At 66.7% G+C, this 54,705-nt stretch carries 57 protein-coding genes and 1 pseudogene (1 of these 58 running past the window's edge); 27 read left to right on the top strand and 31 right to left on the bottom strand.

From position 1 onward, the window contains the following. Positions 1–31 precede the first annotated feature (31 nt). The 3 genes from pncA (at position 32) to AC5Y2S_RS22415 (ending at position 2,142) form a co-directional block, all read left to right on the top strand. Complete coding sequence (pncA, locus tag AC5Y2S_RS22425; protein WP_499958445.1) at positions 32–592, top strand: pyrazinamidase PncA; 561 nt, start codon at positions 32–34, stop codon at positions 590–592. Then, positions 592–1,392 carry a ketosteroid isomerase family protein gene (locus AC5Y2S_RS22420; protein ID WP_499958444.1) on the top strand — a complete coding sequence of 267 codons (801 nt, stop codon included), beginning with the start codon at positions 592–594 and terminating at the stop codon, positions 1,390–1,392. Before pncA ends, AC5Y2S_RS22420 begins: the two co-directional genes overlap by 1 nt. A 111-nt stretch (positions 1,393–1,503) precedes the next feature. After that, positions 1,504–2,142, top strand: coding sequence for a hypothetical protein (locus AC5Y2S_RS22415; RefSeq protein WP_499958443.1), 639 nt, complete (start codon positions 1,504–1,506; stop codon positions 2,140–2,142). A gap of 6 nt (positions 2,143–2,148) precedes the next feature. On the opposite strand, the gene AC5Y2S_RS22410 is transcribed toward AC5Y2S_RS22415, so the two are convergent. Beyond that, complete coding sequence (locus tag AC5Y2S_RS22410; RefSeq protein WP_499958441.1) at positions 2,149–2,499, bottom strand: DoxX family protein; 351 nt, start codon at positions 2,497–2,499, stop codon at positions 2,149–2,151. Positions 2,500–2,668: 169 nt separating this feature from the next. Between AC5Y2S_RS22410 and AC5Y2S_RS22405 the strand changes: the two genes are divergently transcribed. From AC5Y2S_RS22405 to AC5Y2S_RS22385, 5 genes are read left to right on the top strand one after another with little or no spacing between them, the layout of a single operon-like run. Beyond that, positions 2,669–3,601, top strand: a complete 933-nt coding sequence (locus AC5Y2S_RS22405) for a sigma-70 family RNA polymerase sigma factor (protein ID WP_499958440.1) — start codon at positions 2,669–2,671, stop codon at positions 3,599–3,601. Further along, a complete protein-coding gene (locus AC5Y2S_RS22400; RefSeq protein WP_499958439.1) occupies positions 3,591–4,913 on the top strand; it encodes an ABC transporter substrate-binding protein in 1,323 nt (440 codons plus the stop codon). Before AC5Y2S_RS22405 ends, AC5Y2S_RS22400 begins: the two co-directional genes overlap by 11 nt. Further along, entirely contained in the window at positions 4,910–5,836 is a 927-nt protein-coding gene (locus AC5Y2S_RS22395; protein WP_499958438.1) for a carbohydrate ABC transporter permease, read from the top strand. Before AC5Y2S_RS22400 ends, AC5Y2S_RS22395 begins: the two co-directional genes overlap by 4 nt. Then, the gene (locus AC5Y2S_RS22390) at positions 5,823–6,665 is read left to right on the top strand and encodes a carbohydrate ABC transporter permease (protein ID WP_499906281.1); all 843 of its coding nucleotides are present in this window, start codon (positions 5,823–5,825) and stop codon (positions 6,663–6,665) included. Before AC5Y2S_RS22395 ends, AC5Y2S_RS22390 begins: the two co-directional genes overlap by 14 nt. Before the next feature lie 2 nt (positions 6,666–6,667). Beyond that, a complete protein-coding gene (locus AC5Y2S_RS22385; RefSeq protein WP_499958436.1) occupies positions 6,668–7,738 on the top strand; it encodes an ABC transporter ATP-binding protein in 1,071 nt (356 codons plus the stop codon). A 4-nt stretch (positions 7,739–7,742) separates the two neighbouring features. Here AC5Y2S_RS22385 and AC5Y2S_RS22380 read toward each other — a convergent pair whose 3' ends face one another. Then, positions 7,743–8,030, bottom strand: a complete 288-nt coding sequence (locus AC5Y2S_RS22380; protein WP_499906417.1) for a DUF3349 domain-containing protein — start codon at positions 8,028–8,030, stop codon at positions 7,743–7,745. Between the two features lie 212 nt (positions 8,031–8,242). On the opposite strand from AC5Y2S_RS22380, the gene AC5Y2S_RS22375 reads away from it, so the two are divergent. Together AC5Y2S_RS22375 and AC5Y2S_RS22370 are read left to right on the top strand one after the other, a co-directional pair. Then, the gene (locus tag AC5Y2S_RS22375; protein ID WP_499958435.1) at positions 8,243–9,079 is read left to right on the top strand and encodes a DUF3097 domain-containing protein; all 837 of its coding nucleotides are present in this window, start codon (positions 8,243–8,245) and stop codon (positions 9,077–9,079) included. 139 nt (positions 9,080–9,218) lie between these two features. Beyond that, the gene (locus tag AC5Y2S_RS22370) at positions 9,219–10,103 is read left to right on the top strand and encodes a universal stress protein (RefSeq protein ID WP_499958434.1); all 885 of its coding nucleotides are present in this window, start codon (positions 9,219–9,221) and stop codon (positions 10,101–10,103) included. 78 nt (positions 10,104–10,181) lie between these two features. Here AC5Y2S_RS22370 and mhpA read toward each other — a convergent pair whose 3' ends face one another. From mhpA to AC5Y2S_RS22355, 3 genes are read right to left on the bottom strand one after another with little or no spacing between them, the layout of a single operon-like run. Continuing rightward, positions 10,182–11,708 carry a bifunctional 3-(3-hydroxy-phenyl)propionate/3-hydroxycinnamic acid hydroxylase MhpA gene (gene mhpA, locus AC5Y2S_RS22365; RefSeq protein ID WP_499958433.1) on the bottom strand — a complete coding sequence of 509 codons (1,527 nt, stop codon included), beginning with the start codon at positions 11,706–11,708 and terminating at the stop codon, positions 10,182–10,184. Continuing rightward, positions 11,705–12,640 (bottom strand): fumarylacetoacetate hydrolase family protein, encoded by a 936-nt coding sequence (locus AC5Y2S_RS22360; protein ID WP_499958431.1) that lies wholly within the window; start codon positions 12,638–12,640, stop codon positions 11,705–11,707. Before AC5Y2S_RS22360 ends, mhpA begins: the two co-directional genes overlap by 4 nt. After that, positions 12,637–13,764 carry a VOC family protein gene (locus AC5Y2S_RS22355; RefSeq protein WP_499958430.1) on the bottom strand — a complete coding sequence of 376 codons (1,128 nt, stop codon included), beginning with the start codon at positions 13,762–13,764 and terminating at the stop codon, positions 12,637–12,639. Before AC5Y2S_RS22355 ends, AC5Y2S_RS22360 begins: the two co-directional genes overlap by 4 nt. A 108-nt stretch (positions 13,765–13,872) precedes the next feature. On the opposite strand from AC5Y2S_RS22355, the gene AC5Y2S_RS22350 reads away from it, so the two are divergent. Further along, positions 13,873–14,517, top strand: a complete 645-nt coding sequence (locus AC5Y2S_RS22350; protein ID WP_499958429.1) for a TetR/AcrR family transcriptional regulator — start codon at positions 13,873–13,875, stop codon at positions 14,515–14,517. A gap of 7 nt (positions 14,518–14,524) precedes the next feature. Here AC5Y2S_RS22350 and AC5Y2S_RS22345 read toward each other — a convergent pair whose 3' ends face one another. The 12 genes from AC5Y2S_RS22345 to AC5Y2S_RS22290 all read right to left on the bottom strand — a co-directional run bounded on the left by AC5Y2S_RS22345 (position 14,525) and on the right by AC5Y2S_RS22290 (position 28,284). Next, complete coding sequence (locus tag AC5Y2S_RS22345; protein WP_499958428.1) at positions 14,525–15,022, bottom strand: type II toxin-antitoxin system Phd/YefM family antitoxin; 498 nt, start codon at positions 15,020–15,022, stop codon at positions 14,525–14,527. A 241-nt stretch (positions 15,023–15,263) separates the two neighbouring features. Beyond that, a complete protein-coding gene (locus AC5Y2S_RS22340; RefSeq protein WP_499958426.1) occupies positions 15,264–16,814 on the bottom strand; it encodes an MCE family protein in 1,551 nt (516 codons plus the stop codon). Continuing rightward, positions 16,808–17,986 carry a virulence factor Mce family protein gene (locus AC5Y2S_RS22335; protein WP_499958424.1) on the bottom strand — a complete coding sequence of 393 codons (1,179 nt, stop codon included), beginning with the start codon at positions 17,984–17,986 and terminating at the stop codon, positions 16,808–16,810. The genes AC5Y2S_RS22340 and AC5Y2S_RS22335 overlap by 7 nt, the downstream gene beginning before the upstream one ends. Further along, positions 17,983–19,551, bottom strand: coding sequence for a virulence factor Mce family protein (locus tag AC5Y2S_RS22330; RefSeq protein ID WP_499958422.1), 1,569 nt, complete (start codon positions 19,549–19,551; stop codon positions 17,983–17,985). Before AC5Y2S_RS22330 ends, AC5Y2S_RS22335 begins: the two co-directional genes overlap by 4 nt. Continuing rightward, on the bottom strand, positions 19,548–21,107 hold the full coding sequence (locus tag AC5Y2S_RS22325) for a virulence factor Mce family protein (RefSeq protein WP_499958421.1): 1,560 nt from the start codon (positions 21,105–21,107) through the stop codon (positions 19,548–19,550). Before AC5Y2S_RS22325 ends, AC5Y2S_RS22330 begins: the two co-directional genes overlap by 4 nt. Continuing rightward, positions 21,104–22,144, bottom strand: a complete 1,041-nt coding sequence (locus AC5Y2S_RS22320) for a virulence factor Mce family protein (RefSeq protein ID WP_499958420.1) — start codon at positions 22,142–22,144, stop codon at positions 21,104–21,106. The genes AC5Y2S_RS22325 and AC5Y2S_RS22320 overlap by 4 nt, the downstream gene beginning before the upstream one ends. Continuing rightward, positions 22,141–23,466 carry an MCE family protein gene (locus tag AC5Y2S_RS22315; protein ID WP_499958418.1) on the bottom strand — a complete coding sequence of 442 codons (1,326 nt, stop codon included), beginning with the start codon at positions 23,464–23,466 and terminating at the stop codon, positions 22,141–22,143. Before AC5Y2S_RS22315 ends, AC5Y2S_RS22320 begins: the two co-directional genes overlap by 4 nt. A gap of 5 nt (positions 23,467–23,471) precedes the next feature. Next, a complete protein-coding gene (locus AC5Y2S_RS22310) occupies positions 23,472–24,347 on the bottom strand; it encodes an MlaE family ABC transporter permease (RefSeq protein ID WP_499958416.1) in 876 nt (291 codons plus the stop codon). Further along, on the bottom strand, positions 24,347–25,060 hold the full coding sequence (locus AC5Y2S_RS22305; protein ID WP_369830390.1) for an MlaE family ABC transporter permease: 714 nt from the start codon (positions 25,058–25,060) through the stop codon (positions 24,347–24,349). Before AC5Y2S_RS22305 ends, AC5Y2S_RS22310 begins: the two co-directional genes overlap by 1 nt. A gap of 649 nt (positions 25,061–25,709) precedes the next feature. Then, positions 25,710–26,381, bottom strand: coding sequence for a TetR/AcrR family transcriptional regulator (locus AC5Y2S_RS22300; protein WP_499958415.1), 672 nt, complete (start codon positions 26,379–26,381; stop codon positions 25,710–25,712). Positions 26,382–26,459: 78 nt separating this feature from the next. Next, positions 26,460–26,780: a hypothetical protein gene (locus AC5Y2S_RS22295; RefSeq protein WP_499958414.1), complete on the bottom strand. Its 321-nt coding sequence runs from the start codon at positions 26,778–26,780 to the stop codon at positions 26,460–26,462. Positions 26,781–26,934: 154 nt separating this feature from the next. Next, a complete protein-coding gene (locus AC5Y2S_RS22290) occupies positions 26,935–28,284 on the bottom strand; it encodes an acyltransferase family protein (RefSeq protein WP_499958412.1) in 1,350 nt (449 codons plus the stop codon). A gap of 46 nt (positions 28,285–28,330) precedes the next feature. Between AC5Y2S_RS22290 and AC5Y2S_RS22285 the strand changes: the two genes are divergently transcribed. Further along, a complete protein-coding gene (locus AC5Y2S_RS22285) occupies positions 28,331–29,302 on the top strand; it encodes an aldo/keto reductase (protein ID WP_499958410.1) in 972 nt (323 codons plus the stop codon). Between the two features lie 35 nt (positions 29,303–29,337). Here AC5Y2S_RS22285 and AC5Y2S_RS22280 read toward each other — a convergent pair whose 3' ends face one another. Genes AC5Y2S_RS22280 through AC5Y2S_RS22270 form a run of 3 tightly spaced genes read right to left on the bottom strand, consistent with a single transcriptional unit; the run spans position 29,338 to position 31,805 of the window. Further along, on the bottom strand, positions 29,338–30,432 hold the full coding sequence (locus tag AC5Y2S_RS22280; RefSeq protein WP_499958408.1) for an NAD-dependent epimerase/dehydratase family protein: 1,095 nt from the start codon (positions 30,430–30,432) through the stop codon (positions 29,338–29,340). Positions 30,433–30,439: 7 nt separating this feature from the next. Next, a complete protein-coding gene (locus AC5Y2S_RS22275; RefSeq protein ID WP_499958406.1) occupies positions 30,440–30,958 on the bottom strand; it encodes a nuclear transport factor 2 family protein in 519 nt (172 codons plus the stop codon). A gap of 40 nt (positions 30,959–30,998) precedes the next feature. Then, entirely contained in the window at positions 30,999–31,805 is an 807-nt protein-coding gene (locus tag AC5Y2S_RS22270; protein WP_499958405.1) for an acyl-CoA thioesterase, read from the bottom strand. 158 nt (positions 31,806–31,963) lie between these two features. On the opposite strand from AC5Y2S_RS22270, the gene AC5Y2S_RS22265 reads away from it, so the two are divergent. The 6 genes from AC5Y2S_RS22265 (at position 31,964) to AC5Y2S_RS22240 (ending at position 37,025) form a co-directional block, all read left to right on the top strand. After that, on the top strand, positions 31,964–32,983 hold the full coding sequence (locus AC5Y2S_RS22265) for a zinc-dependent alcohol dehydrogenase family protein (RefSeq protein WP_499958404.1): 1,020 nt from the start codon (positions 31,964–31,966) through the stop codon (positions 32,981–32,983). A gap of 28 nt (positions 32,984–33,011) precedes the next feature. Continuing rightward, entirely contained in the window at positions 33,012–33,377 is a 366-nt protein-coding gene (locus AC5Y2S_RS22260) for a DUF1801 domain-containing protein (protein ID WP_499958403.1), read from the top strand. Positions 33,378–33,468: 91 nt separating this feature from the next. After that, positions 33,469–34,716, top strand: coding sequence for an acyl-CoA dehydrogenase family protein (locus AC5Y2S_RS22255; protein ID WP_499958401.1), 1,248 nt, complete (start codon positions 33,469–33,471; stop codon positions 34,714–34,716). Beyond that, positions 34,713–35,600 (top strand): hypothetical protein, encoded by an 888-nt coding sequence (locus AC5Y2S_RS22250; RefSeq protein ID WP_499958400.1) that lies wholly within the window; start codon positions 34,713–34,715, stop codon positions 35,598–35,600. Before AC5Y2S_RS22255 ends, AC5Y2S_RS22250 begins: the two co-directional genes overlap by 4 nt. 233 nt (positions 35,601–35,833) lie before the next feature. Further along, positions 35,834–36,160: a DUF732 domain-containing protein gene (locus tag AC5Y2S_RS22245; protein ID WP_499958399.1), complete on the top strand. Its 327-nt coding sequence runs from the start codon at positions 35,834–35,836 to the stop codon at positions 36,158–36,160. Positions 36,161–36,242: 82 nt separating this feature from the next. Then, positions 36,243–37,025 (top strand): SDR family oxidoreductase, encoded by a 783-nt coding sequence (locus AC5Y2S_RS22240; protein ID WP_499958398.1) that lies wholly within the window; start codon positions 36,243–36,245, stop codon positions 37,023–37,025. Between the two features lie 33 nt (positions 37,026–37,058). On the opposite strand, the gene AC5Y2S_RS22235 is transcribed toward AC5Y2S_RS22240, so the two are convergent. The 4 genes from AC5Y2S_RS22235 to AC5Y2S_RS22220 all read right to left on the bottom strand — a co-directional run bounded on the left by AC5Y2S_RS22235 (position 37,059) and on the right by AC5Y2S_RS22220 (position 42,205). Further along, positions 37,059–39,953, bottom strand: coding sequence for an MMPL/RND family transporter (locus AC5Y2S_RS22235; protein WP_499958396.1), 2,895 nt, complete (start codon positions 39,951–39,953; stop codon positions 37,059–37,061). Then, complete coding sequence (locus AC5Y2S_RS22230) at positions 39,950–40,381, bottom strand: MmpS family transport accessory protein (RefSeq protein WP_499906211.1); 432 nt, start codon at positions 40,379–40,381, stop codon at positions 39,950–39,952. The genes AC5Y2S_RS22235 and AC5Y2S_RS22230 overlap by 4 nt, the downstream gene beginning before the upstream one ends. Positions 40,382–40,622: 241 nt before the next feature. Beyond that, complete coding sequence (locus AC5Y2S_RS22225; protein ID WP_499958394.1) at positions 40,623–41,240, bottom strand: TetR family transcriptional regulator; 618 nt, start codon at positions 41,238–41,240, stop codon at positions 40,623–40,625. A 35-nt stretch (positions 41,241–41,275) separates the two neighbouring features. Further along, complete coding sequence (locus AC5Y2S_RS22220; protein WP_499958393.1) at positions 41,276–42,205, bottom strand: alpha/beta hydrolase; 930 nt, start codon at positions 42,203–42,205, stop codon at positions 41,276–41,278. A 97-nt stretch (positions 42,206–42,302) separates the two neighbouring features. Here AC5Y2S_RS22220 and AC5Y2S_RS22215 point away from each other — a divergent pair, with 97 nt between their 5' ends. Further along, entirely contained in the window at positions 42,303–43,616 is a 1,314-nt protein-coding gene (locus AC5Y2S_RS22215) for an aldehyde dehydrogenase family protein (RefSeq protein WP_499958533.1), read from the top strand. A 59-nt stretch (positions 43,617–43,675) separates the two neighbouring features. On the opposite strand, the gene AC5Y2S_RS22210 is transcribed toward AC5Y2S_RS22215, so the two are convergent. Both AC5Y2S_RS22210 and AC5Y2S_RS22205 read right to left on the bottom strand, forming a co-directional pair. Further along, a complete protein-coding gene (locus AC5Y2S_RS22210; RefSeq protein WP_499958391.1) occupies positions 43,676–44,299 on the bottom strand; it encodes a methylated-DNA--[protein]-cysteine S-methyltransferase in 624 nt (207 codons plus the stop codon). Continuing rightward, positions 44,296–44,802, bottom strand: coding sequence for an RNA polymerase sigma factor (locus AC5Y2S_RS22205; RefSeq protein ID WP_499958389.1), 507 nt, complete (start codon positions 44,800–44,802; stop codon positions 44,296–44,298). Before AC5Y2S_RS22205 ends, AC5Y2S_RS22210 begins: the two co-directional genes overlap by 4 nt. A 164-nt stretch (positions 44,803–44,966) precedes the next feature. Here AC5Y2S_RS22205 and AC5Y2S_RS22200 point away from each other — a divergent pair, with 164 nt between their 5' ends. From AC5Y2S_RS22200 to AC5Y2S_RS22190, 3 genes are read left to right on the top strand one after another with little or no spacing between them, the layout of a single operon-like run. Next, a complete protein-coding gene (locus tag AC5Y2S_RS22200; RefSeq protein WP_499958388.1) occupies positions 44,967–45,461 on the top strand; it encodes a methylated-DNA--[protein]-cysteine S-methyltransferase in 495 nt (164 codons plus the stop codon). After that, positions 45,461–46,174, top strand: a complete 714-nt coding sequence (locus AC5Y2S_RS22195; RefSeq protein WP_499958386.1) for a 2OG-Fe(II) oxygenase — start codon at positions 45,461–45,463, stop codon at positions 46,172–46,174. Before AC5Y2S_RS22200 ends, AC5Y2S_RS22195 begins: the two co-directional genes overlap by 1 nt. A 23-nt stretch (positions 46,175–46,197) precedes the next feature. Further along, positions 46,198–46,863 (top strand): nitroreductase family protein, encoded by a 666-nt coding sequence (locus AC5Y2S_RS22190; RefSeq protein ID WP_499958384.1) that lies wholly within the window; start codon positions 46,198–46,200, stop codon positions 46,861–46,863. 15 nt (positions 46,864–46,878) lie between these two features. Here AC5Y2S_RS22190 and AC5Y2S_RS22185 read toward each other — a convergent pair whose 3' ends face one another. Then, positions 46,879–47,166 carry a hypothetical protein gene (locus AC5Y2S_RS22185; RefSeq protein WP_499958382.1) on the bottom strand — a complete coding sequence of 96 codons (288 nt, stop codon included), beginning with the start codon at positions 47,164–47,166 and terminating at the stop codon, positions 46,879–46,881. A gap of 28 nt (positions 47,167–47,194) precedes the next feature. Then, a complete protein-coding gene (locus tag AC5Y2S_RS22180; protein ID WP_499958380.1) occupies positions 47,195–48,058 on the bottom strand; it encodes an SAM-dependent methyltransferase in 864 nt (287 codons plus the stop codon). Positions 48,059–48,176: 118 nt separating this feature from the next. Here AC5Y2S_RS22180 and AC5Y2S_RS22175 point away from each other — a divergent pair, with 118 nt between their 5' ends. The 3 genes from AC5Y2S_RS22175 (at position 48,177) to AC5Y2S_RS22165 (ending at position 49,498) form a co-directional block, all read left to right on the top strand. Beyond that, the gene (locus tag AC5Y2S_RS22175) at positions 48,177–48,785 is read left to right on the top strand and encodes a TetR/AcrR family transcriptional regulator (protein WP_499958379.1); all 609 of its coding nucleotides are present in this window, start codon (positions 48,177–48,179) and stop codon (positions 48,783–48,785) included. 138 nt (positions 48,786–48,923) lie between these two features. Then, the gene (locus AC5Y2S_RS22170; protein WP_499958377.1) at positions 48,924–49,121 is read left to right on the top strand and encodes an antitoxin Phd; all 198 of its coding nucleotides are present in this window, start codon (positions 48,924–48,926) and stop codon (positions 49,119–49,121) included. Continuing rightward, on the top strand, positions 49,118–49,498 hold the full coding sequence (locus tag AC5Y2S_RS22165) for a type II toxin-antitoxin system death-on-curing family toxin (protein WP_499958375.1): 381 nt from the start codon (positions 49,118–49,120) through the stop codon (positions 49,496–49,498). The genes AC5Y2S_RS22170 and AC5Y2S_RS22165 overlap by 4 nt, the downstream gene beginning before the upstream one ends. 123 nt (positions 49,499–49,621) lie before the next feature. Here AC5Y2S_RS22165 and AC5Y2S_RS22160 read toward each other — a convergent pair whose 3' ends face one another. Further along, positions 49,622–49,957, bottom strand: coding sequence for a hypothetical protein (locus AC5Y2S_RS22160; RefSeq protein ID WP_499958374.1), 336 nt, complete (start codon positions 49,955–49,957; stop codon positions 49,622–49,624). Positions 49,958–50,445: 488 nt separating this feature from the next. Between AC5Y2S_RS22160 and AC5Y2S_RS22155 the strand changes: the two genes are divergently transcribed. Then, positions 50,446–50,946: an endonuclease VII domain-containing protein gene (locus AC5Y2S_RS22155; protein ID WP_499958372.1), complete on the top strand. Its 501-nt coding sequence runs from the start codon at positions 50,446–50,448 to the stop codon at positions 50,944–50,946. Between the two features lie 248 nt (positions 50,947–51,194). After that, positions 51,195–52,130: pseudogene (locus AC5Y2S_RS22150) on the top strand (cyclopropane mycolic acid synthase family methyltransferase). On the opposite strand, the gene AC5Y2S_RS22145 reads toward AC5Y2S_RS22150, so the two are convergent. Next, positions 52,127–52,372 carry a hypothetical protein gene (locus AC5Y2S_RS22145; RefSeq protein ID WP_499958370.1) on the bottom strand — a complete coding sequence of 82 codons (246 nt, stop codon included), beginning with the start codon at positions 52,370–52,372 and terminating at the stop codon, positions 52,127–52,129. The pseudogene AC5Y2S_RS22150 and the gene AC5Y2S_RS22145 overlap by 4 nt on opposite strands. A 291-nt stretch (positions 52,373–52,663) precedes the next feature. Further along, positions 52,664–54,705 carry the 3' portion of a putative bifunctional diguanylate cyclase/phosphodiesterase gene (locus tag AC5Y2S_RS22140; protein WP_499958368.1) on the bottom strand. It continues 22 nt past the right edge of the window, so only the last 2,042 of its 2,064 coding nucleotides appear in the window; its start codon lies beyond the right edge, outside the window; it ends in the stop codon at positions 52,664–52,666.

Below are 54,705 nucleotides of genomic sequence, written 5' to 3'. Positions count from 1 at the left end.
CGGCCACGGGCCCGGCGATATGGTGGAGCGCGTGCGGGCGTTGATCGTCGTCGACGTGCAAAACGACTTCTGCGAGGGCGGCTCGCTGGCGGTGAATGGCGGTGCGGCGCTGGCTTCCGCCATCTCCGATTATCTCGCCGGCAACCCCGGTTACGACCACGTCGTCGCGACCGCAGACTTCCACGTCGACCCAGGCGTGCACTTCTCCGAGCACCCCGACTACCGGTCGACCTGGCCCCCGCACTGCGTCGCGGACAGCCGCGGCGCGGATTTTCACCCCGGCCTCGACACCGGCCGCATCGAGGCGGTGTTCCGCAAGGGCGACTACGCCGCGGCGTACAGCGGCTTCGAGGGCGCCGACGCCGACGGGACCCCGCTGCTCGAGTGGCTGCGCCGGCGCGGCGTCGACGAGGTCGACGTGGTCGGCATCGCCACCGACCACTGCGTGCGGCGGACCGCCGAGGACGCGGCGAGGGCAGGCCTGACCACCCGGGTGCTGGTGGACCTGACCGCGGCCGTGGCGGCGGATTCGGCCGCCGAAGCGTTGGCCGAGATGCGAAGCCTCGGCATCGAGCTGGTCGGCGGCCCGTGATGGTGGTGCCCCTGGATCGCGACCGCCTGCTCGCCGCAGTGGAGCGCTCGCCGCAGGCCGCCGCGGCGCACGACCGCGCCGGATGGGTGGGGCTGTTCACCGGCGACGGACGGATCGAAGACCCGGTGGGATCGCGCCCGCACGTCGGGCATTCGCAGATCGGCCGCTTCTACGACACCTTCATCGGGCCCCGCGACATCAAGTTCCACCGCGACGTCGACATCGTCGTCGGCACCGCCGTGCTGCGCGACCTCGAGCTCGAGGTGTCGATGGGCTCGAGCGTGACGATGTACATACCCGCCGTCCTGCGTTACGACCTCCGAGAAGACAACGGCCGCTGGAAGATCGCCCATTTGCGGGCCTATTGGGAGCTGCCCGCCATGATGCTGCAGTTCCTGCGGGCCGGGACGCGGGCGGCGTCGCCGGCCGTGCAACTGTCGCGCGACTTGCTGGCCAATCAGGGATTCCGGGGGACCACCGGCTTCCTGGCCGGATTTCGGCGCGTCGGTGCGCGGCGCAAGCGTGTCGCGGAGGCCTTCCTCGGCGCTGTCGCCCGGAAAGAGACATCCGCCGCCCTGCGCTCACTATCGCCAACGGCCGCAATAACTTTGGGCGACAACGACCGGCTCGATGTCGCCGAACTCGTCGAACAGCTCGACGGCGCCGGCTGGGCCAAGGTGATCGGCGCGGGGACCACCGTCGCGGTTTCGGTCAGCTCGGTTCACGGGCGCGGCATCGTGCTGGTCGACGTGGCCTGGCCGGGAAACGCGATCGACCGGATCCGGTACTTCCCCGCCTGAGGGCACCAATTGTTCCCGGCGGGGACAAGTTAGCCAGTGCCGGATGTTTCTATGTCTTGTCAGGCAAGTGATACTGCCGTAGAAATAGCTGTCACTGAATGGAGGCGGGCGATGGGTGTGCTGCGGATCTTCGGAGTGGGCGTGGCGTTCACCGCCGTCCTGACGGTGGGAACGGCCTGCACCGTGACCACGACGTCGTCTTCCTCGTCGAGCTCATCCAAGCCGGCGTCGTCCACCACGACGCCGTCGAGTTCGGCGACATCGACCACCACGTCCAGTGCGCCGCCGTCCGGCGTTGCACCGCTGGGCGACTACACCTACCTGCTGTTGCAGGCGAGCGACATCGGGCCCGACACCGCGACCACGGCGCCGCCCGTGCAGAACCCCGGCGGCATCGCCGGAGCCGGCGTGACGTACGCCAACCCTGATCGGACGCGGAGCATCGACGACCTCGTCGTGGTCTTCACCGACCCGGAGACCGCCGCACAGCAGGCCAAAGAGCGCGCGTCGTCGTACGGCAAATACGTCACCGGCACCCCCCAGCCGTTCGAGGTCGGGACTAACGGCCTGATCGCGGTGGGGACGTCGCCCGACAACTCCAAATCGGTGACGTATGTGACGTTCGCCGAGGGAAGGGTGGGCGTCGACCTGGAATTCGACAGCGCGCCGAACGATCCCGCCCCGCGCGAGGTCGTGCTGGACATGGCCCGCAAACAGGACCAGCTCGTCAAGGACCGGTTGCCCGCCTAGCAGGGTTCAGCGCGCGACCGTCAACGCCAGTGTGGCCGCCGACAGGCACAGGTAGGCGCCGGGAAACGCGATGTTGTAAAAGACGCGTGCCCGCAGGTGAATGACCACCGCGCCGACGAAGAACATCACCAGGCCGGCGGCGGCCGCAATTCCCAACGCGCGCAAGCCCACCAGCCCGACAACCAGTCCGGCGGCCCCGGCCAGCTTCACCGCCGCCAGTGGCGCCAACCACGAGCGCGGTACCCCCACCTCGGCCGAGTTCGCCAGGACGAATCCAGCGGGGATCAGGTCGGCCACGGCTACGGCGGCGGTGACGACGGCGGTTGTCAGCGTGACGGCGATGTAGGCGGCATGCATTTTCGTCAATCCCTTGTCCGACAGGTGTTTCCGCAGCGGCGAGCCGGATGGCCGCAGCGCGCGGTGCGGCGCACAATCGGTAGGGTCATGGTGCTGGTCTCCTTTTGCGACAGAGAGTTCGATGGATGCGTTCACCTTCTTGACGACTCCCGTGCGGAAAAGGTGACCCATGAGCGCACCGAAGGATCTGGCGGATATCGCGCAACGGTTCGACGCGGACCGACGACACCTGAGGTCGGTCGCGTATCAGCTGCTCGGGTCGGTGGCCGACGCCGACGACGCGGTCCAGTCGGCGTGGCTGAAGGCCAGCCGCAGCGGATTCGAAGCCCTCGCGGACATCGACAACCTCACCGGCTGGTTCACCACCATCACCGCCCACGCCGCCGTCGACCAGCTCCGGGCGCGGGGGCGGCGCGCCGAGCAACCGCTCGGCGATCCCACCGAGCTGGACCGCCTCGTGGGGACCGCGTCGGCGCCGGCTGACGAGGGCGCGCTGCTCGCGGACTCGGTCGGCAGCGCGCTGCTCGTCGTGCTCGACCGGCTCTCACCCGCGGAGCGGGTGGCGTTCGTGCTGCACGACGTGTTCGCCATGCCGTTCGAGAAGGTCGCCGCCCTGCTGGACCGGTCGCCGGCCGCGGCGAAGAAACTCGCAAGCCGGGCCCGCGGGCGCCTGCACGCCCGTCCGGCGGTCGAACCGGCCCGCGCGGCCAGGCACCTCGAGGTCGTCGAGGCGTTTTTGGCGGCCTCCCGCGGCGGCGATATCGCCACCCTGCTCGAGCTGCTGGCTCCCGACGTGGTGCGCCGGGTCGACCCGGCGCTGGTCCCCGCCGACGTGCCGACCGAGGTGCGCGGGGCGCGGGAAGTGGCCGAGGAGACCCGCCGCTTCACCCGGCGCGCACGGGCCGGTGTGGTCCTGCTCATCGACGGCATCCCCGGCGTCGTGCTCGCGCTGCGCGGGCGCGCGCAGGCCATGCTGCGGATCGCCATCGGCCCCGACGACCGCATCCACACCATCGACATCACCGGCGATCCCGACCGGCTGCGCCGGGCCGTTCTCACGCTCCCGGTTACCGGGCAAGATCGGGAGCACCATGCTCGATAAGCCGTTCGGGCGACGAGGCCTGCTGCGCGGCGCTGGCGCGCTCACCGCGGCGTCGCTGGCGCCCTGGACCGCCGGCTGCGCTCACGACGACGACGCGCTGACCTTCTTCTTCGCCGCCAATCCCGAGGAGCGGGATCGCAGGATGCGCATCGTCGACGAATTCCAGCGCCGCCATCCCGACATCAAGGTCCGGGCGGTGTTATCCGCGCCGGGCGTGATGCAGCAGTTGTCGACGTTCTGCGCCGGCGGCAAATGCCCGGATGTGCTCATGGCGTGGGAATTGACCTACGCCGAGCTGGCCGACCGCGGGGTCTTGCTGGACCTCAACACCATGCTGGGTCGCGACCAGGCCTTCGCGGCGGAACTGAAGTCAGACGGCATCGAGTCGCTGTACGACACCTTCGCGTTCAACGGGGGCCAGTACGCACTCCCGGAGCAATGGTCCGGAAACTTCCTGTTTTACAACAGACGGCTTTTCGCCGAGGCCGGCGTCGCGCCGCCGCCCGGAACGTGGGAGCGGCCGTGGACTTTCGCGGAATTCCTCGACAACGCCCGCGCCCTGACCAAGAGAAACGGATCGGGGCGCACCACCCAATGGGGCTTCGTCAACATGTTTGTTTCGTACTACTCGGCCGGGCTTTTCGCCATGAACAACGGGGTGCCGTGGTCCACCCCGCTGAAGAACCCCGTCCACTTCAACTTCGGCGACGACGCCTTCATCGAGGCGGTGCAGTTCTACGCCGACCTGGCCAACAACCACAGGGTGGCGCCCAACGCATCCGAGGTGCAGTCGATGTCCACGCCCGATCTGTTCGCGGCGGGCAAGGCGGCGATGGCGCTCGGTGGCCACTGGCGATACCAGACGTTCATTCGAGCCGACGGCCTGGATTTCGATGTCGCGCCGTTGCCAGTGGGACCCCGCCGAACGGGACAGGCCGCCCGCTCCAACATCGGTTCCACCGGGCTGGCCATCTCCGCGAGCAGTCAACGCAAGGAGCAGGCGTGGGAATTTGTGAAGTTCGCGACCGGCCCCGTCGGCCAGGCGCTGACCGGTGAATCCACCCTGTTCGTGCCGGTGCTGCGCTCCGCGCTCAACTCAACCGGATTCGCCGAATCACACCACAGGATCCGCAACCTCGACGTGCTCACCCAAGGGCCGGCGTCGTCGGACGGGATGCCGGTCACCCCGGCGTGGGAAAAGATCGTCGCACTGATGGACCGTAGCTTCGGACCCGTGCTGCGCGGATCCCGCCCGGCGACGTCGCTGACCGCGCTGTCGCCCGCGCTCGACGAGGTGCTGCGCACGCCATGACATCGGTTGACACGCCCACGGTGTCCGGTCCGTCCCGGCGACGCGCCCGCGCCGGTCGCCTGTTCGTCGCACCCAATTTGGCCGCGGTCGCGGTGTTCATGCTGTTTCCGCTCGGATTCTCGCTCTACATGAGCTTCCAGCGGTGGGACGTCTTCAGGCCACCGAAGTTCGTGGGCCTGAAGAATTTTGAAGAGCTGTTCACCTCTGACCCGCTGTTTCTGATCGCGATCCGCAACACCGTGATCTTCACCCTTGGCACCGTTGTGCCGACCATCCTGATCAGCCTCGTGGTGGCCGGTGTGCTGAATCGGAAAGTCAAGGGCATCGGCGTTTTTCGCACGATCGTCTTCCTGCCTCTGGCCATCTCGTCGGTGGTGATGGCGGTCGTGTGGCAGTTCGTCTTCAACACCGACAACGGGCTGCTCAACATCATGCTCGGCTGGGTCGGGATCGGGCCGGTCCCGTGGCTGGTCGACCCCAAGTGGGCCATGGTTTCGTTGTGCATCGTCAGCGTCTGGCGCAGCGTGCCGTTCGCCACCGTCATCCTGCTCGCGGCGATGCAGGGGGTTCCCGAAAGCCTCTACGAGGCGGCCAGGATCGACGGCGCGGGCGAGATACGGCAATTCGCGTTCATCACGGTGCCGCTGATCCGCGGGGCGATGTCGTTCGTGGTGGTGATCTCGATCATCCACGCGTTCCAGGCGTTCGACATGGTCTACGTCCTCAACGGCGCGAACGGCGGGCCCGAAAGCGCGACCTATGTGCTGGGCATCATGCTGTTCCAGCATGCGTTCTCCTTCCTGGAATTCGGCTACGCGTCGGCGCTGGCCTGGGTGATGTTCGCGATCTTGCTGGTGCTGACCGTGGTGCAGTTGCGCCTCACGCGGCAGCGTTCTTTGGGGGCTTCCGGTGGTCTTGGCTGAGCGGGTGTTCAAGCGCAACGTCTTTCGCGCCGTGCTGGTGTACACCGCGCTGATCGCGATCGCGTGGTGCTGGCTGTTCCCGATCGCCTGGGCGGTGTCCGGCTCGCTGAAAAGGGAGGGCGAGGTGACCGAGCCGCGGCTCTTGCCGGCGCATCCGCGGTGGTCCAACTACACCGAGGTGTTCTCGCTGATGCCGTTCTGGCGCATGTTTTTCAACACCGTGCTGTACGCCGGGTGCGTCACGGCCGGGCAGGTCTTCTTCTGCTCGCTGGCGGGATATGCGTTCGCGCGACTGCAGTTTCGGGGCCGGGAGACGTTGTTCGTGTTGTACCTGGGCACGCTGATGGTGCCGCTGACGGTGACGGTGATCCCGCAGTTCATCCTGATGCGGACCCTGGGCTGGGTGGACACCCCGTGGGCGATGATCGTGCCGGGCCTGTTCGGCAGCGCCTTCGGCACCTATCTCATGCGGCAGTTCTTCCGCACGCTGCCGACCGAGCTCGAGGAGGCGGCGATCCTGGACGGTTGCTCCCCGTGGCAGATCTACTGGCGCATCCTGTTGCCGCACGCCCGGCCGGCGGTGCTGGTGCTCGCGGTGCTCACCTGGGTCAACGTCTGGAACGACTTCTTGTGGCCGCTGTTGATGATTCAGCGCAACAGCCTGGCGACGCTGACGCTCGGCCTGGTCAGGCTGCGCGGCGAATACGTCGCCCGCTGGCCGGTGATCATGGCCACCTCCATGCTGATCATGGTGCCTTTGGTCGTCATCTACGCCTTCGCCCAGCGCTCCTTCGTCCGCGGCATCGCCGTCACCGGAATGAACGGATAGCCATGGCATCGGTCAGTTTCGAGCGGGCGACGCGGCGCTATCCGGGTGCGGATCGGCCCGCGCTGGACAGCCTCGATCTCGACGTCGGGGACGGCGAATTCGTCGTCCTGGTCGGACCGTCCGGCTGTGGCAAGACGACCTCGCTGCGGATGGTGGCCGGACTGGAGACGCTGGACGCCGGGCGCATCCGGATCGGGGACCGCGACGTCACCGATGTCGACCCCAAGGATCGCGATGTGGCCATGGTGTTTCAGAATTACGCGCTCTACCCGCACATGACCGTGGCGCAGAACATGGGCTTCGCGTTGAAGATCGCCAAGACCCCGAAAGCCGAGATTCGCGAGCAGGTTCTGGCCGCGGCGAAACTGCTTGACTTGCAGCCCTATCTGGATCGCAAGCCCAAAGACCTGTCCGGCGGGCAGCGCCAGCGGGTGGCCATGGGGCGAGCGATCGTGCGGCGCCCGCAGGTGTTCCTGATGGACGAGCCTTTGAGCAATCTCGACGCCAAGTTGCGCGTGCAGACCCGCAACCAGATCGCCGCGCTGCAGCGACGGCTCGGCACCACCACCGTGTACGTCACCCATGACCAGGTCGAGGCGATGACGATGGGGGACCGGGTCGCCGTGCTCTGCGACGGGGTGCTGCAACAGTTTGCGACGCCGCGCGAGCTCTACCGCAACCCTCAAAACGTATTCGTCGCGGGGTTCATCGGGTCCCCGGCGATGAACCTGTTCACCCTGCCCATCGCGGACTCTTCGGTGTCGCTGGGGGACTGGCCGATCCGGGTGCCGCGTGAGATCGACGGTACCGCAAGCGAGGTCGTCGTGGGTGTTCGCCCCGAACACTTCGAACTGGGCGGCCTCGGCGTCGAGATGGAAGTCGACGTGGTCGAGGAGCTGGGGGCCGATGCCTATCTCTACGGCCGAATCACGGGGTCGGGCAAGGTGATCAGCCAACCCGTCGTCGCGCGCGCCGACGGGCGTCAACCGCCGGAGAAGGGCAGCCGGGTGCGCCTGCATCCCGAACCCGGGCACTTGCACTTCTTCGGCACCGATGGCCGCAGAATTTGTTGAGCAGCTATGCGCTCGCGCACCCGATCGCGTGCAGCCGACGTTGCACGCGCGCGATGTCATCGTCGGAGGGCATCGCGTTGGTGACGTGGGTGATCGCCACCCCGACATCGGCGCTGCTGATCGGCGCACATCTGCGCATGATGAGTTCTCTTGTGATGGTGTTGATCTCGTCGTTCGATACGCGCCGGTGCGACAAAGCCGCCAGCGGCGCGAAACCGGTCGCCGGCATGCCGGTGGGGTACCCGGCGCGCAAAAAAGCGACGATGCTCGAAACCCAATGGGACAGGTCCATAACGTCCACCTCGCTCACCGCCACACGCTGTGCATTAGCGGCACTTAGCAACCTAGCAGCGGCAACGCCATCAGCCCGGTAAGACCACGCAGTTACTTACGACTAATTTATGGATTTTTCAGACTTGCGGCCGAACCCTTAGTGGTTTACCAATTTCGACACGGTGGCGCGCCGCAACCCTGTTTGGCCGCAACGCTTCCTAGGATTGCCGGGTGGTTGATCGCTATGGAACTGATGTCCTCGCCGCGGGCCGGCGCAAGCCCCGTTCGACCGAGCACCCGGCCGATCTCGGCCTGGTCGTCGAGGACGCCGAAACCGGCTATGTCGGTGCGGTGGTGCGAGTGGAATACGGCCGCGTCGACCTGGAGGACCGGCACGGTCACACCCGCGGCTTTCCGCTCGGCCCAGGCTTTTTGCTCGAGGGGCGCCCGGTGATCCTCACCGCGCCGCGCCGCGCGGCACCCGCCACCGCGGGCAGGACGGCGTCCGGCTCAGTCGCGGTGCCCGGCGCGCGTGCCCGGGTCGCCCGGGCGGGCCGGATCTACGTCGAGGGCCGCCATGACGCCGAACTGATCGCACAGGTATGGGGCGACGACCTGCGCATCGAGGGCGTCGTCGTCGAGCACCTCGGTGGCATAGACGATCTGGTGGGCATCGTGGCGGAGTTCGGGCCCGGCCCGGGGCGCCGGCTGGGCGTCCTCGTCGACCACCTCGTCGCGGGTTCGAAGGAGACGCGGATCGCCGAGGCGGTGCGCCGCGGACCGGGCGGGGGAGACACCCTGGTCGTCGGCCACCCCTACGTCGACATCTGGCAGGCCGTGAAACCGCAGCGCCTCGGCCTGGAGGCCTGGCCGGAGGTCCCGCGGCACGTCGAGTGGAAGCACGGTGCCTGCGAGGCGCTGGGCCTGCCGCACGCCAACCAGGCCGATATCGCCCGGGCGTGGCGCCGCATCCGCTCGAGCGTGCGCGACTGGAACGACCTGGAACCGGCGCTCATTGGCCGCGTCGAGGAGCTCATCGACTTCGTGACTCAACTGTCCAGCGAGTGACCGGGCGGTTACATCCCGGGGAATCAACGGCCCCAACGTGATTCAGCGACTGTCCTCCGTCCCGGCCAGTTGAGGACTAAAGCCTCACGACCGACGCCCCGCCGCCCGATAGCGTCGCTGGTGACGAAGGGAGAACGAAGTGTCTGAATCCGTGAAACGCCTGGGCATCGTCGTCGCGGTCGACGGCTCGCCCGCATCGAATGCCGCCGCGTGCTGGGCGGCACGCGAGGCGGCAATGCGGAACGTTCCACTGACCGTCGTCCACGCGGTGGCAACCCCCACCGCGACCTGGCCGCCGGTTCCGTACCCGGAATCGCTGGCGGTACGGCTGGAGGACGACGGCAAGAAGGCCATCATGCACGCCATGAAGATCGCCGAGGATGCGATGCCGGAGGACGGAAAGGTCGCCATCGGCCGGGAATTGGTCTACTCAACCCCGGCGCCGACCCTGATCGAGATGTCCAATGAGGCGGAAATGGTCGTCGTGGGCACCTCCGGGCGGGGCTTGTTGGCCCGCGGCGTGCTCGGATCGGTCAGCTCGACCGTGGTGCGGCATGCGACGTGTCCGGTGGCGGTCATCCGCGACGAGGATCTGCCCGACCAGAACGCTCCGGTCCTGGTCGGAATCGACGGCTCGCCGACGTCCGAACACGCGACCGAGCTGGCGTTCGACGAGGCCTCCCGTCGGGGCGTCGACCTGGTCGCCCTGCATGCGTGGAGTGACGTCACGACCGAAGTTCCATTCCTGGATTGGGCGACCGTGGAGGAGGAGGGGCAGCGCAGTCTCGGCGAAGCCCTGGCGGGCTGGGGCGAACGCTACCCGGATGTGACGGTGCGCCGAGTGATCGTGCGCGACCGGCCGGCGCACCACCTCATCGAGGCGGCGGAATCGGCCCAACTAATCGTGGTCGGCAGCCACGGCCGGGGCGGTCTCACGGGCATGCTGCTGGGCTCCGTCAGCAACACGCTGCTGCATTCGGTCCGGATTCCGGTGATCGTCGCCAAGCCGGCGCCGGCGGCCTAGCGCCTTCCCCCACCGCGAGCAGACGCAGAATCGCACGCCCAAGCCGTTTCGCGTGCGATTCTGCGTCTGCTCGGCGGTTCAGCGCGCGTGCAGGACGGTGGCCGCCCATCCGCACAGCGCGGCGAGGTCGCGACCGGCGCGCATGACCGTCCCGTCGGGGCGCACCAACGCCGCGGTGGCGCGGTCACCGCGCAGCCACGTTTCGAGCGCGCTGCCGGGTTCGGCGGCCACGACAACAACGCCGCGGCGCCGAAGGAGGGCCTCGTCGCCGGCGCTGGGCTGGATTGCGGTGATCAACGCGAAATCGGTGCCGACGACGTCGTCGAGCCGCCGACCGTTGGGCAGCAGGGGGTTCGGGCACAGCGTGCCGGCCAGCTGGCGCGGTCGGCGCGGTTTGAACACCAGCGCGGAGGCCCGCAGTGCCGGTGTCGTCGAGTCGATCACCTTGTCGCGCAGGCCGGGGATCAACCGCAGCCGGGGCAGCACCAGGCGACGCGCTGCGCTGCCCAGCCGCCCGCCGCCGGTCATCGCCCACCCGACGCCCAGCGCGAGCCGAATCATGTGCCGGGCGTGCGGCTTGCGTTCCTGCTCATAGGAATCGAGAACGCTTGCGTCGAGCGTGCCGTTGCGAACCCCGGCGAGCTTCCAGGCCAGGTTGGCCGCGTCCCGCATTCCGGCGCACAAGCCCTGCCCGATGAATGGGGGAGTGAGGTGCGCGGCGTCGCCGAGGATGAAGACGTTGCCGCGCCGCCACCGATCGGCGAGCTGCGCGCGGAACGTGTACTCGGTGATGCGCAGCAGCGTCATCTCCGAGTCGGCAACCTCGGCGACCCAGGGCGCGATCAACGGTCGCAACGCCGCCAACGTGCCGAAGTGGTCGGCGGTTTCGCCGTCCAGCAACCGGAACTCCCACCGATAGCGGCCGGGTCCGATGCGCATGTAGGTTCCGGCGCGCACCGGGTCGCACACCTGGTGCACCCCGTCCCACTGCTGCAGGTTGGAGTCGCTGGCGATGTCGACCACCAGCCACCGCTGCTCGAACTTCAAATTCCGCATGGCCGAGTCGATTTCGGTGCGCACGATGCTGTTGGCGCCGTCACAGCCCAACACATAGTCGGCGTCGATATGGTGCACCCGGCCATCGGTTCGGTCGCTGAAGGTGACCCGGGCGCCGCGCCCGGTGTCGCGTACGGCGGTGACCTCGGCGTTGCCGCGCAACTCGGCGTTCGGATACCGCTTGAGGTTCGTGCGGAGCAGCACCTCGAACTCGGGTTGGTCGAACATGTTGGCCTGGGGAAACCCGTTGCGACTCTGGCTGGGCTCGCGGTGGAACTCGCCGAGCACCCGGAACCGGTTGTCCACCAACCGCAAACCGAGGGTGGGCCGCGAGATCGCCGCGAACTCGTCGGCCATGCCGAGTCGCGCGATGACGCGATAGATCTCGTCGTCCAAGTGCACGGCGCGCGGCTGCGGGTACACGTCGGGCCAGCGGTCGAGGATCAGACTGTCCACCCCGTGCTGTGCCAGCAGGGTGGCCGCCGTGACACCGGTCGGTCCGGCGCCGACGATCACCACCGGAACGTGCGGAACGGCGTTGTCGCTCACTTGAACCGGACTTCGGTGCGCTGCGTGCCGAGGTCGATGGCCCCGTCGTCGGTGGCCACCGATGCCTCCACGACGTCGCCGTCGTTGAGGTAGTTGCGGTTGCCGGCCTGACCTTTGAAGAACATCTTCCATTTCACTGCAGGCGGCAACAGGTTCGAGATCATCTGCACCGGCTTGGGCGGAGCGCTGAGCGCGGTGCCGACCGGGGTTCCGGTGAGCACCAGGTCGCCGGGAGCGAGTTCCTGAAACTGGGTGAGCGATTGCAGTGCTTCCAGCGGCCGATAGAGCATGTCGCCGTCGACGAGTGCGTTTTGCCGCTCCTGCCCGTTGACGCTCAGCCGCAGCCGCAGATCACCGAAACGGTCGAGCTCCTCGGCCGTCAGCAGCACCAGCTCCGGACCGACCGGCGTGAACGTCGGATAGGACTTGGCCTCGTAGAACTGGGTTTGGGGAAGCTGGATGTCGCGCGCGGAAACGTCGTTCGTCACGACCAGCCCGGCGATGAATTCGGCGAGGTTGGCTTCGGAAATCGTTGTGCCGATGGGGACTTCGCGGCCGATGACCAGCCCGATCTCCACTTCGTAGTCGAGGAACCTGACGTGCGCGGGTTTGACGATCTCGTCGAACGGACCGGTGATCGACGCCGACGCCTTGCGGAAGAACGTCAGCGGTATGGATGCGGGGTCCATCCCGGCGTCTTTGACGTGTGACGCGAAGTTGGTCATCTGTGCGATCACCCGGCAGGGCCGGGTGACGGGGGAGACCAATGCCAGGCTGTCCACCGCGACGGGCTCGCCGCCGGCGGCGGCGGCGATGGCGGCGCGGTCGGCCAGGAGGGCCCCGGTGGTGGTGGCGGCGGTGTCGATCTTGACGGCGCCGTTGGGGGTCTTGAGAAACCAAGCGTCGAGGGTGTGCAGCACGGAAATTGTCATGAGGTGGGCACTTTCAGTAGGCCGGCAACGCGGTTGACATCGAATTCATTGCGTGCACGCAACGCGCTGATGATCGAAACCAGCTCACGGGGAACCGATTTCAGGTCCGTTCCGAGGAAGTCCCTGGTCGCAGGCGGCCCCCACTGGGCCAGTCCGGACGCGCTGAAGGGCGCCCATCCCGGTTCGAGGGTGTTGTCGAACAGGTCGCCGTCGGCGAAGTGCTCGACCAGGAAACCGTCGGGATCGCGCCAGTAGTCGAAGATTTGGCTGCCCTGGATGTGCCTGCCGATTCCCCACGAGCGGAAATATCCTCGGTCCTTGAGGTATTCGCCGCCGGCGGCCAGCGCGTCCAGGTCGCTGACCTGGTATGCCGAGTGCACGTAACGGTTGGCCGGCCCTAGGGCCATCGCCAGCGTGTGGTGATCGGCCGGAGTCGCTCCTCGGTCGCACCGGATGAAGCTCATGGTCGGGCCGCGGTCGCGCTGGCCCGGGAAGAACATGAAGTCGCTGACTATCAGTCCCAGGTTGTGCAGGTACCAATCCAGCGCCTCGAGGTACTTCGTCGACTGGACCACCAGGTGGCCCAGCCGCTGCACCCGGGCCGGCACGCGCGGGGGGCGTTGGGTGGCGTTGGTCCGCGGCGCGTCGGATCCGAAGTTGAACGTGTGAGGCCGCTGGCCGGGCAGCTCGGGCAGCTCGTGCATGCCGGCGACGACGCGGACCGGCACGCCGCTGGGGTCGACGAGGTCGACCGCCACCCCGCCGATGCTCTCTGGCAGCCGCCGCACCGGGGCGCCGGCCTTGTCGGCCAGGCGCAGCACATCGGCGTCGTCGCAGGCGCGGAACGCCACGCCGGTGAATCGGCTGCGCGGCCCGCGGCGGAGGAGCACGCATGGCACGCCGGCCTGCGTCCCGCGCAGGTGCAGCTCGTCAGGGTGCGGCCGCGCGGTTTGGAAGCCGAAGGCGCGGGCGAAAGCCTCGGCGCGGGTGAGGTCGGGCTTTTCGAACTCGAGCCAGGCGAGGTCGGCGACCTTGATCACCGGATTGCGGCAGCGTCCGGGGTGTTCGCCGGGCAGCGCTCCCTGCTCGCTGTGCAGGTCCCGGTGGGCGGGTGTCGTGTTCATGGGCCATCTCCAAGGTAACTGACGAAATCGTCACATACTCGCGCCGCGCCGTCAAGACTTATCTGACGAAATCCTCAAAAGTGATGCATACTGCTAAAGGTGAGCGCCATGCCCGAAGATCCCGACCCGCCCAGCCGCCTGGAACGACGCAAGCAGCGCACCAGGGCGGCGCTGATCGGGGCGGCCCAGCGGCTGATCGCCGAAGGAAAACTGAACGTGCCTGTCCTGGAGATTACCCAGGCGGCCGACGTGGGGATGGGCTCCTTCTACAACCACTTCGACAGCAAGGAGCAGCTGTTCGAGGCCGCGGTCGCCGACGTGCTCGACGCGCACGGAGCGATGCTGGACCGGCTGACCGAGTCGATCGACGACCCCGCGGAGACCTTTGCCACCAGCTTCCGGCTGATCGGCCGGCTGTTCCGCCGGCGCCCGCAGGAAAGCGAGATCCTGCTCGCCAACGGGCTGGCGTTGCTGTCGTCCGATCGCGGCCTGGCGCCCCGGGCACTGCGCGACATCAAGGCCGGCGTCGACTCGGGGAGGTTTTCGGTCGACGACCCCGAACTTGCCCTCTGCATGGCGGGCGGCGCGCTGCTAGGGCTGGGAAAGCTGTTGCGTGACAACCCGGATCGCGACGATGCGGCGGCCGCCGACAGCGTCACCGAAAGCGTGCTGCGTCTTTTCGGGCTCAGCGCCAAGGACGCCCGCGCGGTCTGTCAACGACCGCTGCCCGACGACCCGTTTGCCGGGACCTAGCAAGCCGTCAGGCCCCTTTTCGGGCGTCGTCCCCGGTGGCCGACACGATGTGCGCCACCAGCTTGCCGCCGCGGATGACCTCGATGGTGTGGCCCGCCGCGACCTTGTCGAAGTAGCGCCCCGCGCGCTTGCGCAGCTCGTCGAGCTCGATCCGGCGACCGGCATCGCCGGGAAGCGGGGCCGCCGTCGCGTCGCCCGCCGCCACGATCCGCGCCAATATCCGGCCGCCACGGACGACATAGACCGTCTCGCCGGCCGCAACCCGGTCGAAGCACCGCCCGGCGCGGGTCCGCAGTTCCTCGAGCCCGACCCAGCCGCCCGCGTCGGACGGCGGGGCTTTGACGGATCGTGCCGGGATCGGGGCCACCCGCCAGTCGCCAACCGGCAGGATCCGCGCCACCAGCTTGCCGCGACGGACGACGTCGAGGGGCTCTCCAGCGGCAACCCGTTCGAGATACGCACACGCGTCGCTCCGGAGTTGGCCCAGGCCAATCACTTCCGGCATTTCGCTCCGATCTCCGTAATTCACCGACCGGGAGCGTTGCGTTCCGCGAACCCGACGATCTCCAAGTATATGACTGTACGTGCGGTCAGTGTCAATGGCCTGGTCAGGCGCGTTGACCTGGTCGGGAGAGCCCTGTGGTGCGTCGTCGCGCGGCCATGCGGGGAGGGCGAGGTTCCACCGATCCAGGAGTTGCGCTCAATCTAAAAGCGCTGTAGGCCAGCCGGATTCACCCGGATCCGCGTCAGCGGGGCGGCGCCAGCATGTCCTTCCACCCGTCGTCCCCGGTTTTGGTGGAATTTTCGACGGCGTACTTGACGCCGTCGGGCCCGACCAGTTCGCCGCTCTGCGGGCTGTAAACGGCCGCGGGAGGACCGCCCGGGCTGTACACGCAGGGGTTCGGCTGCTGCCCATTGCACTGGACGGTCCCCGAACCCGGGCGCTGCAACGGGTCGCTGACCGGGGGCGGTGTCCCGGGCACCCGGTCGGAGGGCGCCGGGTTCATGCCGTTGTTGACGGACGGCGCGGGTATCACCTGGCCCGGCTTGACCGGCTGATCGCAGCGCGCCGCGGGCGCGGGACAGGTCAGGGTCTGATTCGGGTCGCCGTACCACGGGTTGGTGCCCGCCGGGACGTACGGTTTGGGGTCGCGGCACTCCCGCGGCGTCGCGGCGCGTTTGCCGGGGACATCGACGCAGGGGAGGTTGCGCGCCCCGCGGACGGCGTTGGCCGGGGCGTCCTGAGGGATCTTGCAATAGGTTCCGGACGGCATCGGCGCCAGGCTGGTGTCCGCCGGCGATCGCCATTGCGGTGCGGGGAGGAACCCGGTCAGGCACGGCGGCGGCTGGTTGATCGTCAGCGAGGTGCCGAGCGACGCATAGCCGGGGAAGGGCGTCGTCACCGTCTGGCCCTCCGAGGCGCCCTGCGGGTAGGACACGAGCAACTGCTCGACGCCCTTGTGGTAGCGCTTGAGCATGTCGAGCACGATCTCGAGATTCGCCAGCGTCTGCGGCAGCGATTCGCGGACGTCGCCGAACACCGCGTTGACCTGATCGGCGGTCGGCGCGCCCTGCGTCAGGATGCTTTGCACATGCTGGTCGTTTTCCGCGCTCTGCGCGGCCAGGATGTCGAGGTTGTGCGACCACCGCTCGATCGAGTCACCCGAGTTGACCTGGCTGTCGATGATCGGCCCGGAGTTTTGGATGATGTCGTTGACGTCACCGATGTTGGTCTTGAAATCCCCGGCGAGCGCCTGGGTCGCGTCGACCAGCCGTTGCAGCGCGGGCCCCAATCCGCCTACGGCTTGGGCGGTTTCGTCGAGCAACGAGGAGATCTTCTCCTTGGGCAGCGCGGCGAGCCCGCGGTTCGCGGCGTCCAGCGCCGGACCGATGTCGGTGGGCACGGTGCCCTTGGTGATGGTCTGTCCGGGCTGGAAGTACTTGCCCGGGTTGCCGGGCGACACCAGGTCGATGTACTGCTCACCGACCGCCGACACCGAGTGCACGTTGGCCGTCGCGTCAATCGGGACCTTGAAGCGGTTGGCGATGCTCATGGTCACCCGCGCGCCCGACTGGGTCGGCTGGACGTCGATGACCCTGCCGATCGTTTCGCCGCGATATGCCACGTTGGCCGTCTTGTACAGACCGCCCGACGCCGGCAGGTCCGCCTGCAGGGTGTACTGGCCGATCCCCGCCGCGGTGGGGATCTGCAGGTAGTACCCGCCCAGCACGACCGCGGTGACGAAGCTCAGGATGGCGAACAGGATCAGCTGACGCTTGATGAAGGGGGTCAGCATTGGCCTCTGTCCGCCCTTTCCACCAGCGGCCCGCCCGGCGCGTCGTTCGGGTTCGGCGTGTAGCGGACGTCGGGGATCATCGTTTCGGGGTCGCGGCCCCACGATTGCTCGAGCGCGCGCAGCGCTCCGGAGAATCCCGTGCCGGTCAGGATCGCGTTGTCGACGGAGCTCATGGTCAGGTCGAGCGTGAGCGACAGGTTGAAGTAGTCGCCGCGGAACGCCTTCGGCACGGCGTCGACGTCGAAGGGCCGGACCAGGATCAGCTTGAGCGCGCGGATCAGATACGGCGCGGCACGGCCCAGTTCCCGCAACGGGCATTGCAGCGCCAGCAGGTCCTGGTGCAGGTCGCCCCGGGAGGCGGACAGGTATTGGTCGGCAACCTGGCTGAGCCGTCCCGTCGCGTCGACCGCGTTGATCAATAGGTTCTGTTTGTCGGCGAAATGCTTGAGCAGGGGCGGGAATTCGGTGAGGACCCGATCGATGACGTCCGAGCGGGGACCCACGTAGGCCAGCAGCCGGTTGGTGGAGTCGATGGCTCGGGTGATGTCATCGGTCTGCTCGTTGAGCCGGGCGGTGAACGTGTCCAGCTTGCCGAGGAAGGCGTGGATCTGGTCGGCCCGCCCGTGCACGATGTTGTAGACCTCGTCCTGCAGCGTTTCCAGGTTCGGGATGCCGCCCCCGCGCAGGATCATGGCGAGACTGGCCAGCGTCTGTTCGGTGGTGGGATACGCGGACGCGTTTTGCAGCGGGATGGTGTCGCCCGGCTTCAGCGGTTCCGGCGACGGGTTGGGCGGCGCGGCCAGCTCGATGTGTTGAGAACCCAGCAAGCTGGTCTGACCGATCTTGGCGGTGGCGTTCCGGGGCAACTTGACGCTCTTGTCCACCCGCAGCGTCAGCGTGGCGACCCAGTTCTTCAAAGCGATCGCCCGCACCGTGCCGACGAAGACGTCGGCCACCCGCACCCGGCTATTGTCGTTCAGGGCCAGCGTGTCGGGCATCTGGACGTAGATGACGTAGGAGCCGGGTCCGCTGCCCGGGCCGCCGGGCATCGGCACGTTCGCGATTCCGTGCCACTTCGCGCACGATGTCAGCGCCGCGGCGGCGACCAGCAGTGCCACCGCCTGCCGCGCCCGGTGCCGGACGCGAATGCCGAAGGCGCGCAGCGTGTTCACGATCCCAGTCCGGCCGATGCGGCCGCCTCGGCAGGCGGGGGTGTCGGTGCGACCGGCCCGGGAATCACGCCAGGCCCGGGCGCCGGCGGCGGGATTGGCACCTGCGGGGCGCGCACGCCGATGGGCGGCAGCACGGGGTTTTCGTCGTAGGCGTTCGGCGGTCCCGGCGGCGTCTGCAGCCCCGACTGCGGGGGTGCGATGTCCGGACCGCCCATCAGTTCGGCGAGCGAGTCGGGGGTCAACAGGCCGGCGGTGACCGGCCCCACCTGCTGCCCCTGCATACCCGGGGCGACGACCCAGCCGGGCTGGGTGTTGCGGTGCGACAACGGGGTATCGGGCACCCAGATCCCGGGCACGGTCGTGTCCTTGTACCCGTTCGGTGGCTGCAGCCGGGGTTCCGAGTAGGCGACTTCCTTGGGCAGCGTCTCGGCGGTGCTGAACAGGTTCAGCCCGAAGGGCAGGTAGTTGAACTTGATCGCGTCGAGGACCGGCGCCAGGTATTGCGCGCACAGTTCGGCGGAATCCTGGTAGCCCAGCCGGCTGCCGGCCTGAATCATGCTGCAGACGAACTGCATTGGGTTAGCGAAGTTCGGGATCGCCGGGATGGACATGACCGCGCCGTGCGTCGGGTGGTAGATCTGGCTGAGGTTCGTCTCCAGCGTCGGCAGGACGTGCAGGGCCGTCTCCAGACCATTCAGCGGATCGGGCTGGACCAGCGTGTTGGTCAGGGTGGCGAGGTTGTTGACATCGGTGGCCAGCACGCCGCGGTTCTTGTCCAGGAACGGCCGCAGCGTGCCGAGCAGGGAATCGAATTGCTGTATCGCAGTGGCCAGCTCACGATCGGACCCGGTCAGCTTGTCGGTGAACTGGGCCAGGTTCTGGTTCAGCGCGACGAACTGCTGGTCGTCTTTGTGCAGGGCGTTGACGAACTGCGCCAGGCTGTGGACCACCGCGAAGAAGTCGCCGCGGCCCTCGTTGAGCGCGGTCAACGCCCGCGACAGGCTGTTCAGCGTGGCGTTGATCTGCTTGCCCTTGCCGGCCAGCCCGTCGGCGAACGACTCGATGGCGTCACCGAACGGGCCCTTGGGCTGCTCGGGTGTCGGGCCCAACTTGTTGATGACATTGGCGACGCTCTGGCTCAGTTGGTCCCACTCCGTCGGGACCTGCGTGCGTTCGATGGGGATGACCGCGTTGTCGCCCATCACCGGGCCGCCTTTGTAGGGCGGCTCCAACTGAATGTTGCGCGACGCCACCAGGGTTGGGTTCACGATCACGGCGGACGCGTTGGCGGGCACCTTGTACTTGTTGTCGTAGTGGAACGTCACCCGCATCTTGTCGCCGGCCGGCTCGATCTTGTCGACCGCACCGACGCGGACGCCCATGATCTGGACCTTGTCACCGGCGTAGAGCGCGTTCGCCTGCGGGAAGTACGCGACGACGGTGTTTGTGGTCAGCTTGTTGTAGAGCTGCAAACCGAGGTACCCGGCGAGCAGAGCCAGCGCCACCACCAGCACCCCGATGACCCGGCGGCCCCGCAGGTTACGAAATGTGTTGACGGCACTCAATTCTGGCTACCTCCCGTGATGCCGCTGCCTCCCGTGCCGCCGGGGTTGATGAAGGGGGCCGGCAGCTGGTTTCCGGGTCCGGGAGGCGCGGGCGGCCCCGGCGGCAGGCCGGGCGCGAAGGTCGACGGCGGCGGTGGGGGACCGGCGGGTTGGAGGTTCTCGGTGCGCGCGCCCGGCGGCGCCTGGGTGGGCAGCGGCACCGGCGTGCCCGGCACGTCAGGGGGCGGTTCACCCGGACGCCCGGCGATCGCGATCCCCGGCGTCGGGGGCAGGCCGTTCGGGTTGGGCGGCGAGCCCTGCACGTCGATCGGTGCCGGGAAGCTGCCGCCGAACGGCCCGACGTTTACGCCCGTGCACGGCAACGGGTTCCACGGCCGCGGCAGCGCGTCGGCCGGAGGGGTGTACGAACACGCCGTGCCCGGCGGGACGGCCGGTCCCGGATGGTCCGGCGTGCCCTCCAGCACCGGAGGTGCCGGTGGGGGCGCCCCGTTCGGGAACCGGGTGCCGTTCGGGTCGGGCCAGCGGAACTCGGGCAGCCCGGCGCTGCGCCAGAAGTCCTCGGGGTCGATACCGCGCTTCTTGAAGGCGGCGTCGACGAACGGCTGCAGGATCCAGTACGGCAGCAGGTTGGACAGGACGATCTTGAAGTACGGTCCCGATGCGACGGATTCCCCCAGCGATGCGGCGAATTGGCTGACGTACGTGAGGGTTTGGGCCAGGTCGTCCTTGCGCGCCACCAGCACATCGGTGATGGCGTGCAACTGCTCCAGCACGGGGTTGAGGCTCGGGTTGTCGTTGATGAATCCCTGCACCTGCGTCGAGAAGGCGGAAACGTTTTGCAGCAGGGCGTCGATGGCCCGGCCGCGTTCGTTGAACGCGGCCAGCAGGGTCCTCGCGTTGACCAGCAATCGGTTGATCTGCTCGCTGCGGTCACCGAGCACGCCGGCCACCTGGTGGGCTTGAGCGAGCAGGTGCTTGATCTGTTCGTCGCGCTTACCGATGGTGTCGGAGAATTTGGTCAAACCGTCGAGCGTGGCGCTCAGGTGCGGATAGGTCTGGTCGATGGTCTCCGTCAAGACGTTCAGCGAGCGCTTTACGGTGTCGATGTCCCAGCCGGCGGCGGCCCTGGTGATGTCGAAGTTCGCGTCGTAGAGCTGATAGGGCGTGGTGCTCTGGCTCAGCGGCAAGACGCTGCCCGGCCGCAATATCTGGTTTCCCCGCGGCTCGATCTCGAGAACTTTCTTGCCCAGGATGGTGTCGGTCTTGATCGCGAGCCGGCTCTCGGTGCCGATGGTGTTCGCGCCGATGTTGAACTTGATCAGGACGTGGTCGCCGTCGATGTCGAAGGACTCCACCTTGCCGACATTCACGCCGGAGATGCGCACCTTGTCGCCCTTGTTCAGTTGGCCGGTGTCGGTGAACTGACCGTAGAAGCTCGGACTGGCGAAGATCATCGGCACGCTGGTGAAGCTTTGGCCCACGATGACGCCGAGGATCAACACCGTGATGCCCATGAGACCCACACGGCTGCGGTTGAATTCGGTCAGCGTTCTCATTGCGGCGAGCACCTGCCGGTGGGCTGCTGCCAGATCCTGACCGTCCGGACCGGGCCGCCGGCCTGCAGTCCGTTCCACTTGATCGTCAGGTCGCAGAGGTAGAAGTTCACCCAGTCGCCATACAGGCCGATGCTGCGTCCGATCAGGTTGAGCGCGGTCGGCGTCTTGTGGATCAGGTCGCTGAGCTGATCCCTCTGGTCGACGAGCGGCTGCTGCAGGGCCTGCAGGTAGTCGATCTCCTTGTGCAGCAGGGCGCGGTTGTCGGCCAGCAGGTTGGCCACCGTGCCGGCGGCGTTGCTGATGTTCGCGGTGCCGGCGGCCAACGGGTCCGCGTGGTTTTCCAGCCCGGTGATCAACCGCTCGAAGTTGTCGACGGTCTGGTCGAACTCCTTGCGATGCCGAACCGTGGTGTCCAGCACCACATTCAGGTTCTTGACCACCTCGCCGATCGCCTCGTCGCGTTCAGCCAGGTGTGAGGTGAGCTGCGCGGTCTGGTCGAGGATGTCGTTGATGGTGCCGCCCTGACCCTGGAACACGGTGATGATCGCCGACGCGATGGTGTTGACCTTTTCCGGATCCAGCGCCCGGAACAGGGGTTTGAAACCCCCGATCAGCGCGTCGAGATCCAACGCCGGTGACGTTCGCGACAGCGGGATGAATCCGCCCGGCGGCAGCACGCGGTCGGCGCCCGCCCCGTCGCCGCGTTTGAGTTCCAGGAAGCGGTTGGCGAACAGGTCGAGGTAGCGGATCTGGGCCGTCGTCGACTGGTAGAGCGGTATCGAGCGGTCGACGGCGAAGTCCACCTGCGCCTTGCGGCCGCCGTCGACCAGCCGCACCTTCTTGACCTTGCCGACCTCCACTCCCGATGCCCGGACGAACTGGCCGTCCTTGAGGCCGCTGGCGTTGCTGAACTCGGCGGTATAGGTGTTGGTGCGGTTGAAGCGCAGCTGGGCGAACACCACCACGATCGAGACGGTGATCAGTGACAGCACCAACGAGACGATGGCGAGCTTGATCGCGGAGCCGGTGATTTTCATGGGTTGATCGTGTTGTCCCCGACTTGGCGGCCCCAGACGTACTCGATGGCGTACGGCGAGCCGGTATCCAGGTGGTTGTATGGCGCAAGACTGGCGCCGGTGTCCAGCACCAGCTCGGGCGCGGGCCACAGGTCATGGGTGATGGCCTGCCAACAGCCCGGCGCACCCCCTGGGCCGCCGCGCGCGTTCACTCGGGGAAGATTGTCCGGGTACACATAAGGATTCGGCGCGCCGCCCACCAGCCCGGCGAGGCCTAACAGGCCCTGGGTGAGCACGGTGCCCGCCAGTCCCGGCAGCGTCAGGATGGCGCCCAGGCCCGACGTCAGCTCGGTCATGGTCCGCAGCGCGTAGCCGTTGCCGCCGCCCGTCGTCGCGAATGCCGCGGGTTCTTCGTCGTAGTAGTTGCGGATGGTGCAGAAGAATTCGGGACTGTAGGTGTCGAGCAGTTGGGCGGTGGGCACCAGATCGGCGACGCCCCGCTGGAAGTAGGGCCCGCCGCGTTTGAAGATGTCTTCGCCGGTGTTGCCCAAGCCGGCCGCTGCCAGCAACGCGGCGTCCAGGTCGGCCTCCTGTCGGTGCAGCGTGCGCGCCGTGATCACCGCGTGGTCGAGGGAGTCCAAAAGATCCGGCGCGGCGTTGGCGTAGGTGTCGCCCAGGGCTGCCAGCCCCTGAATGTCGTGGCGGACCTGCGGCATTTGCGGGTTGATGTCGTCGAGGATGGCGTTGCCGTTGACGATCGACTGCCCGAACTTGTCGCCCAGCCCGGTCAATGCCTGCGCGGCCGCGGCCAGCGTGAGGTTCACCTTGACCGGGTCCACCTTGTCCGCGATCGAAGTGATCGTGCCGAACAACGTGTTGAACTCCGTCGTCACCGAGCGTGCCTCGATGACCTGCTGTGTGGTAACGCGTTGCGGGGTAGGGTTTTTCGGAGAGGTCAACGACACATACTTGTTGCCGAACACCGTGGTCGCCTTGATATTGGCATCCACGTTGGCCGGGATCAGATCGATGTACTTGGGCTCGACGTCCAAGACGAACTTGGCCGCCGGCACGCCATCACGCTGGATCTGCGAAATGCTGGCCACCCGCCCGATTTCCACCCCGTTGTAGGTGACCTTCGAGTTCGGATCCATCACCAAACCCGAACGGGGGGCCACCATCGTCAATGGTGTCTTCGGCGTCAGCCGGCCCCGGAACTGCAGCCACACCAACGACAACACCACCGCCGCGACCACCAAGAACACCACGGCCGCCGTCTTGTACGGCGGGATCCGTGGTGGGTGATCCTTGACTTGCGGGGCCGGGGCCGTCGGGGTCGTCATGGCGGCTACACCGTGAGGTTGAAGTTCGGGCTCTTGCCGTAGACCGCCATCGCGGTCAGCACGACCACGACAACGATCGTGATCAACGACAGCCGCATCGACCGGCCGACCGCTTCACCGACGCCTACCGGGCCGCCGCTGGCGGTGTAGCCGTAGTAGCAGTGGGTGGTCATCACGACCACCGCGACCAGTATCACCTCCGCGAACGACCAGCCCACGTCGTTGAGGCGCAGGAATGTGTGGAAGTAGTGGTTGTAGGTGCCGGCGGACTGCCCGTAGAAGAAAACCGTGGTGACCTGCTGGGACATGAAGGCCATGGTGATCGCCAACCCGTAGAGCGGGATGATGACGACGAGACCCGCCACCACCCGGGTGGACGCCAGATAGGCGACCGACCGGATGCTCATCACCTCCAGCGCGTCGATCTCCTCGCTGATGCGCATGGCGCCCAGTTCCGCGGTCGCGCCCGCCCCGACCGTTGCGGCCAACGCCTGACCGGCGGCCACCGGCGCGACGAACCGCACGTTGACCAGTGCGGCCAAGAACCCGGTGAATGCCTCGACACCGATGTTGCCCAGGGTCGCGTAGCCCTGGATAGCGACCAGCGACCCCGCGGACAGGGTGATGAAGCCGACGATGGCGGCGGTGCCGCCGACCACCGCCATCGCGCCGGTGCCCATCCCCATCTGGGCGACCATCCGCAACATCTCTTTGCGGTAGCGGCGCATGGCGAACGGGATCTGCCCGACGGCAGTCATCGCGAACCAGACCATCTGCCCGATCTCGACCAGTACGCGGGCCGGGGCCTCCCCGTATCGACTGAGGCTGTCCCGCGTGAAGCGGACCCGCAGTGTGGACGGTGCTGCTGAAGTGGCGGTCATCAGCGCCCCGTTCCGAACCGGACACCGATGGTGGTCAGCGCCGCGTTGACCGCGAACAGCGCGATGAAACACAGCACCACCGTCTCGTTGACGGCGGTGCCCAGACCCTTGGACCCGCCGCGCACGATCAGCCCGCGGTAACAGCCGACGAGGCCGGCGATCAGCCCGAACGTCGCGGCCTTGATGAACGCGATAACCACCTCGGGCAGGCCGGTCAGCGCCGTCAACGTGGAGAGGTAGGCGCCGCTCGAGACGTTCTGCAGGTAAACGCTGAACAGATAGCCGCCACCCAGGCCGACGGCGACCACGAGGCCGTTGAGCAGCACCGCGACCATCGTCGAGGCGACGACGCGCGGCACCACCAGCCGGTGGATCGGGTCGATGCCGAGCACCTCGAGGGCGTCGATCTCCTCGCGGATGGTGCGGGCGCCCAGGTCGGCGCAGATGGCGGTGCCCCCGGCGCCGGCGACCACCAGCACGGTCACGATCGGGCCGAGTTGGGTGACCGCGCCGATCGCGGCACCGGCACCGGACACGTCGGCGGCGCCGATCTCGGCGAGCAGCAGGTTGAGCGTGAAGATGAGCAGCACCGTTTCCGGGATGGACACCGCGATGGTGGGCAGCAGCGATACCCGCATCAGGAACCAGCCGGTCCAGATGAACTCGCGCCACTCGAAGGGCTGTCTCAGGGCTTTGCCGGTCAGCACGCACATCCGGAAGAACCCGCCGGCCACTTCCGTGCCCGGCCGGATTCGTTGGCCCACTTTGCCGGCGAACGAGTGCGTCGTGGTCATCGGCGCGGACCCCGAGGCGAATGCGTATCGGACCGCGATCCGTCTGCCGGCCGTTCACACGAGCCATGCGGCGGCGCGGGGGAGAGGCGCAGACGTCGGGCGTTGTTCCGATTCGTAACCCCGCCCATAGAGTGACGACGCCCCGAAAACCGAGGCAGCAGAGAGCATTTAGACGGCGGCTCGAGTACCGACACTTGCCGGCTGCCGCGCGTCGCGACTCGGCCCAAGGGTGCTCTGCGCGACCCCGCGCGTCGCGCATCACGCGGTTGCAAGTGCGGGCCGACAACGTGGTCCTCCCAGGCGGTGGCCGCGGTCCCCGCCCGTCGGCCCCACGCCGCCATCGTTTGCGCCACGCTGCAACTATCGCATTAGACCGTACGTGCGGTCAATAAATTGTAAATTTCGGCCGATTTCGTCCAAAACGTGGTGGTCGATCCGCGGAACGTCCGGTTTTACTTGGGCTTTTGCGCTTCACGGTGCCTGGCGGGCACAGGGCGGCTCAGCTGTGCGTACCACGCGGCCTACCGGCGAATTAGGCTCCCGCGCAAGATGTTCCGCCGACCGGCCGTCAGCGCGCGCCGGCTGTGACCGCGGCGAGGCACTCGCGTACCACCGAGACGACGCCGGCGGAAGGATTCGTCCACTTGCTGAGCCCGAGGCGGTCGAGCAGGAGCCCGCCGAGGAACACGTCGACGAAAGCCGCGCCGACTTGCTCGGGTGTCCGGGCATCGGCGGGATCGAACCACACCCACATCCACTCCAGCGATCCCCACAACTGCAGCGCCGCCAATTCGACGTCCACGCTTCGGAACACGCCGACGTCTATCCCGTTGCGGATTTCGTCAACGGCGTGTGTTTGCAATTGATCGCGCAGCTTGCGCACGTGCTGCATCGCCGGGTCGTCGGAGAGCTGAACCACCTCGCGCTGGCTCGCAACGGTCGCGTGGCGGGCGCTCACCTGCAGCAGTGCGGAGGCGTAGATGATCGCGGCGATACGCTCGTGCGGCGCGGCCAGGCGGTCCCATGCCATCCGCAGCACATCGAGTTGGAGGGCCAGATGGGTCTCTTCGAGCTCGCGCAACATCTGGGCTTTGGTGCCGAAGTGGTGAACGATCGTGCCCTTCGACATGCCGAGCTCGTCGGCGATGTCACCGATATTCGTTCTGTCATAGCCGCGTTCGGCGACATAGCGGACGAACGCGTCCAGAATCTCGCTTCGCCTGCCAGGCGACCTGGGCATCTTGAACCCTTCGGCATAACTAACCGTACGAACGGTCTATCATAGCGGTCGGCGACGCGAATACAGATAACGGTTTGGTCAGTGGGGGCCGCGGCGTCCCGAGCCGGATCCATCCGGCGCCGTCACGACGTACATGTTCTCGCCGGGGGCCGAGTTGATCTCACCCGCGGTGTACACGGTCAGCAGTTCCCTGCCATCCCGATCGGCGACGCACACATAGGCGTCCGTTTCCTCGTCGTATTCGAAGCCGTCCCAAGCCAATACGAATGCCAGGCAGTTGCCGTCGCGGTCCAGAACGACGAGCTTGTGCACACCGGATTCCTGCAGTAGTTCGGCATCCGATTCCCGGGTGCGCCGTTGAGGGCCGTGGTTGTTGGTGACCGCGAGGCTGTCTAACATCTGCATACTCCCTTACCGAGGGTGTCTCCTTGCGGTCCGGGCGCTCAAACGTTCCGAACCTGCCGGAGACGTTGCTCCCCGAATACTACCTCCGACCAGGGCATTACGGCCCCTCTCATGAGGTCGTAAGTCGCTTGCCAACGGGCCGGCGCCGTCAGTCCCGGCGCGCTGCAGTTCCCCCGGTCGAGGGTGCCGGATCGGCCGCGCGCTCGGCCTTCGCGGGGCGAAGCGCCACCAGCACCACCCCGGCGCCAAAAAGCGCCGCGGTCACCCACGGTAGGTGACCGTCCGGCGCGAACCCCGCGTAGGCGAAGAAATGCAGGCCAGCGGCCGCCAGCGCCGCGCCCACCAGCATGAACACTTCACCCCAGCGTTCCGTGAGGGGCGTACCGACCATGGGCAGCGGGGCCGCAAAAAAGCGCCGCAGCGACCACAACAACACCAGTTCGACCGCCGTCACCACGCCGAGCACGACCACCCACTCCAGCCGGGCCAGCCACCACGCCCCGCTTCCCTCCGGCGGCTGGGGCAGCAGGCCCGCCGGATACGCGACGATCGCGACGATCACGACCGGGATCATGTGCCAGAGGTAGAGCGCCATCACGTTGTTGTTCCCGACGGCAAGCACCCGCTTGATCAGATCGGCACGCAGCACCCGATTCAGCGCGGGCGCGAGCGCCATCACCAATCCCGCCTGCGCGCACGCGAAGGCCAGCATCGCGACGGTGGGCGGCGTCGTGTTCTGCACCGCCTGGCCGGGAACGCCGATCATGCTGACCGGATAACCCGCGAGCGAGATCAACAGCGCCAGCGCAACCGCGGATCCGGCCGCCAGCAGCAGCGGTTTGCGGCCGGCCAATAGCCCGCAGTACCAAGCGATTCCGAGCTGATAGAGCGCCCCCCAGCAGACGAAGTAATTCAGCCAGCCGATGTAGGGCACGTGGCCCACGATCGTGGCGGCGTCCAGAACCGCCACGCCCACCGCCAGGGCGCCCGGCACGAGAAGGCCCCAACGGCGCTGCGCCGCAATCGCAATCGGCGTCAGCGACACCACCACCAGATAGACCGCGAGGAACCATAGGTGCATAGCGACCGCCCAACCCGCGTATTCCAGCACTGTGGCGGGCACGCCATAGGCAACTAGCACCACCACAACTACCGAGACGAGCGCGATGTAGACGGCCGTCGGTCCGAGCACCCGGGCCAGCCGACGCCGAAGCCAGACCTCTCGGGAGAAGCCCTCGGTGCCACATCGATGCGTCCACGACACTGCGCCGGCGTAGCCGGCCGCCAGGAAAAACACCGGAACCGCCTGGAAAACCCAGGTCAGCCATTGGGTCCAGGGTATGTCGACGAGCGGGTTCTCCCGACCGAAAGATCCGTCGTGGTAGGTCACCGATCCCGCCAGCCAATGCCCCAGCACGATCAGGACCACACCCGATACGCGGTAGAAGTCCACCGCGAGATTGCGCGCCGGTTGCACCGTGCCTTGCACGAGCGCCACGGTACCTCGTCCCGTGGCGTCAAGCCGTTCGGCGCACAATGGGGCGATGAAACGGGCTCATCTCGCCGAACTGGAAGTCGGACGCCTCGGCCTGGGCGCGATGGGCATGTCCGTCGCGTATGCCGGTGCCGGTACCGATGACGCCGAATCGATTCGCACCATCCACCGCGCCATCGACCTCGGCGTCACGCTGATCGACACCGCCGAGGTCTACGGCCCCTACGTCAACGAGGAACTCGTCGCTCGTGCCCTTCAGGGCCGGCGCGATCAGGTGGTGCTCGCAACGAAGTTCGGCCTGATCTCCCACACCGGCCGGAACGGCCTCGACAGCAGCCCCGCCAACATCCGCATCGCCGTCGAAGGTTCCCTGAAGCGGCTCGCGACCGACCGCATCGACCTCTACTACCAACACCGCCTCGATCGCGACACCCCGATCGAGGACACGATCGGAGCCCTCGCCGAGCTGGCGGCGGCCGGAAAGATCCGGCACATCGGTCTTTCCGAAGTGGGAGTCAACACCATCCGCCGTGCGCAGGCCGTGCATCCCATCACCGCCGTGCAGTCCGAATACTCGGTATGGACCCGCGATCCCGAGGACGGAGTGCTCGACGTGCTGCGTGAACTGGGCATCGGGTTCGTCGCCTACTCGCCGCTGGGCCGCGGGTTTCTCACCGGCGCCATCCGCTCGAACGGGGAGCTTCCCGACAGCGACTACCGCAAGACCAACCCCCGGTTTTTCGACGAGAACTTCCAGCACAACCTGCGCAGCGCGGACGAACTGCGCGACATCGCCGCCGACGTGGGCGCCACCCCGGCCCAGGTGGCGCTGGCCTGGCTGCTCGCGAAAGGCCCTGACATCGTGCCGATTCCGGGGACAAAGCGCGTCACCCGGCTCGAGGAGAACGCCGCCGCCGACGCCGTCGAGCTCGCGCCCGACCAACTGGCGAGAATCGACCGACTCACCCCGCCGGTCGGTGGCCACCATGCCGAGGCGCAGATGGGATGGATCGACCGGTAGCTGCGCTGTCCGCTTCGCGCAGCTGGCCGTTCGCGCTACTCCGAGGCGGCCAGCGCCGCCGGGCCGTACTTCTTCTCGATCAGCGCCCACGGGTCCGCGTACGGACCCCGGCCCTCGGCCCGGCGCTGCAGCTTCAGCAGGGCGCGCAGCACCGGGCGCAGGATCGGGCCAAGCGCGCACAGGACGATGCGAGTGCGGCCCTGGGATTCGGCGATCCACGCTGTGGTCTGATGCCAGTCGTGCTCTTGGAAGTCAAGCAGCGCTTGGGCTTCCGTGGTGTCGAACCATCCGGTGAAACTCCAGCCGCGGTCGTCGCCGGGGTCGCCGGGCAGACTCGCCGAGGGGCCGAGCCGGCCCAGGCCGGCGGCGGTCATCAGGTCGTCCTCGAGGTCGCGTTGCAGCATCACATACGATTCGTTGCCGCCGATCAGCAGGACCTTGCCGTCGATCGTGGCCTTGCGGTCGACGGCGTTGGCGAATGCCAGCGCCACGTCGCGCGCGTCCACCGTGTGGATGCGATTGTCGCCGGGCATCGACCGCATCAGGGTCAGGTGGTCGCCGTTGATGCCCGCCTGGGTGTCCGGTGAAATCACCCCGCCCAATCGGAACATCGCGTACGGCAGGCCGCTTGCCCGGATCGCGGCCTCGGCCAGCACCTTGTCCTCGCCGTACTGGTCGATCGGCGACACGGGGGTGTCCGGGGTGATCCGCTCGGGATGGCGGTACGGGTTGCGGGACCCGTAGACCGCGGCGCTCGACGCCATCAGGAACAGCGGGGGATCGGGCAGTCGGGCGGCCGCCGCCAGCAGGTTCTCGGTGCCCCCCACGTTGACCCGTCGGGCCAGTGCGGGATTGCGATACGACGGCGGCGAGATGACGGCGGCGAGGTGAATGATCGCTTCGGGCCGATGGGTCGTCACCAGGTCGCCGACCGCCTCGGCGTCCAGCAGGTCGATGTAGGCCTCGATCAGCTGCCCGCCGCCCTGGGACAACTCGGCCGCGGCGGCCAGGGTCTTGTCGGTCCGCAGGTCGGTGGCGACGACGGTGCGTCCCCGGTCGAGCAGGATTTGCGCGCATCGCCTGCCGACCTGGCCGAACGCGCCGGTGATCAGAATCGTGCCAACACTCATCGGCGTATCACTGCTCCATCAATCGGCCGGCGAGCTTGGTGGCTGCCCGCCGGATGCGGTCGGAGATATAGATCGAGAACAGCGGGGTGACGATGTCTTCCCGCAGCCGAGTCAGCTTGGAGCTCTTGATAATCCAGCGCCCGTCGATCCTCTCGTAGGTCTCGTGGTAATGACCGTACCCGACCAGGCTCACCCCTGGCTCGAAGCGGACCACGTCCTGCAGCGCCCACACCCCGCGCGCGGTCGTCGCCGAGGTCAGCTCGATCTCGGGCGCGTGCACCTGGTGCGCCGTCGCCTGCGCGGGACGTCCGATGCTCTTTCGGGTGAACGCCACGAAGTCGTCCGCACCGACGATCAGCTTGCCGCCCGCCGCGGACGTGTCGCTGACGAAGTCGTCGGCGAACAGCGCCCGCCAAGCCGCCCAGTCCTTGGTGTCGAGGTACCGGCAGTAGCGGGCCTTGAGCTGTTTGATGGCCTCGATCGCCAGCAGCGCGGTGGCGTTGTCTTCGGCGGTCCGCTCCGTCATCGCGGCCCAGCGTGACACTTCACCCCGAAACTGTAACCTCTCAACCCTTGAAGTAGACGATCTGGTGCGTGGCGGCCAGCAGTACACCGTCCCGGGTCCATACCTTTGCGCTCTGGTCGAAGTAGCCGCCGGAGAAGCGGTTGGCGTGGGCGGTGGCCAAGACGAAGTCGCCTCCCACGGCGTCAAGCTGGCGCTGATCGGCGAGGAAATAGGTGGTCAACGAGATCGTGCCCGCCGGCGCAACGCCGCGGCGCAAGTAGACCCTGGGGTAGAAGACGTCGCAGAGCGCCGTGAGTCCCGGATAGTCGACGGGGCGTTGCGCTTTGTCGCGCACCCACAGGGTGGTCGTCGACGATGGGCTGGGTTGCGCGCCGGCGCGGGGCGTCGGGCCTTCGACGAACCGCATGTCGTAGAGCTGTGCCCACCGAATGACGTCAGCCATGCCCCCGGGAGCGACCTCTTCCGGCGGCGGCGCGCCCGGCGGGCGGGCTTCGGTGTCGGCCCAGGTCTCGCGGGCCGTCGCGAACACCGCCGTCGCCGTGGCCTTGGCCTCGCCGTCCTGGCGAAGCTCGACGTTCCAGTGCTGATTGGTGCGGTTTGTGCGCACGACCCGAAGCGACAGGTCGAAGCCGCCGTCGACCACCGGTGCGGCGTAGTTGACGGTCAACGCCAACGGTTCTCCGATGCGGTCGGGGTGGGTGTCGATTGCCCGCACGATGGCGGCCGCGGTGATTCCGCCGAACGGGCCCACCATGTTGGCCCACTCCGGATGGGTCGCGCCCCGCCTGAGGTCGGCATCGATCACGTCGAGGGTTAGCGCACTGTCAAAAGGGTGTGTGCCGGTCACGCCGATTCCTTGATCGCCATAGCATCGGGCAGTGGTCGCACACCGATGCGAGTCGTCGGCAGACTACTTCCCGACGGGCCTGACCGCCGGATTGGGGTCAAGGCTGGGGCCGCCGGTCGCGTCGTTATGACGCCAAAACGAAAGGAGGCGCGCATCGCATGAGCATTCCGGACCGTCAGCGCGCGGTGGTGATGCCGGGGCCCGGCGCGCCCCTCGAGACCGTGGACAGGCCCGTCGACGAACCCGGTCCGGGCCAGGCACTGGTCAGGGTCCGCGCGTCGAGCCTGAACTTTCACGACAACGTCAACCTCATGGGGCTACTCCCGGGCCCGTGGCCGCGCGTGCCGATGAGCGACGGCGCAGGAGAGGTGGTGGCGGTCGGACCCGGGGTGGACGGACTTCAACTGGGGGACCGCGTCATGGGCGCGTTTCACCCCGGTTGGCCGGACGGGCCGCCCACGCCGGAGGCCAAACGGGAGCTGCCCGGCGACAGCGAGGACGGGTGGTTGCAGCAGTACCGAGTCGCTGACGCCGCGGGCCTGGTTCGCACGCCCGAGCACCTCAGCGATATCGAAGCGGCCACCCTGCCGTGCGCCGGTGTGACGGCCTGGAGCGCCCTGACGGAAGCCCACATCGGTGACGGCGACGTCGTGGTGACCGAGGGAACCGGCGGGGTATCGCTGTTCACCGTGCAGCTGGCCCGCGCGCTGGGCGCCACGGTGATCTTGACGTCGTCGTCCGACGACAAGCTGAAAATCGGATCGGATTTGGGCGCAACGCATCTCATCAACTACCGTGCGACCCCGGCCTGGGAGACCGAGGTGAAGCGGCTGACGGGCGGCAAGGGCGCCGACCTGGTCGTCGATCTGGGCGGGCCCGCCACACTCGCGCAATCGGTGCACTCGGCGCGACCTGGCGGCACCATCACCGTGGTCGGCGTACTCAGCGGCTTCGACACGGCACCCATCTCGGTGGCGGAAGTGATGCTCAACAACCTGCGGATCATCGGGATCACGGTGGGCAGCGTGCGCGCACACCGGGACCTGTGCGATTTAATATCGGCGACCGGGATCAAGCCCCACATCAGCCACGTCTTCGACTGGGGGAAATTGGACGAGGCAGTGGCCGTGCTGCGTGCCGGCGAGCACGTCGGCAAGATCGCGATAACCATCCCCTGACGAAACCATCGGGAAGGCAACGACGACCATGACGGACTCTCCCTCGCAGCTCATCGACGCCAGGATCAAGGAACTGGACGATTGGCGCGGCGAAATGCTTTCTCGCATCAGGGAATTGATCAAACAGGCCGACCCGGACGTGGTCGAGGAGTGGAAGTGGAGGGGCGTGCCGGTCTGGTACCACGACGGGATGATCTGCACCGGCGAGACGTACAAGAGCGCTGTCAAGGTGACGTTCGCCAAGGGCGCCTCGCTCGACGACCCGTCGGGCCTCTTCAACTCCAGCCTCGACGGCAACACGAGGCGAGCCATCGATTTCCACGAGGGCGACAGGGTCGACGAGGACGCGTTCCAGGCGCTCGTTCGCGCCGCGGTGAGGCTGAACGCGTCCTAGTGTCCGGCCTGTACACCCGCAGGGCGGTGCTGTACAGTCGCCCAGCACAAGCTCGAGGAGGCCCATCGGCGATGACGCACAGGCGAATTCGGTGACCGCTGAGTCGGTCGAAGAATTCCGTAGCCGGGCCAGATCCTGGCTGGCGGCCAACCTGCCGAGGCTTGACTCCGAAGACGCAATGGTCCTCGAGCGCGACGAGCTGGCGTCCTGGCGGCGCGCCCGCGAATTGCAAAGAAAGTTGTACGACGGCGGGTTCGCCGGGATCTGCTTTCCCCGCGAGTATGGCGGGCTCGGGCTGGGGTACGAGTACAAGAAGGCGTTCGACGCCGAGGCGGCGGCCTACGAGACGCCCTTGCTGCTCAACGTCCCGTCGTTCGCGATTTGCTGCGCGACGATCCTGGACAGGGGCACCGAGGACCAGAAGCGCACCCACATCGGAGCGGCGCTGCGCGGCGACGAAGTGCTCGTCCAGCTGCTCTCCGAACCCAGCGGCGGTTCGGACCTCGCGGGCATCATCACCCGCGCCGACCGCCGCGGCGGGCGGTGGGTCATCAACGGCGCCAAGACGTGGAGCACCTGGGCGTTCGCCGCCGACTACGGCCTGTGCCTGGCCCGAACCGACTGGGACGCACCCAAACACAACGGCCTCACGATGTTCCTGCTGCCGCTTCGGCACCCGGGGGTGACGATCAACCGCATCCGTCAGGTCAACGGATCGGTCGAGTTCTGCGAGGAGTTTTTCGACGACGTGGACGTGGGCGACGACGCCGTCGTCGGAGAACCGGGCAAAGGGTGGGACGTCGCGTCACGACAGCTCTACCACGAGCGCCGCACCATGGGCGACGGCTCGGAATACACCAGCGGACCCGGAATCGCTGAGGCCGAGGACATTTCGATCGACCTGATGGCGTTGGTCGACGGCACCGAGCAAGGGGAGAGCGAACGCGTCCGCGAGATGGTCGGCCGCGTCCTGGTCCACCGGGCGGTACACGGGCAACTCAGCGAGCACGTCTACCACGCCGTCGTCGACGGATCCCTGCCACCCGCCGCGGGATCGATCATCCGGCTCGACATGGCCGAGGTGCACGACGTCGAGAACGACACCGCCCTCGCGATCGCCGGTTCGGCGGGAGTGGTCGAGGACGGCGCGGGCCTGCTCGGCATCGGTACGCGATACCTGGGCCGTCAGATCGCCAGCATCGGCGGCGGCACGACGGAGATGGCGCGCAACGTGATCGGCGAGCGGGTCCTGAACTTTCCGCGCGAGTATGCCGCCGACCGCGGTGTCCCGTTCAACCAGGTGCGCCGGGGCAAAGCCGCAAAGGGGAACCACCAGTGAGCGACCGACTTCGCGACATCCGTGAGCTGGCCGACGACACCGCCGCCTACCGCGACGAGTTGTTCCGGCGCTGGACCGGGCTGCTCAGCTACCGCTACATCGGCCGTAACCACTCGGCGATGAACGTCGGCGAGACCGACGACACCGTCACCATCCGCCGCGACATGCGCAACGAGGCCGGTGGACTGATGGTGGCGCCGCTGGCGATCTCCTCCCCGGAGGGATGCCAGACCGACATGGTCGCGGTGCCCAACCCGGTCATCGCGTCGGTGCAGATCATCGACCCCGGCTACGACGTCACGCGGATCGAGATCGTCGGGTCCGGCATCGTGCACCAGGGCCGGACCATGGGTTACGGGCGGTGCAAGATCGTCGACGCCGACAACCCCGACCGGGTGATCGCCTTCAACGAGGGGCAGGGGGCCGTCATCGGCGTCCCACCGGAAGGCCTTGACAAGATGGATGTTTCGGGCACCGAGCTGGTGATCGAGGACTCGCCCGATCTGCCTCCGCTGTGGCAGGCCTTCGGTGCCAGCAAGCGCGACGACGGCCACTGGGTGCTGCCGGCGCTGAGCGCCGAGCTCGCGTCGCCGGATGCCGCGCTGCACATCGGGCCGCAACACGTCGTCCTCGAGACCTCGGCGACCGACCTGGCCGCCGAGGTCGCCGGCACCAGGAAGGTTCAGGTCGTCAGCTGGCACGTGATGTTCATGTCACGCGGGAAGGTGGGCCCGTTCCGCGTGGAGGGCACGGCGCACGCCGGTTCAGGAGGCGGGCCCGGACGCATCGGTGTACGCATGCTCCTGCACGACGAAGGAAACGCGGACAAGGCCGTCACGTCCGCCGCGGCGATCTTCGAGACTGTGACCCCCCGCGGGATTTAATTCAGCCGGAATTAACGGCCAACGGCCGGTAAAGCTTTCCTCCGCGACGGCCGCGGCGTGCCTCGGCCCTTGACGCGCGTGACCTGGCAGGCAATGATCTTTGCCATTGGCAATGATCGACGCTAGACACGGTGAATGTTAGAAACAGTCCGATGTGTGATTTTGGCGGTTTGGGTCAATCCGAACCAGTGTCGAGCCTTGAAAGTGATGGGGGAACGATGAAGCAGCACGGAATGCTTAGCAAGATTTCTGCGTGCGCGTTCGGCGTGCTGGCGGCGGTCATGCTGATGCCGGCCACCGTCGCGCGCGCAGACCAGACCGACGAGGACTTCACGAATTACCTGCAGGCGCATGGCGTCGACCTTGGTGGCCCGGCAATGGACGTGAAGGCGGCCCAGGTCATGTGCAAAGACCTCGGTGCCGGGTACAGCCAGAAGGATGAGATCGACCAGCTGACGGGCGCGCACCGGTTGAGCCAGTCACAAGCGGAGATGTTCGTCGGCGCGGCCACCGCGGACTACTGCCCCGGAAAGCACCCGGCTAGCAAGCCAAGCAAGTAAGGGCCCTCGGCGAAGTCCTGGTCATACGATTGCGCGCATATGTATGGTGCAAGCGACGCACCGACATGACAGGAGACGCGCAGTGGCAGAACGGTTGGCGGGAAAGGTCGCGCTCGTCAGTGGCGGCGCGCGGGGGATGGGCGCATCGCATGTGCGCACCCTGGTGGCCGAGGGCGCCAAGGTGGTGTTCGGCGACATCCTGGACGACGAGGGCAAGGCCGTCGCGGCCGAGCTCGGTGACGCCGTTCGCTACGTGCATCTGGACGTCACCAAGCCCGAACAGTGGGAAGCCGCGGTGGCCACCGCCGTGACCGAGTTCGGCGGGGTCGACGTGCTGGTGAACAACGCCGGCATCCTCAACATCGGCACCATCGAGGACTACGAACTCTCCGAGTGGCACAAGATCCTCGACGTCAACCTGACCGGGGTCTTCCTCGGCATCCGCGCCGTGGCCAAACCGATGAAGGACGCGGGACGGGGATCGATCATCAACATCTCGTCCATCGAGGGGATGGCCGGGACCATCGCGTGCCACGGGTACACCGCAACCAAATTCGCGGTGCGGGGCCTGACGAAGTCGACCGCGCTGGAGTTGGGCCCGAGCGGCATCCGGGTGAACTCGATCCATCCCGGGCTGATCAAGACGCCGATGACCGAGTGGGTCCCCGAAGACATCTTCCACACCGCGCTGGGCAGGATCGCCCAGCCGAAAGAGGTCTCCAACCTCGTCGTCTATTTGGCCAGCGACGAGTCCAGTTATTCGACCGGCTCCGAGTTCGTCGTGGACGGCGGCACCACCGCCGGCCTTGCGCACAAGGACTTCTCGGCGGTCGACGCCAGCCAGCAGCCCGAGTGGGTGACGTAACCCGTTAGCCACGTCGAAACTGGCGCAGAGGTCCTAGACCGTCGCCAGGGATTCGGCCTTCTTGTCCGGCGTGGGCCAGGGTGAGGGGATCGGCCGTTGCCGCACGCGCTGCGGCCACCAGAACCATTTGCCCAACAGCGCCGCGATCGACGGTGTCATCAGCGACCGCACGATCAACGTGTCGAACAACAGCCCCAGGCCGATGGTGGTGCCGACCTGGCCGATGACCGTGAGCTCACTGACGGCCATCGTCATCATCGTGAAGGCGAACACCAGCCCCGCCGAGGTGACCACGGATCCGGTTCCGCCCATTGCCCGGATGATGCCGGTGTTCAGCCCGGCGTGGATCTCCTCCTTGAACCGGGACACCAGCAGCAGGTTGTAGTCGGCGCCGACGGCCAGCAGGATGATGACCGACATCGCCAGGACCATCCAGTGCAGTTCGATGCCGATCAGGTGTTGCCAGATGAGCACGGACAGACCGAAGGACGCTCCCAGGGAGATCAAGACGGTGCCGACGATCACCGCCGAGCCGACGACGCTGCGCGTGATGATCAGCATGATGATGAAAATCAGGCACAGCGAGGCGATTCCGGCGATCAGCAGGTCATAGTTGCTGCCGTCCTGCATGTCCTTGTAGGTTGCCGCGGTGCCGCCGAGGTAGATCTTGGAGCCCTCCAGCGGCGTGCCCTTCAGCGATTCGTAAGCGGCCTTCTTGATCGCATCGATGTGCGAAATGCCCTCTGGCGTCATCGGATCGCCGTCGTGGCTGATGATGAACCGCACGGCGTGGCCGTCGGGCGAAAGGAAGTTCTTCATGCCCTTCTTGAACTCGGCGTTGTTGAACGTTTCCGGGGGCAGGTAGAACGAGTCGTCGTTCTTGGACGCGTCGAACGCCTTGCCCATCGCGTTCGAGTTCTTCTGAGCCTCGTTCTGCTGATCCTGCAGGCCCTTCTGGGTCGAATACATGGTCAGCATGGTCGTTTTCATCGCCCGCATGTTCTCGATCATGGAGGGCATCAGCGCCACCATCTGGGGCATCAGGGTGTCGAGATGATCCATGATGGGCAGCAGGCTCTCGATGTCGTCGGTCATCGTGTCGATGCCGTCGAGGGCGTCGAACACGGACCGGAGCGACCAGCACACCGGGATGTCGTAGCAGTGCTTTTCCCAGTAGAAGTAGCTGCGGATCGGCCGGAAGAAGTCCTCGAAATCGGCCATGTGCTGACGTAATTCGTCGATGTCGATGGTCATCTCGTGCATCTTCTTGACCATCAGATGCATGTCGTTGGCCATCTGCGCGGTGATGCTCTGCATCTTTTCCATGCTGTCGATGGTGGTCTGCATCATGTCGGCCTGGTGCAGCATGTCGGCCATCTGGTCCGCCTGGTACTTCTGATTCATCTGCTGGGTGACGCCCTGCATGCTGATCTGGAACGGGATCGAGGTGTGCTCGATCGGCGTGCCCTGTGGACGCGTAATCGCCTGCACGCGAGAGATTCCGGGCACTCGGAAGATCGCCTTGGCGACTTTGTCGATCACCAGGAAGTCGGCGGAATTGCGCAGATCGTGGTCGCTTTCGATCATCAGGAGCTCGGGGTTCATCCGCGCGTTCGAGAAATGCCGGTCCGCGGCCGCGTAACCGGCGTTCGCCGGCAGGTCTGCGGGCAGGTACTTGCGGTCGTTGTAGTTGGTCCGGTATCCGGGCAGCGTCAGCAAGCCGACGAGCGCGATCGCGATCGTCACGATCAGCACGGGGCCGGGCCACCGGACGACGACGGCGCCGACCTTGCGCCAGCCGCGGGTCCGCTGCGCCCGCTTGGGCTCGAGCGTTTGGCGGAATCGCGCTGCCACCGAGATCACCGCGGGGCCAAGGGTCAAGGCGGCCGCGACCACGACCACCATGCCGATGGCCAACGGGATGCCCAGCGTCTGGAAGTACGGCAGGTTGGTGAAGTGCAGGCAGAACGTTGCGCCCGCGATGGTCAGGCCCGACCCGAGCACCACGTGTGCGGTGCCGCCAAACATGGTGTAGTAGGCGTCTTCTCGCGATTCGCCGACCGACCGGGCCTCCTGATATCGCCCGATCAGGAAGATCGCATAGTCGGTCGCGGCCGCGATCGCCAGCGTCACCAACAGGTTGGTGGCGAAGGTGGAGAGCCCGATGATGTTGTAGTAGCCGAGGAAGGCCACCATGCCGCGCGCGGCGGACAGTTCGAGCACGACCATCACCAACGTCAGCAGCACCGTGATGATGGACCGGTAGACCAACAGCAGCATCGCGATGATCACGATGAACGTGACGGTGGTGATCACCTGCAGGCTGCGGTCACCGGCGATGTGCTGATCGGCCTGCACGGCGGCGGGTCCGGTGACGTAGGCCTTGACCCCGTTCGGCGCGGGGAGGCTTTTGACGATGCTTTGCACGGCCTCGACGGACTCGTTGGCCAGGGCCTCGCCTTGGTTGCCGGCGAGGTAGACCTGGACGTAGGCGGCCTTGCCGTCGTTGCTCTGGACACCGGCGCCGCTCAGTGGATCGCTCCACATGTCCTGGACGTGCTCGACGTGTTTGGTGTCGGCGTCGAGCTTTTTGACCATCTGGTCGTAGTAGGCGTGGGCGTCGGCGCCTAACGGATTTTGGCCCTCCAGCACGATCATGACGGAGCTGTTGGACTTGTATTCGCGGAAGACGTCACCCATGTGTTTCGTCGCGATGACCGATTGCGCGTCGTCCGGGCTCATCGAGACCGAGCGCAGCTTCCCGACCTCGTCCAGCTGCGGAACGATCGTGTTGAGCACCGCGATGATCGCGATCCAGCCCAGGATGATGGGAACGGCGAACGTTCGGATGATTCGCGGGATCGCCGGGCGCACGGCGTGTCTGGTGATCGGGAGGGTGTCGGTCGGGTGTTCAGCGCTTGCACTCATGCGGATTTCACCAAGCAAAAGGTCAGGGCGTGCACGCCGTCGGTTATCTTCTCGTCCTTCACTTCGTCGTCGATGGTGATGCGACAACCGAGGCGGTCACCGTCGCTTTGTGCCGAGAGGTTGGGGAACACCGACGGGGCGGTCGTGCTCAGGACCAGGGTCCAGGGCAGCGGCGCGTCGTCGATCCGCTTCGGGTCGGCGGACAGATCCAGGTAGTTGACGTTGGCGTGACTGGCCGAACCGAAGATCTCGTACTTGACGACCTTGGGCTTGAACGGCTTGGAATCCTCCTGCCGTGGGCTCACCATGGTGGCGTTCTCGGCGGCGAAGAACGACTTGACCCGCACCACGGCGAAGCCTCCGATCACCACCACCGCCACGATCAACAGCGGCAACCACGCGTTGCGCACGACCCTGGATAGCTGCACCTGCGTGGATTCCTCTCCTGGTCAACCGATGGTGCCGCGTCGCCCGCTAGGTGATCGCCGCATCGCGTTGCGCCACAACGCAGCTCATGAGCAGCCATGATCCGCACGGTTTGGGCCGTCGGTCCCCTGGAATCTGCCCCTGCATCGCCGAACCCCCGCCTGACGCCACCAAAGCATAATACATCGCCTGCATAATTTGCAGACCGTGCAAACGAAGGTGATCTAGGTAACTATCCGGCGGTCACTTCGCGAAGATGCTGTTGACCAGCTCGGCAGCGCTTTCGACGTAAGGCATCGGCGTGTCGTCCGAGTCCTTCGGCTCGCCACTGGCCCAGCGTTCGATGCCCGAACGCACGGCCGTCAGCGCCAGCGCGGCGATCAACGCGGGTATTTCGTCGTCCGGCCGCATCGCCTGCCGGCGGGCGACGATGTCGGTCAGCTGGTTCTGGAACCGCTCCAGCTCGGCCAGGAACGCGGCCATGACCGCTGGGCTGGTCTTGGCAAGCTCGAGCATGCCGACCGCCTGTTCGCGTCGCGGGGGCACGTCGCGCAGATGGTGCGCTGCCAGCGTGATCAGTTCCGCCAGGACCACCCGATACGGGGCGGGTCCGGCCGCGACGAAATCTTCGGCCAGCTCGGCGGGTATGTCGGAGGGGCCGTAGGCGATCGCGGATTCCTTGGTGGGGAAGTAGTTGAAGAACGTCCGCGTGGAGATTCCCGCCTCGACGCAGATCTCCTCGATGGTCACCTTGTCGAAACCGCGGTTGGTGGTCAGGCGCACGGCGGCGTCGCGGATGTCCGCGCTCGTCTGGCGGCGACGCCGCTCGCGCAGACCCATCGGGTGGCACTGATTGCGCATGCCACTCATCGTTGCACAAACCGCAAAGTTTGCAGTCAAATGTCGCGAGTGGCGAGGGCCGCGCGCAGGTGAGCGCACTGACTGGCGAAGAACCTGGCCGAAATCGGCGCCTTCTCCGCGATCTGGTCGAACGCGTGAAACGCGCCCGGAACGATCTCTTCGTGCACGGGCACCCCGGCCTCCCGCAGGCGTCGCCCGTAGTCCAAGCACTCCCGATAGAAGAGGTCCAATGTCCCGACGCCGATCCAGGCCGGCGGCAGGCCCGACAGGTCTTGCCGACGCGCCGGCGCCGCCTCTCGAGGATCCGCGCCGTTGAGGTACCACCGCCACGCCAGCTGGTTGTCGGTTTCGGTCCACATGAGCCGCTTCTGGCCGTCGTGACTGGTGCCGGTGCGGTCGTCGAGCATCGGGTAGACCAGCATCTGGAACGCGACTTTGACGTCGCCGCGGTCGTGTGCCCGCTGGGCCACCGCGGCCGCGAAATGTCCACCTGCACTGGCCCCGCCGACGGCGACGCGGTCCGGATCTACCCACGGTTGGTGTGCCAGCCACCGCAGCGCCGCGTAGCAGTCCTCGACCGGGATCGGATACGGGTGCTCCGGCGCCAGCCGGTGTTCCACCGCGGCCACCGCGACACCGGTGAGATGCGACAGCTTGCGCAGAAACTTGTCGTCCTGGGCGGCGTGTCCCATGATCGTGCCGCCGCCGTGGATCCACAGCATCGCCGCCGCCGGGTGGCTACGGCTGACGGGTAGGTGCAGGCGAACCGTGACGTGCTCGTCGACCCTGGCCACCGGGACGCTCCGCAACCGCCCCGCGTTGCCCATCAGGTTCATCACCGCACGCTGGACCCGGTAGCCGCGGTGCAGGGCGTATCCGCGCGGCAAGAAGTGGGCCGCCTTGCGCAGTCCGGGATCCAACGCGTGCCGCGACGTGAAGGCGTTGCCGGCGTGTGTGTTTGCCATCGCGTGCCCTCCGGTCCGGTGCGCCGACCATACCTGACGTGGTCATCAACTGATTGGCCCGCGCGCCGAGAGGGTAAACGGGGTCGTGGCTTCGACCATGACCAAGGTCATCAACGTTCTGGACCCGCGCACCGGCGACAAAGTGACGCAAATTCCCATCACGGAGCCGTCGGACTGTGACGACGCCGTCCGGCGCGCGTCGGATGCCGCGCCCGACTGGGCGCGCACCGCGCCCGCCGAACGTGCCGAGGCGATCGCGGCTGCCGCCGCCGACGTCCGCGGCGCCACAGACGAACTCGCCGAACTGAACGAGCGCGAAACGGGAAGACTGCGCGACGACGCCCGCGGCGGCGTGCAGGCCGGAGTGGGCACGCTATTGCAGTACGCCCAACTCGGCCCGTTGCATCGCGGGCGCAGCCTGCAGGGCGAATGGTCGGCGACCGATCTGATGGTTCCGCAGCCGCGCGGCGTTGTCGCGGTGTTGACGCCGTGGAGCGATCCCGTCGCGGTGGGCGCGGGGCTACTCGGTGCGGCGCTCGTCACCGGGAACACCGTGGTCCACAAGCCCAGCGAGCGTTGCCCGCGGACCGGCCGGCGGTTCGCTGAGCTGTTGGCCGCCCGGTTGCCCGACGGCGTGCTGGAAATCGTTGACGGCGATGAAACCGTCGGCGCGCGATTGGCCGAATCGGAACGCGTCGACGTGGTCGCGCACGTCGGCCGCAGCGCGACCGGCCGGGAGATCGCCCGGGCCTGCGCGGACCGCGGCGCCAAGGCGCTGCTGGAGAACGGCGGAAACGACGCGCTCATCGTCGACGCGGACCTCGACCCCCGCTGGGCGGCCGGGCAAGCGGCGCTCGGTGCCTTCGCGAACGCCGGTCAGATCCGTGGGTCGGTGGAAAGGGTCTACGTCGTCCAGCCGGTCGCCGAGGCGTTCGTCGATGCGCTGGTCGACGAGGCCGTGTCGTGGGCCGATCGGATCGGCCCGTTGGTGGACCAACTCCACCGCGAGCATGTGCACGCGCACGTCGAGGACGCGGTGCGGTGCGGTGCCCACCTTCTGGCGGGCGGCGAACCGCGACCGGGGCCGGGTTCGTTCTATCCGCCGACGGTGCTGACGGACTGCGCGCCCGACATGCTGGTGCTGCGCGAGGAAACGTTCGGTCCGATCGCGCCGGTGCGAATGGTGCCGGACTTCGCCGCCGCACTGGCCGAGGCCGCCGACGACCGCTTTGGCCTGGCCGCCACGGTGCTGACCGGCGACATGGCGCACGCGCAGGAGGCGTGGCGCGGCCTCCCGGTCGGCACCGTCAAGATCAACAACGTGTTCGGGGGCGCGCCCGGGGGAGGCTTCCGTCCCGAGCTACTAGACGAGATGACCCGCGTGAAGGTGGTGCACTGGTCGCCGCTTTGATGCGCTTTGATTCGCCGCGAGAGTGCAACTGCCGACGCCTCCACTCGAGAATTGTGTCGCTAGTTGCACTTTCGCGGCCCGAGTTGGTTCCGCTCCAGGTCGAGCAGGACGCGCTTGGCGACCGGGCCGCCGCGGTAGGCGCCCACGGTACCGTCGGAACGGATCACCCGGTGACACGGCACGAAGATGGGGATCGGGTTGGTCGCGCACGCGGTGCCGACGGCGCGTACGGCCTTGGGGGAGCCGGACAGCCGGGCCAGGGCGGCGTAACTCGCGGTGACGCCGTAGCCGACGTCGGCGTTGAGGTGTTCCAGCACGGTGCGCCGAAAACCCCGCGACAGCGACCAATCCAACGCGACGTCAAAGCCGTGACGGCGGCCGGTGAAGTATTCGTCGAGCTGTCGCACCATCGGATCCAGCCGCGGGCGCGATTCGAGCATGCGTGGGCTGATGCGCTCCGAGAGGTTCTGCAGCACGCTGTCGCGGTCTTCGTTGGCGAACGCCACCCGCAGCAGTCCCAGGGGGGTGGCCGCCAACAGCAGTGGCCCGACGGCGGAGTCCACCGTGCGGTAGGCGATGTCGAGCAGATCGCCGGCCTGGGCGTCTCTTTCCAGGCGAGCGTGCAGGCGCCGCAGCCGATCGCCGTCGACCGGGTAGTGCTCGGTGAGATCCGTTGTGGTCATTGGTGGTTCCTTGTCGTATCGATGAGGGGATAGGTGCGGCGGAGGGTGGCGATGCCGTCGGCGGCGGCCCGGCGGGCGGCGTCAACGCTGCTGTCGAGAATCACCGCGATCTCGGCGTAGGGCAGGCCGGCCAGATAGTGGTAGGCAACGGCCTGGCGCTGCTTGGGCGGCAGCGCGCCCACCGCGGCGTCCAGGTCGAGATCGCGTGCGTCCGCCCGCTCGCGAGCGGGGGAGTCGGGGGGATCGGCGACGGGGTCGGCCCGCCGCGCGGCCCCGCGCGCGATGTCGATGGCTTTCCGGTGTGCGATGGTTACCAGCCATGCTTCGACGTTTGCGTCGGCCGGCAGCTGCGGGTAGGCCTTCAACGCGGCCAGGAACGTGTCCGACCACGCGTCGTCGGCATCGACGTGGCCGATCACCGCGCGAACGACCCGCCACACCGTGGCGCCGTGTCGAGCCACGACCGCCTCGAAAGGCTGTTTGACGTGCCGATCGACATTCATCCTGGCGCCGTTTCCTCCGTGACAATCCGCGACTCTCATTGTGAAGACGTCGACGCGGCGCCGAATGTGAGCCCCAGCTGCACATCGCAAGGTGCGATCTCACGCCTTGGAGGCGCTGGTCGTCTACCGGGAAAGGAGGTTGAACGATGCACACACGACACGCGGTGATCGATAGCCCGCTTGGTGAGCTGACACTGGTCGCCGACGGCGACACGCTCACAGGCGTGTTTTTCCCGCATCATTGGTACCCGCCCACCGCTGACTCTCTGGGTCGGCGCGTGGAGCCGGTTTCCGAGGCCCTTTTTCGGGACGCCGCGGAGCAGCTGAACGAGTACTTCAACGCCGAGCGCACGCAGTTCGACGTCGCGATCGACCTGGGCGCCGAGCCGCGCCAGCGGCGAGTCTGGGATCTGTTGCCCGGCATAGGCTACGGCGAGACCACCACCTACGGCGAGCTGGCCGCAACGCTGGCCGACGGCTATACGGCCTATGAAGTGGGTCAGGCGGTGGGCCGCAATCCGCTGAGCATCATCGTCCCGTGCCATCGCGTCGTCGGAAAGGATGGGGCGCTAACGGGTTACGCTGGCGGTCTGAAGCGCAAACGATTCCTGCTAGACCTGGAGGCGCCGGTGCCCGCGGCGGCCGGCAGATTGTTCTGATGCCGTCGAAATGGGATCGGAGGGTGAATGCCGCGGACTGGGACGCGGTCACCGCCGACATGAACGATGTTGGCGGCGCACTGCTTCCGCGGCTGCTCACCCCAAGGGAGTGCGCCGCGGTGCTTGATCTCTACCCCGACGACAGCCTCTTTCGCGCCACCGTCGATATGGGTCGCCACCGGTATGGGGAAGGCGAGTACCGCTATTTCAAACGGCCCTACCCGAGTCCCATCGACGAGCTGAAGCAGGCGCTTTACCCCCAGTTGTTGCCGATCGCCCGCGACTGGTGGACGAAGCTGCGACGCGACCCGCCCTGGCCCGACACGCTCGACGAATGGCTGGAGATGTGTCACCGCGCCGGCCAGACCAAACCCACCGCGTTGCTGCTCAAATATGGCCCGGGCGACTGGAACGCGCTGCATCGAGACCTGTACGGGGACCTCGTGTTTCCGCTCCAGGTCGTCATCAATCTCAACGAGCCGGGTGTGGCGCACACCGGCGGCGAATTCCTGCTCGTCGAGCAGCGGCCCCGAGCCCAGTCGCGCGGAACCGCCACCACACTGCCGCACGGGCACGGCTACATCTTCACCACCAGGGAGCGGCCGGTCCGCTCGACGCGGGGATGGTCGGCCGCGCCCGTGCGACATGGGGTGTCGGTGGTCCGGACCGGTCACCGTTGCACGCTCGGGTTGATCTTTCACGACGCCGCCTGACCGCGTGCGGCACGATGGCGGGCATGGACCTTTACGACGTCATGCGCTCGACGCCGGCCGTGCGGGAATACACCGACGGCCCGCTTCCCGACGACGTGCTGGCACGGATTCTCGACAACGCACGCTTCGCGCCCTCCGGTGGCAATCGGCAGGGCGTGCGCGTCATCGTGGTGCGAGACAAGGACACCCGGGCGGCGCTGGCCGACCTCGGACTTCCCGCCGCGCGCCGGTACACCGCGCAACTCGCCAATGGTGAGACGCCGTGGAATCCGTTGCAGCCGACCGGCGTCGACGCGTCGACGATCGAGGCGACGGAGCCCCCGGTGCAGATGTCGGCCCCGCTTCGCGACGCTCCGGCGGTGCTCGTGATCTGTCTGGACCTCGCCGTCGTTGCCGCCACCGATCAGAACCTCGATCGCATCGGCGTGGTGCCCGGAGCCTCGGTCTACCCGTTCGTGTGGAACGTGCTGCTGGCCGCGCGCAACGAGGGCTACGGCGGCGTGTTGACCACGATGGCGGTCGCCGAGGAGCCGCGCGTCAAGGAGCTTCTCGGCGTGCCGGACTCGTATGCCATCGCCGCGGTGGTCCCGCTGGGTAAACCGGTGCGCCGGGTGACGAAGCTGCGACGACGGCCGATACCGGAGTTCGCCACCCGCGAGCGCTTCGACGGGGAACCATTCACCAGTTAGGTCGACCACGACTCGTCACCGGATCTGTTGCGCCCCATACCAGACGCCATCGGGGGCCCCGATCGCGCCGGCCCGTTCGCGAGCCGCCGCCAGTTCCGGCGACGTTGCGAATTGGCGCGCCGTGTCCGCGTCGTGCATGTCCATGACAACGATGACGGTGTCGGCGTCGTCGGCGTCGACGTACGTGCCGGTCACCACCAGGCCGTGCCCGCGGCGCACCGTATCCAGCTCCGGATCGCGGAACACGGTGTTCCACTGCTCGACGCTGGTGACTCGCTGTTTGACGAGCATAATTCCGGTCATGATGAATCCTCCTGACAATGAATGATTTTCAGGGTGCGGTTTTGTCAGCGGTTGCCAGCCAGGCGCGGCTGGGTTCGTCGTTGCGTGGATCGAATGCCCGGGGGGCGGGACGGCCGTATTCGGCGGCAACCGCTGTGATATCGCGGATTTGGGGCCGCCAGCCGTGCCGATGCAACCACGCGTCCAGATCGCCGAACGGGCCGCCCTTCCACAGAGAGACGAGGTCGGGTGAGATCGCCGCTCGCGCGGCGCGGAGCAGTGGGGAATCCTCGCTGTGATCCAGCGCCAGGGTGCTTCCCCTAGCGGAGCACGAGGTGATCCGATCGAGGAACGCATCGGCCGCATCGGCTTCGAGGGCGTACAGGATGCCCTCGGCGAGCCAGGCCGTGCGCTTCCCGGGGTCGAAGCCCGCCTCGATCAGCCGTGCCGGCCAATCCGTTCGCAAATCCACCGCGACTTCGACACGGTGACAGCGCGGCTGTGCGTGGAGGTCTTGCAGCACAGCGGACTTGAAGGCCAGCACCTCGGACTGATCGGCCTCGTAGACCCCGGTGCCAGCCGGCCATGTCAGACGGAACGCCCGGCTATCCATGCCGCACGCGAGCATGACGACCTGGGTGGCACCGGCGCGGGCGGCCTCGAGCAACGCCTGATCGAGGAACCGGGTGCGCACGGCGACTTGCTCGGCCATCAGCTGGAAGAAACCCCGGGCCGCACCCTCGCTGTTCCAGACTGACCCCTGCCGATCGGCGTGGTCAACGAACGCGCGGGCATACGGGTCGTCGAATAACCGGTCGGTGCGCGCGCTTTCGCGGGCACGCAGCATCGCCACGCCAATAGAAGTCGCCCCGATGCCTGTTGGGGCCGCACGTGTTTGCGGTTGCTGTGTCATAGGCTTCACCCCTGGCATAGATGTCTACAAACGTAGATATAACTAACTCTAGACCGGCCGAACGCGTATGTCTACAGTTGTAGATAAACTCGGTACGGAGGTGGCAATGAAGTCCAAGGTGGGCGGGAGCGCCGATGCGAACCCGCCGCGGCGAAACGCCGCGGCCACCCAGGCGCGCCTGCTGGCGGCGGCACGAGAACAGTTCCTGCGCCACGGGTATCGGGCAACATCGCTGCGATCGATCGCGGCCCAGGCCGGTGTCGACGTGATGCTCATCAAGCGGTATTTCGGTTCGAAGGAACAGCTTTTTGCCGAAGCCACCGATGTCTCCGACAACGTTGACGCGGTGCGGCGCGCGGCCGACGATGTGGTGGCCGCCGCCCTGATCGAACGCGTGCTGCGCGCTCGCCGCGACGTCGACGCCCCGTTGTTCGCGCTGCTGCGCTCCAGCGGCGACCCCGCCGTCGTCGCGCGCCTCAACGAACAGCTCGAAACCGGGCTCACGCGCAACCTTTCCCGCAGAATCAAGTCGAACGAGCCACGACTTCGCGCTGACATGGTCGCCGCCCTGCTCCTCGGAATCGGCGTGCTGCGGGCACTGCTCAACAAGGATCCGATCGCCACCGCCGACGACCGCGCCATCGCCGCAATCTTCACGGAAGCGTTTGAGGCACTGACGAAACTGCCCCAAACGGCCACGCGTGGGGAGTGGCATACGGATTGCTAGGCGGCCCTAAAGCCGCGGCGATTTGGTCGATACCTTGGCGCCGTGGAACTCCGCCTCGGTGGTCGCGTCCGGATAATCGTCGATTAGGTCGTAGCCAGGCCGGTACTGACTTTGGCACCACATGCGGTACCATGGCGTATGCCGTCGCTGAATATCCCGTTTACTGAAGAAGAGCTCGAGGCCGTTCGCATTGCCGCGGCCGGCGATGACATGTCTCTGCGCGCGTTCGCCCACCAAGCGATCCTGTCCGCGGCCAGCGAGCACAAGCGCCGAGTCGCGGAGGCCGCCAAGATTGTCGCGACTCGGTCCGCAGAGCTCAACCAGCGCCTGGCGTGACCCAATTCCTCGACCGCGACGACGTTCTCACCGCCGGCGCCGCCGCCGTCGGACAGATACTCACGGTGAGCGATTACGGTCTGCTCGACGCGGCCGTTGCCAGACCACGCGCCACCGTGTTCGGCGTTGACGCGTATGCCGATCTTTTCTCCAAGGCGGCCGCGCTTATGCAATCGCTTGCGCGGAACCACGCTCTGGTCGACGGGAACAAGCGCACCGCTTGGGCCGCGGCGTGGACCTTCTTGTACATCAACGGGATCGAGCTGGGCGAGTTTGACGTCGACGACGCCGAAGGATTCGTGAACGCAGTTTCGACGGACTCGGCAATGCCCATCGATTCCATCGCGGCCAAGCTTGTGTCATACGCGGCGTCGTAGCATCGGCAGTTCTTGACGGGCACTCGACGCGCGTAGCGCGGCAAGCCCAATCACCCTGTGCCACAACCAATTCGTCACAGTGACGCATTGCGGGCTGTACGGCACGAAGGGGGAGCAAGCCAACTACCGTCGGCGGAAGATCCAGACAGCGATTGAAACGCCCAACCCGGTTAGGACGAGGCCGACGATGATCTGCCAGTAGAAATACGGGCCCACAGAGTCTGCCGTGAAGACGGTGCCGCCATCGGCATGAACATCCACCCTTCCGTTGATCGGGCCGCTGTATGACAGTCCGCCGATGGTCCACGTGCCATGGCAGGAGTTGCCGTAGCCGCCCTTGCCGCTGTAGCACCCACCGTTCGTTGCCATCGTCGGCATCCCAACCTGATATCCGGAGAAATTTCGCGCGCTGTCGCCGAGGGTGTACAGCCCGAACCCCAGAAAAAAGATCGCGGCCACCCGAACCCGAATACCGACTGATCGGCGACGACGTGCTGGTTCCGATCCTCCGTTCGCGGCCCCGTGGGATGTCCTGGTCCATCGGCAAATGGTCCCACAAGGAGTCCGTGGCTCCTGGCAGTTGCGACGCAAATGCGTTGATTCGATGTCCTTGCGCCACAGCCCAATTCGTCACAGTGACGTATTGATGCCGGGCCGGGGAGAAGGAGGATGGGTGGTCGATCGCCGGCTGCCGGCCAACCGCTGGGCAGCGCGCCACGACCCCATTCGGTTCTGCGGCTGATCCGGCGCATCGGCTCGAGGTAAGTACAACCGACGACAGTAAGGCTCTAAGGGGGCGAGGCGCTGCGTCGGCGCCGTGACGTGCTCGGATCGGGCTAATTACTACGCGCGCGAGCACTTCCACCGAAAGCGCTGGTCTCCGCTTTACCGATAAGCGACACTATGTCAAGTAAAGCGTGTCGGTGCCCGCCTCCAGACTTGCGTGCATGACGCAAATCCCCGAGGAAGAACTCATCAGATGCTCTCCCACCAAAGGATGTGGTGAACTGAAGCCACGAGCGAGGATGGCGCGCCGTGTCCAATCGGACCCTCTTTGCATGGCGTGCTACCAGCGGGCTCGCCGACTCCTGCAGAATCCGGCGGAAATCCGGCGTGCCAACCTTTGGGCCAAGTACCGCATCACCCCCGAGCAGTATGACGCGCTTCGGGCCGAACAGAACTATCGCTGCGGTGTTTGTGGCATTAACGAGGCCGATGTTGATCTCACAAGGGTAGGTGGCCGTCCGCGCGCCGATGGCCAACCGCTCCTCAAGGTGCCGCTGGCCGTTGACCACGACCACAAGACGGGCGCCATTCGTGGCCTTCTCTGCCCGTCGTGCAATGCGGGGCTCGGAGCCTTCGGTGACGATCCAGATCGGTTATACGCTGCGATCGCCTATCTTCAAAATGCGCGGCTCATTGTGCGCGGAGTGGATGGCGGCCCGTGATACAGAGGTTGAAGGACGGACCGCGCATCGTGAAGATTATTGAAGCCGTCAGACTCAGACGGCGCCATTTGCCGAACAGCGTCGAGCCGCCGGCAGCCCGCCGGCGTTGTGGGGTGTGTTTGTGGTCACGCCTGCGGTATTCGTTAGGCCGGAAGCAGTACCGCGCCCAGCACGCCCCGTAGACTTCATCTCACATAGGACGTCGGGGTGTGGATCCCGCGCAGACACCGCATTTTTTTCGGGGGAATATGACGAATACGTCTGGGGTACAGCGCGGCCCGACGAAGACGCGGACGCGCTCCGAAGACATCCGAGCGCACTACGACGTCGCCGACGACTTCTTCGCGTTGTTCTAGGACCCCAGCCGTACATATAGCTGCGCGTATTTCGAGCCGCCGGACCTCACCCTCGAACAGGCTCAGTTCGCCAAGATCGACCTGAACTTGGACATGTTGGATCTGAAGCCGGGGATGACGCTGCTGGACATCGGGTGCGGTTGGGGTGCCACGATGAAGTGGGCCGTCGAAAGATTCGATGTCAACGTCATCGGCTTAACGCTGTCGGACAATCAACATGCCCGCTGCGAGCAGGTCCTCAGCACCATCGACAGCAGCCGGTCGCGCCAGGTTCGGTTGCAGAACTGGGAAGACTTTTTCGAACCCGTCGACCGGATCGTGTCGATTGAGGCCTTCGAGCACTTCGGGCATGAGAACTACGACGACTTCTACAAGCGGTGCTTCGACATCATGCCCCACGACGGCCGCATGACCATCCAGAGCAACGTCAGCTACCACCCTTACGACATGGCCGCCCGCGGCAAGAAGCTGACATTCGAGACGATGCGGTTCATCAAATTCATGATCACCGAGGTCTTCCCTGGCGCGCGGCTGCCGTCGACGGAGATGATGATCGAACGGGCCGAAACGGCAGGCTTCGTTGTACCAGAACCGATTTCGTTGCGCCAGCACTACGTCAAGACGCTGCGGCTCTGGGGTGGCGCGCTAGAGTCCAACAGGGAAAAGGCTGTCGAGGCTACCTCCGAAGAGGTCTACAGCCGGTACATGAAGTACCTGCGCGGTTGCGAACAGTACTTCTCCGAGGAGATGCTGGACTGCCTCGTGGTGAGCCACCTGAAGCCGGGGGCTGTCGCTGGTGCAGGAAGATCAGGCCGACGTAGCCGCTAGCCCATTGACAAGATCGCGCCCGCGGCGACGGCCATCACCGCCACGAGGGCTACCAAGATCACCGTGATCGCCGCGCGCACGATCTCTTCTTCCGTGACTCGCCTGCGCGGCTTCAATTCGGCGAGAACGGTGTCCCCAAGCCACGCCATTGCGTTGAGTCTTGCGACCGCCGAACTGAGGTCGTGGCGCGCGTCGGCCGCGTCTTTCTCGACAGGCTCGTGCGCGGCAATTGCGATCGTCATATTAGCCCCCCAGGCTCGCGGACGCCGGTCGGCGTGATTGAGGTCGAAAGCTTCACACTTCTCGTTAATCGAATGATAAGAGTGCGCAAATCACGATTGCGGTAACGATCCTTAACGGTCACAGCACAGAGTTGTGGAGGCGCTGAAAGCGGTGGGAGGCCGCGTCGTGGTCTTGCTCATGGGTGGACGCGGCGAGCCAACGCATAGATCGGTTGCGGGACATGCGGATTGAATACGGAGTGTTGTCGACAAGAAGCACGCGAGTTCCGCCGGGTCGAGCCGCTGCGACGCTCACCGCCTCATGGAAGATGAGATGATGTCGGTTAGCCCGGAGGCTGCGCCGAACAAGTGACCCTGTGCCAATCCGCAGCCCGCCATGAAGACGGTCTCTGCCTGCTCATCGGTTTCGATCCCTTCTGCGATCACCTTGAGACCCAGCGCTTCGCATAACCCGATGACCGACCGGTACAGCGTCAGGTTTCGTCCCGGCTGGACGCCCGCCGCCAGGCCACGGTCGAGCTTGACGATTTGCACCGGTAGCTCGTGCAGATAGGTCAGGGAGTTGAAACCCGCGCCGAAATCGTCCAACGCGACCCCGACGCCTAGTTCGTTCAATCGTCTGATGGCGGCCGCTCCCTCGTCGAGGTCGACGATCGGGACTGTCTCGGTGATCTCCAGGACGAGACGATGCGGCGACAACCCATGCCGTGCGAGCGTGCGGCTGACGGCATGTTCGAAATCAACGCTGCCGAGTCGCGCGGCGCCGATGTTGACGTGAAGGTCCAGATCGAGGCCCGCGCTTTGGATCTGCGCGCAGGCCCGATCGAGCACGAGGGCGTCGAGTTGTGCCCCCATGCCGTTGGCTTCGGCAAGCGAGACGAAGGTCTGGGGAGGAATCTGTACCCCTCTGGGCGTCGTCCACCGCGCAAGTGCCTCAACCGCGACCGGCGTGCCGTCTGGCAGGGCCACCACGGGCTGATACTTGAGTTGAAAGCCCTGCGGGATAGCGCCATTCGCGTGTCGCAGCGCCGTCGCAAAGTTTTCCGAACCACTGAATGCCGGGCGGTACACCACGGCAGTGTCTTTGCCCAGCCGCTTTCCGGTGTACATCGAGATGTCGGCCTGCCGGAGCAGATCGTCCGAAGTCTTAGGGTGCTCGTCGTAGCCGGGGCTTACCAACCCCATGCTCGCACGCACCCGCACCGATGTCCCATGTACCGAGAACGGACTTCGCAGAGCCAGTCGGAGCTGGTCGGCGACCAACTCGGGTTCGTCGACAGCACCGGCAGTGAGGATGGCGAACTCGTCTCCCCCGATCCGCGCCAGCATGTCGGACTGGGCGAGGCAATCTTGCAGACGCACACTGATCGCGCACAACAACTCGTCGCCGGCCGCATGCCCGAAGCGGTCATTGACCTCTTTGAAGTCATCGATGTCGACGAAGATCAAGACGAACGGGCCGCCGCCGATGGCTTCGTCCAGCCGTTCGGCCAACAGCAATCGATTCGGCAGGCCGGTAAGTGCATCGTGGTGAGCCTGATGGGCAAGCCGACGCTTGGCGGCGACAAGCTGTGCGGTCAGCATGCGCTGCACCCGCATAGCCACTAGGTAGCGGGTCGCGACAAGCAACGCCATCGCCAAGTAGGTGCTGGCGAAGAGCGGGTCGATTCCTCGTCCAACCAGCACTTGAAACGTGAGTAGGGCCGTGCTGCCCATGAACCCCGCATAGGGCAGGGTCAGCCGTGCCCAGTTGGTTGGCTGTTCGTCGTCGTGAGGGCGGGGCCGCGGAGGCAGGACGAGCAGGCTCCATGCAATCAACAGCGGAGCGAGGATGAATCCGACGCCGACCCACATATCCAGCGTCGTCACACCGACGCTCCGCAGGTAGGCGAGCAGCCTGTCGGAGGAGGCGAGGCTGATCACCGCGGCCGCAAGGAGCATGTAGTTCGCCCTTCCCGGCCGGTACGGCGGGTACCACATCGCAATGAGGACCGCGCCCACCACCGCGATGAGCTCCACTGCGGCGATTCCCCAAACGACCGCCGTGTTGGTCGACCGCGGCAGCGCGGCACCGTCCATGGCGCCCAAGCGGGCGACGTACACCAGGTGGAAGAACGCTAATGTGCTGACTAGTCCGTCGAGAACAGTCGTGACGACCCCCTGCCACATACGCACCGGGGTGCGGACGTCGTGATCATGGCCCGCGCGCACCAGCAGGAGCATCGCGACGACGAACAAGAGTCCGGCGACAAAGTAGGCGACGACGGCAGGCTCCGGGGCGGTTCCGCCGGGGTGGGCGGCACCGCCGAGTTGCGAGAGAGATTCGGCGGTCA

This window comes from Mycobacterium sp. NGS69 (assembly GCF_059812165.1).
This window is presented reverse-complemented; position numbering and strand designations above follow the sequence as displayed.

Coding starts and splice junctions, on each gene's coding strand:
- AC5Y2S_RS22420 (WP_499958444.1), top strand. CDS start 592: ATGGTGGTGCCCCTGGATCGCGACCGCCTGCTCGCCGCAGTGGAGCGC.
- AC5Y2S_RS22415 (WP_499958443.1), top strand. CDS start 1,504: ATGGGTGTGCTGCGGATCTTCGGAGTGGGCGTGGCGTTCACCGCCGTC.
- AC5Y2S_RS22410 (WP_499958441.1), bottom strand. CDS start 2,499: ATGCATGCCGCCTACATCGCCGTCACGCTGACAACCGCCGTCGTCACC.
- AC5Y2S_RS22405 (WP_499958440.1), top strand. CDS start 2,669: ATGAGCGCACCGAAGGATCTGGCGGATATCGCGCAACGGTTCGACGCG.
- AC5Y2S_RS22400 (WP_499958439.1), top strand. CDS start 3,591: ATGCTCGATAAGCCGTTCGGGCGACGAGGCCTGCTGCGCGGCGCTGGC.
- AC5Y2S_RS22395 (WP_499958438.1), top strand. CDS start 4,910: ATGACATCGGTTGACACGCCCACGGTGTCCGGTCCGTCCCGGCGACGC.
- AC5Y2S_RS22385 (WP_499958436.1), top strand. CDS start 6,668: ATGGCATCGGTCAGTTTCGAGCGGGCGACGCGGCGCTATCCGGGTGCG.
- AC5Y2S_RS22380 (WP_499906417.1), bottom strand. CDS start 8,030: ATGGACCTGTCCCATTGGGTTTCGAGCATCGTCGCTTTTTTGCGCGCC.
- AC5Y2S_RS22360 (WP_499958431.1), bottom strand. CDS start 12,640: ATGACAATTTCCGTGCTGCACACCCTCGACGCTTGGTTTCTCAAGACC.
- AC5Y2S_RS22355 (WP_499958430.1), bottom strand. CDS start 13,764: ATGAACACGACACCCGCCCACCGGGACCTGCACAGCGAGCAGGGAGCG.
- AC5Y2S_RS22350 (WP_499958429.1), top strand. CDS start 13,873: ATGCCCGAAGATCCCGACCCGCCCAGCCGCCTGGAACGACGCAAGCAG.
- AC5Y2S_RS22345 (WP_499958428.1), bottom strand. CDS start 15,022: ATGCCGGAAGTGATTGGCCTGGGCCAACTCCGGAGCGACGCGTGTGCG.
- AC5Y2S_RS22340 (WP_499958426.1), bottom strand. CDS start 16,814: ATGCTGACCCCCTTCATCAAGCGTCAGCTGATCCTGTTCGCCATCCTG.
- AC5Y2S_RS22325 (WP_499958421.1), bottom strand. CDS start 21,107: ATGAGAACGCTGACCGAATTCAACCGCAGCCGTGTGGGTCTCATGGGC.
- AC5Y2S_RS22320 (WP_499958420.1), bottom strand. CDS start 22,144: ATGAAAATCACCGGCTCCGCGATCAAGCTCGCCATCGTCTCGTTGGTG.
- AC5Y2S_RS22315 (WP_499958418.1), bottom strand. CDS start 23,466: ATGACGACCCCGACGGCCCCGGCCCCGCAAGTCAAGGATCACCCACCA.
- AC5Y2S_RS22310 (WP_499958416.1), bottom strand. CDS start 24,347: ATGACCGCCACTTCAGCAGCACCGTCCACACTGCGGGTCCGCTTCACG.
- AC5Y2S_RS22305 (WP_369830390.1), bottom strand. CDS start 25,060: ATGTGCGTGCTGACCGGCAAAGCCCTGAGACAGCCCTTCGAGTGGCGC.
- AC5Y2S_RS22300 (WP_499958415.1), bottom strand. CDS start 26,381: ATGCCCAGGTCGCCTGGCAGGCGAAGCGAGATTCTGGACGCGTTCGTC.
- AC5Y2S_RS22295 (WP_499958414.1), bottom strand. CDS start 26,780: ATGTTAGACAGCCTCGCGGTCACCAACAACCACGGCCCTCAACGGCGC.
- AC5Y2S_RS22285 (WP_499958410.1), top strand. CDS start 28,331: ATGAAACGGGCTCATCTCGCCGAACTGGAAGTCGGACGCCTCGGCCTG.
- AC5Y2S_RS22280 (WP_499958408.1), bottom strand. CDS start 30,432: ATGAGTGTTGGCACGATTCTGATCACCGGCGCGTTCGGCCAGGTCGGC.
- AC5Y2S_RS22275 (WP_499958406.1), bottom strand. CDS start 30,958: ATGACGGAGCGGACCGCCGAAGACAACGCCACCGCGCTGCTGGCGATC.
- AC5Y2S_RS22265 (WP_499958404.1), top strand. CDS start 31,964: ATGAGCATTCCGGACCGTCAGCGCGCGGTGGTGATGCCGGGGCCCGGC.
- AC5Y2S_RS22260 (WP_499958403.1), top strand. CDS start 33,012: ATGACGGACTCTCCCTCGCAGCTCATCGACGCCAGGATCAAGGAACTG.
- AC5Y2S_RS22245 (WP_499958399.1), top strand. CDS start 35,834: ATGCTTAGCAAGATTTCTGCGTGCGCGTTCGGCGTGCTGGCGGCGGTC.
- AC5Y2S_RS22235 (WP_499958396.1), bottom strand. CDS start 39,953: ATGAGTGCAAGCGCTGAACACCCGACCGACACCCTCCCGATCACCAGA.
- AC5Y2S_RS22225 (WP_499958394.1), bottom strand. CDS start 41,240: ATGCGCAATCAGTGCCACCCGATGGGTCTGCGCGAGCGGCGTCGCCGC.
- AC5Y2S_RS22220 (WP_499958393.1), bottom strand. CDS start 42,205: ATGGCAAACACACACGCCGGCAACGCCTTCACGTCGCGGCACGCGTTG.
- AC5Y2S_RS22215 (WP_499958533.1), top strand. CDS start 42,303: ATGACCAAGGTCATCAACGTTCTGGACCCGCGCACCGGCGACAAAGTG.
- AC5Y2S_RS22210 (WP_499958391.1), bottom strand. CDS start 44,299: ATGACCACAACGGATCTCACCGAGCACTACCCGGTCGACGGCGATCGG.
- AC5Y2S_RS22205 (WP_499958389.1), bottom strand. CDS start 44,802: ATGAATGTCGATCGGCACGTCAAACAGCCTTTCGAGGCGGTCGTGGCT.
- AC5Y2S_RS22195 (WP_499958386.1), top strand. CDS start 45,461: ATGCCGTCGAAATGGGATCGGAGGGTGAATGCCGCGGACTGGGACGCG.
- AC5Y2S_RS22190 (WP_499958384.1), top strand. CDS start 46,198: ATGGACCTTTACGACGTCATGCGCTCGACGCCGGCCGTGCGGGAATAC.
- AC5Y2S_RS22185 (WP_499958382.1), bottom strand. CDS start 47,166: ATGACCGGAATTATGCTCGTCAAACAGCGAGTCACCAGCGTCGAGCAG.
- AC5Y2S_RS22180 (WP_499958380.1), bottom strand. CDS start 48,058: ATGACACAGCAACCGCAAACACGTGCGGCCCCAACAGGCATCGGGGCG.
- AC5Y2S_RS22170 (WP_499958377.1), top strand. CDS start 48,924: ATGCCGTCGCTGAATATCCCGTTTACTGAAGAAGAGCTCGAGGCCGTT.
- AC5Y2S_RS22155 (WP_499958372.1), top strand. CDS start 50,446: ATGACGCAAATCCCCGAGGAAGAACTCATCAGATGCTCTCCCACCAAA.
- AC5Y2S_RS22145 (WP_499958370.1), bottom strand. CDS start 52,372: ATGACGATCGCAATTGCCGCGCACGAGCCTGTCGAGAAAGACGCGGCC.